This is a genomic window from Frankia alni ACN14a, from assembly GCF_000058485.1.
In the GTDB taxonomy this organism is placed as follows: Bacteria; Actinomycetota; Actinomycetes; order Frankiales; family Frankiaceae; genus Frankia; species Frankia alni.
Window position 1 is genome coordinate 3,332,212 of the sequence record NC_008278.1, and the last position, 56,609, is coordinate 3,388,820.

At 72.0% G+C, this 56,609-nt stretch carries 51 protein-coding genes and 1 pseudogene (1 of these 52 running past the window's edge); 28 read left to right on the plus strand and 24 right to left on the minus strand.

The genetic code is table 11. The features are described from left to right. The first annotated feature begins 1,006 nt into the window (after window positions 1-1,006). The 4 genes from FRAAL_RS13370 (at window position 1,007) to FRAAL_RS13385 (ending at window position 4,615) form a co-directional block, all read left to right on the plus strand. The gene (locus FRAAL_RS13370) at window positions 1,007-1,942 is read left to right on the plus strand and encodes a TIGR03619 family F420-dependent LLM class oxidoreductase (RefSeq protein ID WP_157734540.1); all 936 of its coding nucleotides are present in this window, start codon (window positions 1,007-1,009) and stop codon (window positions 1,940-1,942) included. Between the two features lie 61 nt (window positions 1,943-2,003). Further along, window positions 2,004-2,861 (plus strand): SDR family NAD(P)-dependent oxidoreductase, encoded by an 858-nt coding sequence (locus FRAAL_RS13375; protein ID WP_041939274.1) that lies wholly within the window; start codon window positions 2,004-2,006, stop codon window positions 2,859-2,861. A gap of 78 nt (window positions 2,862-2,939) precedes the next feature. Beyond that, window positions 2,940-3,434 carry a nuclear transport factor 2 family protein gene (locus FRAAL_RS13380; protein WP_011604209.1) on the plus strand — a complete coding sequence of 165 codons (495 nt, stop codon included), beginning with the start codon at window positions 2,940-2,942 and terminating at the stop codon, window positions 3,432-3,434. Further along, the gene (locus FRAAL_RS13385; protein ID WP_011604210.1) at window positions 3,431-4,615 is read left to right on the plus strand and encodes a cytochrome P450; all 1,185 of its coding nucleotides are present in this window, start codon (window positions 3,431-3,433) and stop codon (window positions 4,613-4,615) included. The genes FRAAL_RS13380 and FRAAL_RS13385 overlap by 4 nt, the downstream gene beginning before the upstream one ends. Window positions 4,616-4,708: 93 nt before the next feature. On the opposite strand, the gene FRAAL_RS13390 is transcribed toward FRAAL_RS13385, so the two are convergent. Both FRAAL_RS13390 and FRAAL_RS13395 read right to left on the minus strand, forming a co-directional pair. Continuing rightward, complete coding sequence (locus FRAAL_RS13390) at window positions 4,709-5,791, minus strand: ABC transporter substrate-binding protein (RefSeq protein ID WP_011604212.1); 1,083 nt, start codon at window positions 5,789-5,791, stop codon at window positions 4,709-4,711. A gap of 1,377 nt (window positions 5,792-7,168) precedes the next feature. Then, a complete protein-coding gene (locus FRAAL_RS13395; protein WP_041939276.1) occupies window positions 7,169-8,779 on the minus strand; it encodes a class I adenylate-forming enzyme family protein in 1,611 nt (536 codons plus the stop codon). Window positions 8,780-8,967: 188 nt separating this feature from the next. On the opposite strand from FRAAL_RS13395, the gene FRAAL_RS13400 reads away from it, so the two are divergent. The 3 genes from FRAAL_RS13400 (at window position 8,968) to FRAAL_RS13410 (ending at window position 13,209) form a co-directional block, all read left to right on the plus strand. Next, entirely contained in the window at window positions 8,968-9,894 is a 927-nt protein-coding gene (locus FRAAL_RS13400) for a LysR substrate-binding domain-containing protein (protein WP_162137473.1), read from the plus strand. A 437-nt stretch (window positions 9,895-10,331) separates the two neighbouring features. After that, window positions 10,332-11,552: an amidohydrolase family protein gene (locus FRAAL_RS13405; protein ID WP_041939277.1), complete on the plus strand. Its 1,221-nt coding sequence runs from the start codon at window positions 10,332-10,334 to the stop codon at window positions 11,550-11,552. A 37-nt stretch (window positions 11,553-11,589) separates the two neighbouring features. Further along, the gene (locus FRAAL_RS13410) at window positions 11,590-13,209 is read left to right on the plus strand and encodes a phytoene desaturase family protein (RefSeq protein ID WP_011604220.1); all 1,620 of its coding nucleotides are present in this window, start codon (window positions 11,590-11,592) and stop codon (window positions 13,207-13,209) included. A 146-nt stretch (window positions 13,210-13,355) separates the two neighbouring features. Here the strand turns inward: FRAAL_RS13410 and FRAAL_RS13415 are convergent, their stop codons facing one another. Further along, on the minus strand, window positions 13,356-13,607 hold the full coding sequence (locus FRAAL_RS13415) for a hypothetical protein (protein WP_372667040.1): 252 nt from the start codon (window positions 13,605-13,607) through the stop codon (window positions 13,356-13,358). 73 nt (window positions 13,608-13,680) lie between these two features. Between FRAAL_RS13415 and FRAAL_RS13420 the strand changes: the two genes are divergently transcribed. Beyond that, window positions 13,681-14,421 carry an alpha/beta fold hydrolase gene (locus FRAAL_RS13420; RefSeq protein ID WP_011604222.1) on the plus strand — a complete coding sequence of 247 codons (741 nt, stop codon included), beginning with the start codon at window positions 13,681-13,683 and terminating at the stop codon, window positions 14,419-14,421. 63 nt (window positions 14,422-14,484) lie between these two features. Here FRAAL_RS13420 and FRAAL_RS13425 read toward each other — a convergent pair whose 3' ends face one another. The 3 genes and pseudogenes from FRAAL_RS13425 to tnpB all read right to left on the minus strand — a co-directional run. Continuing rightward, the gene (locus FRAAL_RS13425) at window positions 14,485-15,450 is read right to left on the minus strand and encodes a D-alanine--D-alanine ligase family protein (RefSeq protein WP_011604223.1); all 966 of its coding nucleotides are present in this window, start codon (window positions 15,448-15,450) and stop codon (window positions 14,485-14,487) included. 73 nt (window positions 15,451-15,523) lie between these two features. Beyond that, window positions 15,524-16,714, minus strand: coding sequence for an aminotransferase-like domain-containing protein (locus FRAAL_RS13430; protein WP_011604224.1), 1,191 nt, complete (start codon window positions 16,712-16,714; stop codon window positions 15,524-15,526). A gap of 92 nt (window positions 16,715-16,806) precedes the next feature. Then, a pseudogene (gene tnpB, locus FRAAL_RS13435) lies at window positions 16,807-17,880 on the minus strand (IS607 family element RNA-guided endonuclease TnpB); the annotation flags it as partial. A 193-nt stretch (window positions 17,881-18,073) separates the two neighbouring features. Here tnpB and FRAAL_RS13440 point away from each other — a divergent pair. Beyond that, entirely contained in the window at window positions 18,074-19,006 is a 933-nt protein-coding gene (locus FRAAL_RS13440) for an IS5-like element ISFal3A family transposase (RefSeq protein WP_011604227.1), read from the plus strand. Between the two features lie 213 nt (window positions 19,007-19,219). Further along, window positions 19,220-20,470, plus strand: coding sequence for a transporter substrate-binding domain-containing protein (locus FRAAL_RS13445; RefSeq protein ID WP_157892089.1), 1,251 nt, complete (start codon window positions 19,220-19,222; stop codon window positions 20,468-20,470). 18 nt (window positions 20,471-20,488) lie between these two features. Here the strand turns inward: FRAAL_RS13445 and FRAAL_RS13450 are convergent, their stop codons facing one another. Beyond that, complete coding sequence (locus FRAAL_RS13450; RefSeq protein WP_196249246.1) at window positions 20,489-21,406, minus strand: IS5-like element ISFal3B family transposase; 918 nt, start codon at window positions 21,404-21,406, stop codon at window positions 20,489-20,491. Between the two features lie 463 nt (window positions 21,407-21,869). After that, window positions 21,870-22,376 (minus strand): DUF1028 domain-containing protein, encoded by a 507-nt coding sequence (locus FRAAL_RS13455; protein ID WP_041939278.1) that lies wholly within the window; start codon window positions 22,374-22,376, stop codon window positions 21,870-21,872. 190 nt (window positions 22,377-22,566) lie between these two features. Between FRAAL_RS13455 and FRAAL_RS13460 the strand changes: the two genes are divergently transcribed. Beyond that, on the plus strand, window positions 22,567-22,965 hold the full coding sequence (locus FRAAL_RS13460) for a Zn-ribbon domain-containing OB-fold protein (protein WP_011604231.1): 399 nt from the start codon (window positions 22,567-22,569) through the stop codon (window positions 22,963-22,965). After that, the gene (locus FRAAL_RS13465; RefSeq protein ID WP_041939279.1) at window positions 22,962-24,137 is read left to right on the plus strand and encodes a thiolase family protein; all 1,176 of its coding nucleotides are present in this window, start codon (window positions 22,962-22,964) and stop codon (window positions 24,135-24,137) included. Before FRAAL_RS13460 ends, FRAAL_RS13465 begins: the two co-directional genes overlap by 4 nt. Window positions 24,138-24,229: 92 nt before the next feature. On the opposite strand, the gene FRAAL_RS13470 is transcribed toward FRAAL_RS13465, so the two are convergent. From FRAAL_RS13470 to FRAAL_RS13480, 3 genes are all read right to left on the minus strand, one after another. After that, the gene (locus tag FRAAL_RS13470) at window positions 24,230-25,021 is read right to left on the minus strand and encodes an SDR family NAD(P)-dependent oxidoreductase (protein ID WP_011604233.1); all 792 of its coding nucleotides are present in this window, start codon (window positions 25,019-25,021) and stop codon (window positions 24,230-24,232) included. A 170-nt stretch (window positions 25,022-25,191) separates the two neighbouring features. Next, window positions 25,192-25,941 carry a 3-hydroxyacyl-CoA dehydrogenase family protein gene (locus FRAAL_RS13475; RefSeq protein WP_041939280.1) on the minus strand — a complete coding sequence of 250 codons (750 nt, stop codon included), beginning with the start codon at window positions 25,939-25,941 and terminating at the stop codon, window positions 25,192-25,194. Further along, a complete protein-coding gene (locus FRAAL_RS13480; RefSeq protein ID WP_011604235.1) occupies window positions 25,938-26,891 on the minus strand; it encodes a hypothetical protein in 954 nt (317 codons plus the stop codon). The genes FRAAL_RS13475 and FRAAL_RS13480 overlap by 4 nt, the downstream gene beginning before the upstream one ends. Window positions 26,892-26,996: 105 nt before the next feature. On the opposite strand from FRAAL_RS13480, the gene FRAAL_RS13485 reads away from it, so the two are divergent. From FRAAL_RS13485 to FRAAL_RS13525, 9 genes are all read left to right on the plus strand, one after another. After that, window positions 26,997-28,697, plus strand: a complete 1,701-nt coding sequence (locus FRAAL_RS13485; RefSeq protein ID WP_011604236.1) for a long-chain-fatty-acid--CoA ligase — start codon at window positions 26,997-26,999, stop codon at window positions 28,695-28,697. 78 nt (window positions 28,698-28,775) lie between these two features. Beyond that, complete coding sequence (locus tag FRAAL_RS13490; RefSeq protein ID WP_011604237.1) at window positions 28,776-29,393, plus strand: TetR/AcrR family transcriptional regulator; 618 nt, start codon at window positions 28,776-28,778, stop codon at window positions 29,391-29,393. A 424-nt stretch (window positions 29,394-29,817) separates the two neighbouring features. Next, the gene (locus FRAAL_RS13495; protein ID WP_050997113.1) at window positions 29,818-32,298 is read left to right on the plus strand and encodes a branched-chain amino acid ABC transporter permease; all 2,481 of its coding nucleotides are present in this window, start codon (window positions 29,818-29,820) and stop codon (window positions 32,296-32,298) included. Beyond that, on the plus strand, window positions 32,295-33,047 hold the full coding sequence (locus tag FRAAL_RS13500; RefSeq protein ID WP_011604239.1) for an ABC transporter ATP-binding protein: 753 nt from the start codon (window positions 32,295-32,297) through the stop codon (window positions 33,045-33,047). Before FRAAL_RS13495 ends, FRAAL_RS13500 begins: the two co-directional genes overlap by 4 nt. Continuing rightward, a complete protein-coding gene (locus FRAAL_RS13505; protein ID WP_041939281.1) occupies window positions 33,044-33,919 on the plus strand; it encodes an ABC transporter ATP-binding protein in 876 nt (291 codons plus the stop codon). The genes FRAAL_RS13500 and FRAAL_RS13505 overlap by 4 nt, the downstream gene beginning before the upstream one ends. After that, window positions 33,916-35,151 carry an acetyl-CoA C-acetyltransferase gene (locus tag FRAAL_RS13510; protein ID WP_011604241.1) on the plus strand — a complete coding sequence of 412 codons (1,236 nt, stop codon included), beginning with the start codon at window positions 33,916-33,918 and terminating at the stop codon, window positions 35,149-35,151. Before FRAAL_RS13505 ends, FRAAL_RS13510 begins: the two co-directional genes overlap by 4 nt. 153 nt (window positions 35,152-35,304) lie before the next feature. Further along, a complete protein-coding gene (locus FRAAL_RS13515; RefSeq protein ID WP_041939282.1) occupies window positions 35,305-36,522 on the plus strand; it encodes a CaiB/BaiF CoA transferase family protein in 1,218 nt (405 codons plus the stop codon). Then, window positions 36,522-37,721, plus strand: a complete 1,200-nt coding sequence (locus FRAAL_RS13520; RefSeq protein WP_011604243.1) for a phosphotransferase family protein — start codon at window positions 36,522-36,524, stop codon at window positions 37,719-37,721. The genes FRAAL_RS13515 and FRAAL_RS13520 overlap by 1 nt, the downstream gene beginning before the upstream one ends. Next, the gene (locus tag FRAAL_RS13525) at window positions 37,718-38,047 is read left to right on the plus strand and encodes a hypothetical protein (RefSeq protein WP_050997114.1); all 330 of its coding nucleotides are present in this window, start codon (window positions 37,718-37,720) and stop codon (window positions 38,045-38,047) included. The genes FRAAL_RS13520 and FRAAL_RS13525 overlap by 4 nt, the downstream gene beginning before the upstream one ends. Window positions 38,048-38,415: 368 nt before the next feature. On the opposite strand, the gene FRAAL_RS13530 is transcribed toward FRAAL_RS13525, so the two are convergent. Continuing rightward, window positions 38,416-39,588 carry an amidohydrolase family protein gene (locus FRAAL_RS13530; protein ID WP_011604245.1) on the minus strand — a complete coding sequence of 391 codons (1,173 nt, stop codon included), beginning with the start codon at window positions 39,586-39,588 and terminating at the stop codon, window positions 38,416-38,418. A 324-nt stretch (window positions 39,589-39,912) separates the two neighbouring features. On the opposite strand from FRAAL_RS13530, the gene FRAAL_RS13535 reads away from it, so the two are divergent. After that, window positions 39,913-41,256: an ABC transporter substrate-binding protein gene (locus FRAAL_RS13535; RefSeq protein ID WP_041939283.1), complete on the plus strand. Its 1,344-nt coding sequence runs from the start codon at window positions 39,913-39,915 to the stop codon at window positions 41,254-41,256. Window positions 41,257-41,262: 6 nt separating this feature from the next. Here the strand turns inward: FRAAL_RS13535 and FRAAL_RS13540 are convergent, their stop codons facing one another. After that, window positions 41,263-41,799, minus strand: coding sequence for a MarR family winged helix-turn-helix transcriptional regulator (locus tag FRAAL_RS13540; protein ID WP_231861636.1), 537 nt, complete (start codon window positions 41,797-41,799; stop codon window positions 41,263-41,265). 583 nt (window positions 41,800-42,382) lie between these two features. Between FRAAL_RS13540 and FRAAL_RS13545 the strand changes: the two genes are divergently transcribed. Further along, window positions 42,383-42,820, plus strand: a complete 438-nt coding sequence (locus tag FRAAL_RS13545; protein WP_011604249.1) for an SAM-dependent methyltransferase — start codon at window positions 42,383-42,385, stop codon at window positions 42,818-42,820. Continuing rightward, a complete protein-coding gene (locus FRAAL_RS36345) occupies window positions 42,795-42,944 on the plus strand; it encodes a hypothetical protein (RefSeq protein WP_011604250.1) in 150 nt (49 codons plus the stop codon). The genes FRAAL_RS13545 and FRAAL_RS36345 overlap by 26 nt, the downstream gene beginning before the upstream one ends. An 18-nt stretch (window positions 42,945-42,962) precedes the next feature. On the opposite strand, the gene FRAAL_RS13550 is transcribed toward FRAAL_RS36345, so the two are convergent. The 9 genes from FRAAL_RS13550 to FRAAL_RS13595 form a co-directional block, all read right to left on the minus strand. Continuing rightward, complete coding sequence (locus FRAAL_RS13550; RefSeq protein WP_011604251.1) at window positions 42,963-43,274, minus strand: hypothetical protein; 312 nt, start codon at window positions 43,272-43,274, stop codon at window positions 42,963-42,965. A 60-nt stretch (window positions 43,275-43,334) separates the two neighbouring features. After that, window positions 43,335-44,060 (minus strand): Phenylacetic acid catabolic protein, encoded by a 726-nt coding sequence (locus FRAAL_RS13555; RefSeq protein WP_011604252.1) that lies wholly within the window; start codon window positions 44,058-44,060, stop codon window positions 43,335-43,337. 653 nt (window positions 44,061-44,713) lie between these two features. Further along, window positions 44,714-45,874, minus strand: a complete 1,161-nt coding sequence (locus tag FRAAL_RS13565; protein ID WP_011604254.1) for an acyl-CoA dehydrogenase family protein — start codon at window positions 45,872-45,874, stop codon at window positions 44,714-44,716. A 113-nt stretch (window positions 45,875-45,987) separates the two neighbouring features. After that, the gene (locus FRAAL_RS13570) at window positions 45,988-47,190 is read right to left on the minus strand and encodes a TIGR03857 family LLM class F420-dependent oxidoreductase (RefSeq protein ID WP_083866792.1); all 1,203 of its coding nucleotides are present in this window, start codon (window positions 47,188-47,190) and stop codon (window positions 45,988-45,990) included. Next, window positions 47,187-47,609: a hypothetical protein gene (locus FRAAL_RS13575; RefSeq protein ID WP_162137474.1), complete on the minus strand. Its 423-nt coding sequence runs from the start codon at window positions 47,607-47,609 to the stop codon at window positions 47,187-47,189. Before FRAAL_RS13575 ends, FRAAL_RS13570 begins: the two co-directional genes overlap by 4 nt. A gap of 15 nt (window positions 47,610-47,624) precedes the next feature. Then, on the minus strand, window positions 47,625-49,007 hold the full coding sequence (locus FRAAL_RS13580) for a phenylacetate--CoA ligase family protein (RefSeq protein WP_011604257.1): 1,383 nt from the start codon (window positions 49,005-49,007) through the stop codon (window positions 47,625-47,627). Then, window positions 48,992-49,786 carry an enoyl-CoA hydratase/isomerase family protein gene (locus FRAAL_RS13585; RefSeq protein ID WP_011604258.1) on the minus strand — a complete coding sequence of 265 codons (795 nt, stop codon included), beginning with the start codon at window positions 49,784-49,786 and terminating at the stop codon, window positions 48,992-48,994. Before FRAAL_RS13585 ends, FRAAL_RS13580 begins: the two co-directional genes overlap by 16 nt. After that, entirely contained in the window at window positions 49,786-50,187 is a 402-nt protein-coding gene (locus tag FRAAL_RS13590) for a MaoC family dehydratase (protein WP_011604259.1), read from the minus strand. The genes FRAAL_RS13585 and FRAAL_RS13590 overlap by 1 nt, the downstream gene beginning before the upstream one ends. Further along, window positions 50,184-50,576, minus strand: a complete 393-nt coding sequence (locus FRAAL_RS13595; protein WP_011604260.1) for an FAS1-like dehydratase domain-containing protein — start codon at window positions 50,574-50,576, stop codon at window positions 50,184-50,186. The genes FRAAL_RS13590 and FRAAL_RS13595 overlap by 4 nt, the downstream gene beginning before the upstream one ends. Before the next feature lie 295 nt (window positions 50,577-50,871). Between FRAAL_RS13595 and FRAAL_RS13600 the strand changes: the two genes are divergently transcribed. The 4 genes from FRAAL_RS13600 (at window position 50,872) to FRAAL_RS13615 (ending at window position 54,263) form a co-directional block, all read left to right on the plus strand. Beyond that, window positions 50,872-51,723 carry an SDR family NAD(P)-dependent oxidoreductase gene (locus FRAAL_RS13600; protein WP_011604262.1) on the plus strand — a complete coding sequence of 284 codons (852 nt, stop codon included), beginning with the start codon at window positions 50,872-50,874 and terminating at the stop codon, window positions 51,721-51,723. A 44-nt stretch (window positions 51,724-51,767) separates the two neighbouring features. Beyond that, window positions 51,768-52,529, plus strand: coding sequence for a 3-hydroxyacyl-CoA dehydrogenase (locus tag FRAAL_RS13605; protein WP_011604263.1), 762 nt, complete (start codon window positions 51,768-51,770; stop codon window positions 52,527-52,529). A gap of 263 nt (window positions 52,530-52,792) precedes the next feature. Then, window positions 52,793-53,371: a MaoC family dehydratase gene (locus FRAAL_RS13610; protein ID WP_011604265.1), complete on the plus strand. Its 579-nt coding sequence runs from the start codon at window positions 52,793-52,795 to the stop codon at window positions 53,369-53,371. Next, window positions 53,361-54,263, plus strand: a complete 903-nt coding sequence (locus tag FRAAL_RS13615; RefSeq protein WP_011604266.1) for an HpcH/HpaI aldolase/citrate lyase family protein — start codon at window positions 53,361-53,363, stop codon at window positions 54,261-54,263. Before FRAAL_RS13610 ends, FRAAL_RS13615 begins: the two co-directional genes overlap by 11 nt. A 476-nt stretch (window positions 54,264-54,739) precedes the next feature. On the opposite strand, the gene FRAAL_RS13620 is transcribed toward FRAAL_RS13615, so the two are convergent. Together FRAAL_RS13620 and lhgD are read right to left on the minus strand one after the other, a co-directional pair. Beyond that, a complete protein-coding gene (locus FRAAL_RS13620) occupies window positions 54,740-55,603 on the minus strand; it encodes an alpha/beta fold hydrolase (RefSeq protein WP_011604267.1) in 864 nt (287 codons plus the stop codon). Window positions 55,604-55,669: 66 nt separating this feature from the next. Next, on the minus strand, window positions 55,670-56,609 hold the 3' portion of the coding sequence (gene lhgD, locus FRAAL_RS13625; protein ID WP_050997116.1) for an L-2-hydroxyglutarate dehydrogenase. 293 nt of this gene lie beyond the right edge of the window; the window shows 940 of its 1,233 coding nt (coding positions 294-1,233); the start codon falls outside the window, past its right edge; its stop codon occupies window positions 55,670-55,672.

Genomic DNA, 56,609 nt, shown 5'->3' on the forward strand with positions numbered 1-56,609 from the left:
GTCGGCGCGGGGACCTCACATGATCATGGATGCCGGGTCGCCATGGATGCCGGGTCGCCATGGATGCCGGGCTCTCCGGCGGCGCGGCACGGTTGCGCGAATCTGTATGACCGCGCCCTGTCGTCCTGGTGGCGCTGTCGTCCTGGTGGCGCTGTCGGCCCGGTCGGGATGGTCACCGCGGTAGTCAGGCCGAGATGCCGCCTCGTGCCGGGTCCGGCCAGCCGGCGGGCCGGGTCGCCGGCTCGGCGACTGCCCGGTCTCGGCGACTGCCCGGTCTCGGCGACTGCCCGGTCTCGGCGACTGCCCGGTCTCGGCGACTGCCCGGTCTCGACAACCGCCCGCTCCCGTCGCCCGCTTCCTGGCGTGTGACCAGATGAGTACAGAAACGTGCCGAGGCTTCGGCACGCTTTTTGGCCGGAGAACCGTGCCGAGACCTCGGCACGATCTGGCCGGGATCTGGCCGGGATTTGGCCGGGATCTGGCCGGGATCTGGACGGGTGGGCGGGCGAAACGGCTCCGTGAGCGACGAATGTGGATCGCAAGCGACTGCGGGCGACCGAGCGGCGCCACCGACAGGCCCGGTCAGCGGAATCTGCATGACCGTGTCGAGCCGTCGTCACACTGGCGGGTCGTGGCGCGGGGCGTGCTTCCGCGGACACGACGATCATCCAGGCCGGGCGCGGGAGGCGCCCTGCGGTACGGAATGCACGGTCCGATGGGCCCAGACCGGGCAGAACGCACCGCATCGGCCGCGGTGGCCAAGGACTTCCCGCTGCAGCCGCCGAACCGTAGGCCTACCGCGGCACAGGCGTGAGGAACGCGGCGCGGGGGCGGCCGGTGGCGGCGCGGGCGGTGCGCGGTGGGGTGGCGGCGCGGGCGGGGTCGGCGCCGCTGTTCCGTCGACCGTTGGGTTGACAAAAATCGGGGGCGATCTTACGGTCTGCGAATCCTCGCGGCGACGGTGCCGGGGGACCGGCCGCGCCGGTGCTGGAGGGAGATCGCCCCCGTGGACCTCTGCCTGTTCGCCCGGCCCGGCCTGGCCCCCGACGGCGAGTTCGACGCCTTCCTCGCGATGGCCCGCCAGGCCGACGTGGCCGGGCTGCACTCGCTGTGCTTCGGCGAGCACCTCGTGATCGCGCCCGACACCTCGCGCTACCCGTACGGGCCCTGGGGCCACCCGCCCGACACCGCCTGGCCCGATCCGCTGCTGTCGCTGGCCGCGGTCGCCGCGGTCACCGAGCGGATCCGGCTGTCGACCGCGGTGCTGCTCGCCCCGCTGCGGCCCGGTCTCGTGCTCGCGAAGGAGGTCGCGACCCTCGACGTGATCTCCCACGGGCGGGTCGAGCTCGGCGTCGGGACCGGCTGGCAGTCCGAGGAGTACGCCGGTGTCGGGCTGGCCTGGGACGAGCGCCGGCGCCGCTTCGACGAGGTGATCGAGACCTGCCGGCTGGCCTGGGGCGAGCAGCCGTTCTCCCTACCGCTCGACGCCGGCCGCCTCGACGCCGCCGGCGGTGACGCCGTCGGCCGTGGTACCGGCCGCCTCGACGGCCTGACCGCGCGGCCCGTGCCGGTCCAGCGCCGCATCCCGCTCTACTACGGCGTGGCCGCGACGGCGGCGAACGTCCGCCGCATCGCCCGGCTCGGCGACGGGTGGACGCCGGTCGGCGTCACCGCCGAGCAGGTGCGCGCCGGCGTGACCGCGCTGCGCTCTGCGTACGCCGACGCCGGCCGCGACCCGGCGACACTCGTCGTGCGGGTGCCGCTGCCCCCCGTGCCCGACGCGGCCGGCGGGATCGACGCGGCACGCACCGTCGCCGCCGCCGAGCCCTACCTCGAGGCCGGGGCGACCATGGCCGTCGCCGGCCCCAACCACCGCCTGCGCTCGGCCGCGGAGGCGGGGGAGCTGATCGAAGGCCTTGCGGCCGCGGCGAAGGCACTCTGAGCAGCCGCGTCGTCGCGTCTGTTGCGCGAGCCCGTCGGAAGATCCAGGATCGGAGATCGTCATGAGTCTGCGGGGGAGGGTGGCACTCGTCACCGGGGCGGCGTCGGGCATCGGCGCCGCGACCGCGAGGGTGCTCGCCGCCGACGGCGCCAGGGTCGTCGTCGCCGACATCGACCAGCAGGGGGAGGCGGTGGCGAAGGAGATCGTGGCCGCCGGCGGCGAGGCCGTGTTCCAGCGGGTGGACGTGCGCCGCCTCGACGAGGTGCGGGCGGCCGTCGCCGCCGCCGAGTCCACCTACGGCCACCTCGACACGGTGATCGCGAACGCGGGCACGGTGGGCGGTCCGGCGGTGGCGCGGCGGCTGGAGGACCTCGACGAGGAGCGGTGGACGGCCATCCTCGACATCAACCTGGCGGGCACCATCCGCACGTTCGCCGCCGCCGTCCCGGCCCTGCGCCGCGCGGGCGGCGGGGCGATGTCGGCGACGGCGTCGATCGCCGGGCTGACCGGGGTGGCCGGGCAGGCCGCGTACAGCGCGTCGAAGGGCGGCATCGTCGCCGTCGTGCGGGCCCTCGCCTTCGAGCTGGTCACCGATCGGATCCGGGTCAACTGCGCCTGCCCGGGCGGGGTCGCCACCAACCTGCTGGCGAACACCGACGTGCTGCCGGTGCTCATGGCCCAGGCCGAGGCGCAGGCCGAGGCAGACGCGGACACGGCGCCCGCGTCGGCGCCGGCGTCGGCCGGGCCGGGCGGCGGGCCGGCGGCGCAGGCGCTGATGAACCGGGCCGCGGACCCGGCGGAGGTGGCGAGGGTGCACCGCTTCCTGGTCTCCGACGAGGCCTCGCTCGTCAACGGGCAGGCGGTCGTCTGTGACGCCGGCAGCTCGGTGGCGAACCTCTGGATGGTCATCGACCGCTGATCCGGCGTCACCGCCGATCGGCGGAGCCGGTGATCGGACGACAACGCTGACGGGACGAAGACGAAAGGGAGAGGCTGCATGCCTGACTTACCGGACGACCGCGGGCCGGCCGAGCTCGGCTGGCGCGCGGGCACGGTCCTGCACCGCTACTGCCGGGCGATCGACCAGGGCGACGCGGGCGCCCTGCGGGCGGTCTTCGCCGCGGACGCCGCCCTCGTCGTGGCCGGCGGGACCGTCGAGGGCGGCCCGGGAACCCAGCAGGTCTTCGCCGGGCGGGACACCGTGGTGGGCATCCTCGCCTCGCTGTTCGACCAGCGGCAGTGGGCCCGCCACCTCGTGTCCAACCTGCTCGTCGACGTCGAGGCCGACGGCTCCGTCGACGTGCGCAGCTACTTCCAGTACTGGCTGGGCCGGGCCGACGGCACCGCCCACGGCGTCGGCGACTACCACGTGACGATGCGCGAGGCCGACGGTCGCCTCGCGATCACGACACTCTCGGCGACCATCCTCCAGGAGATCACTCTGCCCGCCGCGGCGCCGGCGGTCTCGACCGCGGGAGCAGCAACCGCATGACGATCGTGGAAACCGAGTCGATCGACCTCTACTCCCTGGCGAGCTTCGAGCACGGGCATCCGCATGCCCTCTACGCCCGGCTGCGCGAGCACGACCCCGTGCACTGGAACGACGAGCCGAACGGGCCGGGCTTCTGGGCCGTCACCCGCTGGGAGGACATCCGCGCCGTCAACCGCGACGACGAGAACTTCTCCCACTGGCCGGTCTCCATGATCGAGGACTTCATGGAGACCGAGGACAAGTCGATGGTGAACCTCGACCCGCCGCTGCACACGGTGATCCGCCGTGCGGTCGTCCCCGGGTTCATGCCCTCGGCGGTGCGCCGCCGGATGACCCGTTTCGTCGACGCCGCCGAGGCCATCGTTGACGAGATCCGCCCGGCCGGCGGGTGCGACCTCGCCGTCGACGTGGCCGGGAAGATCGCCGCCTACGTGACGGCCGACGTGCTGCGCATCCCCCGCGAGGACGCGGTGCGCCTCTACGAGTACATCGAGATCGGTCTCGGCGGCGGCGCCTACACCGAGCAGGAGCGCCAGGGCGCGACCGAGGCGTTGATCCGGTACTCGATCCAGGTCTGGGAGGACCGCCGGGCCCACCCCGGCGACGACGTCTGTTCGATGCTCGCGGCCTGCGAGGTGGACGGGGCGCCGATGAGCCTGGAGAACTTCTCGGCGAACATGACCCTGCTCATCGTCGGCGCCGGGGACACCACCCGGCACCTGATCGGCGGCGGCCTGCACGCCCTGTTCACCCATCCCGACCAGCGCGAGCTGCTGCAGGCCGACCTCGACGGCCGGATGCCCGCCGCCGTCGAGGAGATGCTGCGCTGGGTCACCCCGGTGGTGTACAACCGCCGGACGGCCCTGCGCGACGTCGAGATCGGCGGGCGGAGCATCAGTGCCGGCGACAAGGTGTGCGTCTACTACGGCGCCGGCAACCGGGACCCGAGGGAGTTCGCCGACCCGGAGCGGTTCGACATCACCCGCTCGCCCAACCGGCATCTCGCCTTCAGCGGCCTCGGCCAGCACTTCTGCCTCGGCGCCCATGTCGCCCGGGCGGAGGCCATCGCGATGATCACCACGTTGCTGCGGGCGTTCCCCGGCATCCACCCCGCCGGCGAGATGGAGTGGACCCGGTCGAACTTCGTCATGGGCCCCGCGCACCTGCCCGTCACCTGGTGACGGCGCCCGCGGGGGGCGGGCCCTCCCCGGCCGCGTGACCGTGACCGGGAAGGGCCCGAGCCGGGCCGCGGGCGGCTACCGGGTGATCTCCCGTTACTGGGTGATCTCCCGTCCGCAGCGGTCCCGGTCGATGACGTCGAAGGCCGTGCCCGTCGGGCTGACCTGGACGAACGAGTAGCAGTTCGTCGTCCTGCCGAGCCCGTGGGCGAAGTCGACCGGCGAGATCAGACCGTCGGCGTCGTAGTCCGTCACCGACCGCAGCCCGTCGATGAACGCCCGCCGGGTGGGGCAGGGGCCGGCCGCCTCCAACCCGCGGATGAACATGTCGGTGTCGACGTAGGACATCAGGGCGAAGTCGTGCTGCGCCTGCGGGATCTGGGGGGCGAAGCGGGTCACCGCCTTCTCGTAGGTGTCGACGGCGGCGCCGCCGAGTTCGAACGGGCGGTAGAAGACGGGGATGACGAGCCCGGCCATCTGCGCACCCGAGGTTTCCAGGAGCTGCCGGTCATAACCGGTGACCGCCATGACGAGTCCCGGTAGCCGACCGGCGCCGCGCAGGGCGCTCAGCACCTGGAGATAGTCGGGCGGCTGGATGAGGAAGATGACCGTGTCGGCGCCCGACTCGGTGATCCGCCGCGCGGTATCCGCGGGATTGTCGGTCTGCGACGAGTAGCTCAGGATTCCGGCCAGGTCTAGCCCGGCGGCCCGGATGCTCTGGTCGTATTTCGAGGTGAGCTCCGAGACGCTGGCGGACAACGCGGCCTGCACCAGCAGGACGCGTTTTCCGCCACGGTTGTGGACGAAGGTACCGAACGTGTCGACCGCGTTCCCGTCGGTGTAGGAGAACGAGAACATGTTCCGGTAGTGCGACCAGATGTTCTCGGTCGCGATTCCGGTCACCGGGACGCCACGGTCGGCGAGGTACTGGGCGCTGCCACTGGCGGAGAAGGAGGACTCGATGACGCCGAAGACGTTCTGCCGTTCCACCAGAGTGCGGGCGCCCTGGCTGTTCGCGTCGGCGGTCCCGCGGTCGTCCTGCCAGTCGTAGACGATCTTCCGGCCGTGGACGCCGCCGTGCTCGTTGGCCAGGCCGATGCGGGCGTCGATGCCGGCCCGGGAGGAACTGAAGGTAGGCGCGAGAACACCGGAGTCGGGATAGAGCAGCCCGATTCTCACCTCGTTCGGCGTGACTCCGGGACTGACGCACCCGGCCGATTTCGCCTCATGGGACGCACAGCCGGTCAGCGTCGCGGCGGCGAGCAGGGCCAGTGCGGGGGCTAGGCGGGAACAGCGGCGCATAAGAGGAGAAACTCCGGGGTCGGACGGTCTTCGGGGCAACGAGCGCGGGCCGGTTCGCCGTGACCGACCGGTCGGACCACCACAATGCGGCGGAGGGGGAATGCGGCGCCGCCGCCGGCAGCCGCCGGACGGGAACGCGGGATGGGTATCGAACGGGTATCCGTCATTTCGGCAGCTTAGGGTGCGTGTATCCAGCGGGTAAACCAATATGCCGGCGCGGCCTGCGGTAAATTTCGCCGCCGGCCACGGGCCGGCGGCGAACGCCGCCCGGGGATGCGCGGCCGGCCGGCTGCCGGTCGTGCACCTCGGCCAGGCCGCCGGCATCCAAACACCCCACGCCGACCACCCCGCCCGCCGACCACCCCGCCCGCCGGGCGACCAGCCTGCCGCGGCCCCCCGCGGCGTCGTCGCCACCCGGGCCCACCATGTGGAAGCACCGATGTCGCCGAACGGCTCGCGGCCCGGGGCGAGACGAATGCGTCGGTCGTGGGTTCGAGCCCCACCCGCCCCGCCACGCTCCGTGTCTAGCTTCTGACCTGGTCAAGTGGGGTTTGACCTATCGGTCGGGATGGTCGGCGAGGTTCCGTAGGTGCAGGTCAGCGGATGCGGGAAGTCGGTTCGTACATTGCCAGCTTCTCGAACTGACGGCTCCGGTTGTAACTCTCGGTGGTGGGTTCGGGTCGTTGGGCGTCGATTGTGGTCGTGCGTGGTCCCGCGAGGTGCTTGGGTACCCAAGTCCAGGGCTGGAGTGGGTCAGCCGCGGCCGGGTGCTTGCGGAGGCTCGCGTCCTTCATGCGGCCTGATGATCCCTACCGCGTCGGCATGATCGCGGCTGAGGTCGCCGTGATGACGTTCGTCCCGGATGTCGGCGAGGCCGCCTTGCTGGAGAGTGATCTGATCTGCGGCGCCGTCTGAGCGTTGACGGCGAAAGCCGGGGAGCAGGGCGAGGATCAGCAGGGCGTTGGCTGCGCAGGCGAGGCCGCCGGAGACCGCGGAGGCGGCGTCTGCGAGGGTGGTGGCGACGGCGCCCGCCTCAAGGTCGCCGAGCCGCGGCCCGCCGGTGACGACCGAGATCTGTAGGCCGGTAAGCCGGCCTCGCAGCGTGGCTAGAGGAGCGCGGCTGGCGCGGCTGGACCAAGTTCGAGCGGATCGATCCGACATAGCGCTGTCGTCGGCATGAGCGGTCGTCTGCGAACGGGTGTGTACGCGACCGGTCTCGTCAGACGGCCCAGTCCGACCTCTCAGTCCGACCGCTCAGTCCGACCTCGCGACGTCGCTCAACATGCCGGCAAGGAGTCGCCGGTCTATCTTGGTTGACGACAGAACAGGTAGATCCGCCGGTTGGATGATTCTTATCACCCGCGGGATCTTGTACTCGGACAGCGTGCCCCGCAGCGATCGACGGATGTCCTCCGCAAGCAGGGTGGCTCCGCCCCGGGCAACGACAACGGCGCCGACGATGCTGACCCGCTGCGGATCGGGCACGCTCACGACGATCGCCTGCTCGATCCCCGGGAGGCTCGCCAGCGCGGCCTCGACTTCGCGTGGGGAGACGTTGGCACCCGACGATTTGATCATGTCGTCGAGTCGGCCGTGGAAGAAGATGTGGTCGTCGCGGTACGAGCACAGGTCACCTGTGTGGTACCAGCCCGCGGCATCGAAGCAGGCTTCGCGTTCCTGCTTCACGAACCCGGCCATGAGGGTGTCGCCGCGGACGAGTAGTTCGCCGGGAGCCCCCGGGGCGACGTCTGTGCCGCTGTCCGGGTCGATGAGCCGGTGTTCCATCCCGGGCATGACCGGCCCGAGTGTCCCGGCAAGTTCGTCGGGATAGTCGGGATGAGAGACGGTGTGCGGGCCGGCGGTCTCCGTCATGCCGAGGGCTATTCCGAAGACCTGGTTGCGCGGTCGCTGGCCGGGGGGCAGCGCGGCGAGGAGGTTGCCTCCGCGTAGGGCGCTCAGATCGCGCTGCGGGAACGACGGATCGGTCTCGAGCGCGGTCAACAGGTGGGGCCAGCCGGTGAGGTAGGTGACGCGCTCTCGCTCCAGGAAGTCGAGCAGCTCCGAGCCGGTGCTGCCGCTTCCCAGCAGGGCGCAGCCGACATGCATGGCGGCCAGGACGGTGTATGTCAGGCCACCGACCCAGAAGAACGGCATCGGGGTGAAGACGCGATCGTCGCGCCTGTACGGCATGATGGCGCCGAGCTTCGCGGCCTGGCGCATGAAACCGTTGTGAGTGTGCATGGTGCCCTTCGGCGAGCCAGTGGATCCCGAGGTGTAGATGATGCTGACGAGATCGGCCGGCGACACCTCACCCTCGATTGCCGCCAGTAATTCGCGGGAGACACCGCTCGGCGTCGACAGATCGAGAGCGGAGGCCCACGCCGGTGCCGAAGACCCCCACACCCAGACTCCGCGAAGATAGGGAGCATCATGTAGCCGCAGCGCACCACGGGACTCGGCGAGTCCCTCGAGAGCGCTCTCCAGGCCGGCCGGGTAGTCACGGTTTCGGTAACGGTCCGCCGTCACCAACAGCGCAAGGTCGGAGTGGCGGATGACTGACCTGAGCTCGGTGCCGGTGGACAGGGTACTGATGGGAACGGCCACGGCTCCGATGCGAACGATCGCCAGCCAGACGATGATGAACTCGGGACTGTTGGGGAAGACCATCCCGACCCTGGTCGCCTTGCCGACCCCCGCCGCCACGAACTGGCCGGCCAACAGTGCGGAACGCTCGTCGGCCTCCCCGTAGGTCAGCCGCCGGTCATCGAACACGCAGAGCTCACGGGCCGGGTGGTGGGTGGCGCAATGGCGTAGCAGTGCCGGTACGGACGGATCGACGTCCGCGACGGCGGTCCAGTCGGCCACGCCCCTCATGTCGCCGTAGCTGTCTCCTAACCGGTGCACAAGCAACGTCCTTTCTGTCCTGATCGATCGAAGCCGAAGCCGATGCCGGAGCCGGAGCCGGGGGCGCAGCCGGGACCGGAGCCGGGATCGGAGCCAAGGTCGCGTAGTCGTGTCGGACGACTGCCGCCGGGCGTATGCTCACCGGTGCTATGGCCGTCGAGTTGCATCATCTTCGTCACTTCGTCGCCGTGGCCGAGGATCTCAACTTCAGTCGGGCCGCCCGTCGGCTCTGTATTGCGCAGCCCGCGCTCAGCCAGTCGATCAAGAGGCTCGAGGTCTCGCTCGGGCTTGAGCTCTTCGTACGCTCGCGCACCAATGTGGAGCTGACGCCTGCCGGCCATGCTTTTCTCGTCGAGACGAAGGCGACGCTGCTGCAGGTGGAGCGTGCGGAACTGACGGCACGAAGAGTGGCTTCGGGGGAGCAGGGAAGCCTCCGGCTGGGTTATGTCACCCCGGCGGTGTTCGAGATCCTGCCGGCGATCATCCGCAGCTTCAGCCGCGAGTCGCCGGACGTCGAGGTGATCTTCGAGGAACTGCCCGTGGAGGACCAGATAGACAAACTTCGGGGCGGCGACATCGACCTCGGAATCATCATGGGCCGGCGTGAACTGCCGCCGGAGGTTCACCTTCACCTCATCGGTCACGTCGATGTTGCGGCGGCTGTGCCGTCGACGTGGCCGCTGGCCCGCCGTGAGCAGATCCGACTGAAGGACCTGCGCCATCAGCCGCTCATCATGGTGCCCCGCGAACGACACCCGGACATCTACGACGACTTCATGGCCGCCTGTCGTCGACTGGGATTTTCGCCGACCGTCGCCCACCGTACCTCGAACCCGATGACGACCCTCAGCCTGGTGGCCGGTGGAATGGGCATCGGGCTCGTCGCGGGTGCGTCCACGAGTTTCTGGGTACGCGATGTGACGATAGTGCCCATCGTGGACTCGCCGGGGGACCCGATCGCCCGCAGCATGTTCGCGGCCTGGATTCCCCGTGCCCAGAATCCCGCCCTGGAGCGACTGCTGTCGAGCGTTATGGCGTTGCCGCCCGCCACGCGACCACAGCGACACGAGACCTGAGTCCCTTCGGTTGGCGTTGTCGACGAGTCGTGCCACCGCGACCGCAACAGTCTCACCGGGTGCCGCAGGCGTCCAATATCAGTCGTGTCGACATCCATACCGGCTGCGTATCAGAGCGCTCCGCCGAACCCACGTCGACAACGCGCGACGGCATCGAGAGTCTTGTGGTCGAAATAGGCGTTTAGTCCGGAAAGTCGCGGACATCGGCCGCGGCGATCGCGTCGGCCTGACCGAGCGAACGACAAGTGTCCCGACGCGCGGCACGCTGACCCGCACTTCTGCGCCGTGGCTCTGGCCAGCATGTGCCGGCGCCGTCATACGTCGGCGGTATCAGGGTACACGGAGGTCATATTGGACAGAGCTGGGCGCGCGGAGCCAGTCTCGAGCAGGCGCACCTCGCGCCCGCCCTGGAGACCCTCACGACGGGACTTGTCAAGATGCCCCTGCTCCAGCCGGAAACACCTGTTGAGCGCCGACCCATCGACTCGGACGGCCACTACTACGAGCCCTATGACGCGTTCACCCGCCACATCGAGGCGAAATACCGCTCGCGGGCCGTGAACGTGCGCGTCAGTGCACGAGACGGGTTGGGGCGTCTCTACTACGGCGACCAGAAGGCCGGCCTCATCCGGGTCGTTCAGTGCGACTACACGGGCGCACCCGGTAGTCGAGCGGGCGCCTTCCTCGGGATTCACGACGACGAGGACCCGGGCGGCTGGAGCCAGCCCGAAATGATCAGTGCCCATGATTTCCCGGCAATGATGCACCGGGCGAACCGTCTCGCGCTCCTGGACGACCAGGGCCTCGACGGCACGTTACTGTTCCCGAGCCTGGGTGTCTCGGTGGAGCACGAACTGCACGACGACACGGACGTCCTCTACGCGAACCTGCGTTCCTTCAACCGCTGGCTGGAAGAGGACTGGGGTTTCGCCGCGGACGGCCGTCTTTTCGCGGCGCCGATGATCTCGCTGGTGGACGTCGAGCAGGCGGTCGCCGAGACCGAGCGCGTCCTCGCGGCCGGCGCGCGGCTCCTGCACCTGCGGCTGGGGCCGATCTACGGGGAGTCCGCCGCCGACCCCGGGCGTGACCGCTTCTGGGGGCTGGTGCAGGAGGCCGACGTTCCGGTGAGCTTCCACGTCTCGGACGCCGGCTACCACGAGCTGTGGGGAGCGCAGTGGGGCGAGCTGCCGCGGCCGCCGCTGCAGCACCAGTCCCCGTTCAACAACTACCTCGCCGGGACCTCGGCGCAGGACACCTTCGCCAACCTCATTCTCAACAACCTTTTCGAGCGCTTCCCGCGGCTGAAGGTCCTGAGCATCGAGAACGGCGCCAGCTGGGTCAAGCCGCTGATGAAGCGCCTCGACAAGGTGGCCTTCATGACGCGGGGGCAGGCGGGCGTCGGTGGCCCCGTCGCGGGTCGACCGTCGGAGACCTTCCAGCGCAACTTCTACGTCTGCCCCTTCTTCGAGGAGGATCCGGTCGAGCTCGCGGAAGCCATCGGCTACGACCATGTGCTCTTCGGCTCCGACTGGCCTCATCCCGAGGGGCTGGAGCAGCCGCTCAACTTCGCGGACAAGCTCGTCGACCGTGCGGACCCGGTGGAGACGGCCCGGGTGATGCGTGGCAACATCGCCGGACTGATTCGGGTCGACGCGTGAGGCGCACCCGCGCCCGCAGCCGCGCGAGCGAGACCTCATGACGTCGAACTCCGACACAACCGGGCCCGGGTTCGGCACGACCCTCCCGGCGGAGGTCGACGTCGCGGTGATCGGGGCGGGCCACAACGGCCTCGTCGCGGCCTGCTATCTGGCGAAGGCCGGCCTGCGGGTGGCGGTCGTGGAGGCGGCGAACCTGCCGGGCGGGATGACGACGTCCGGCCCGTTCATCGCCGAGGCGCCCGGACACACGGTCAACACGTGCGCTGTCGACATCATCGCGCTCCTGCACTCGCAGATTCCGCGTGAGCTCTCGCTGCGGGAGCACGGGCTGCGCCTGGTCAAGCCCGATCCGAGCTACGTCTCGCTCCACCCGGACGGTTCGTCCCTCGCCCTGTGGCGTGACCCGCAGCGCACCGCCGAGGAGATCCGGGCCTTCTCGCGGCAGGACGCCGCCGCCTTCCTCGACTTCGTGAACCTGCTGGACCGGGTGATGGCCACGGCGGTTCCGGTCATGGGCGCCGACATGGCGCGGCCCTCGCCGTCGCTCGTCGTCGGTGTCGCCCGCGAGCTCGTCAGGAGCCGCAGGCGGATGTCCGACATCGTCGCCCTGCTCACGGGCAGCGCCAGCATGGCTGTGGACGAGCGATTCCAGCATCCGGTGGTGCGCGGGGCCCTGCTCAACCTCGCGGCGGGCGCCGGACCGGTGTCGGAACCCGGCAGCGGGCTCGGGTTCCTGCTGTTGGCACTGTTGACCAGGGTCGGTGTGGGCCGGCCTGTCGGCGGCATGCAGTCCCTCACGACGGCGCTGATCAACTGTCTGGAGAGCGCCGGAGGAACCGTCACCGTCGCCGCCCGAGTCGCCGAGATAACGCGTGCCGGGGACACCGTCCGCGGCATCCGGTTGACCGATGGTCGTACGTTGCGCGCTCGCGCCGTCGTGTCGTCGGTGGACCCGTGGACCACGCTGCGCGAACTGGTCGACGGTGACGTGATCAGCCAGTCCACCGCCGCCCGTCTCGACCATGCCAGCGCCAACCGGATCGGCTCCGGGGTGTTCAAGATCGACATGGCTCTCTCGGAGCAGATCGAGGTCACCGGCCATATCCGCGCCGACGGGGTCGACCTTCGCAGGCCCACCCTGCTTCTCGGCACGGCGGAGTCGGTGGTCGATTCCTACGCGGCCGCCAGCCGCGGTGAACTGCCGGCCGACCCGGCGCTCTGGGTCGCCGCGCCGTCGGGGGAGGACCCGACCCAGGCGCCCCCGGGCCAGGAGACGCTCTACCTCTACGCCCTCGCCGTCCCGGTGCACCCCCGCAGTGGCTGGGAGGCCATCCGGCAGTCGGCCGTTGACTCCGTCCTGACCAAGACGGGCAAATACGTCCAGCCGCTGGAGCAGGCCGAGATCGGACGCCTCGTCGAGTCACCGGAGGACATCGCGGCCCGCCTGCACGTCCGCAACGGCTGTATCACGCATCTCGACATGGGTTTCATGAATTCGGGACCGTTGCGCCCGGCGGTGGGGCTCGGGCTTGGCAGGACCCCGCTCGGTGGTCTCTTCCTCGGCGGGTCCGGTACTCACCCCGGCGGTGGAGTGAGCGGCCTGCCCGGCCGGACGGCCGCCCACCGGGCCGCCCGCTACCTCAGGAAGAACGGCTAGAGAGGTTCTGGTCCTGGGTGTGATCCGGCCGGGCGGGGCGCCGATCCACGTCATCCTGGACGACCTGTCCGGCCGCCAGGGCGTCACGATCCTGATCGGAAGCGGAGTGTCGGTAGCGGAGTGTCAGTGTTTCTCGCTGTCGGGCGTCACCCGTCGGCGAGGCGTTGGATGGTGGCGCCCAGCCAGGCCTGGAGATCGGCGGGGTCGCCGAGTTCGGAACGCAGGACCCGGCGGCGGGTCGAGACGCCGAGTACGAAGGCGTCGATCGCCGCGGCTCGGCTGTGGGCGTCCGCGTCGTCCAGGCCGGTGTCGCGCAGGTAGCGGTGCATCGGCTCCAGCGAGTGCGTGATGAGGTTGGGCGACACCCCGGCCGCGTCGGCCACGCCCCTGACCGTGATCGCCGCGTACCCGTACTGGGCGAACTAGCGTTGCGCGTGCTCCAGGTGTTGCGGTTCGAGCGCGTCCTGCCCCTTGCTCGCGGACCTGCACGTGGTGGTGCCCGCGCTGCCGGGCTTCCCGTTCGCGCCCCCGCTCACCAGTCCCGGTATGTCGGTCAACCGGATCGCCGGGATCGTCGCGGACGCCCTGGACGAGCTCGGTTACCCGCGGTACACGGTGTCCGGTGGCGACGTGGGTGGCACCGTCGCGGAACTCCTCGCGGCCGACCGCCCGGACCGGGTGGCCGCCCTGCACCTCACGAACATCGCCCCGCAGCGGGCGCTCACGGCGGACCCGGCGACGCTCCCGCCTGACGCGGCGGCCTACCTGCGCCGGTCGGCGCAGTGGTTCCGGACCGAGGGCGGGTACATCGCGGCGCAGTCGACGCGGCCGAACACCCTCGCCGTCGCCCTCGGCGACTCACCGGCCGGCCTCGCGGCGTGGATCATCGAGAAACTGGAATCCTGGTCCGACGACTCGGCCTTCACTCCGGACGAGCTTCTCACCTGGGTCACCGCCTACTGGGTCACCGGCACGATCGGCACCTCCTTCACCACCTACGTCGAACCGGCCGCCCTCCCCGACCGGATCGACACGCCGACCGTGCTCTCCGTGTTCCCACGCGACCTCAAACCGGAGCCGCGAAGCTACGCGCAGGCGTTCCTGAACGTCCGCGATTATGTGGAACACCCTGCCGGAGGCCACTTCGCAGCCTGGGAACAGCCCGAGGCCTACGCCGACGACGTCCACCGCGCAGTCAAACTGGGCGGCTGAAACGGAGCATGCGGATGCTCCACCGCCACGCCCCGGTGGATCGCCGCCGCGCAGTGGCCGCGGTCACCTGCGTGGGGTGCCGCTGCGGTCTCGTGCCCGGGCCGCCAGGTCGCGGCAGACGACGGCGAGGTCGAGGCCGGCGGCGTGCAGGCCCATCGGCCAGGTGCTCGTGTCGGTCATGCCGGGGGCCACGTTGACCTCCAGGAACTGCGCGACGCCGGCCGCGTCGACGATCATGTCGGTGCGGGACAGGTCGCGCAGGCCCAGCACGCGGTGCGCGGTCACGGCGGTCGCGGCGGCGGCGCGCAGCACCGCGTCGTCGAGGCGCGCCGGGGTGAAGAACGCGGTGGCACCCGCGGTGTAACGGGCGGCGTAGTCGTACACCCCCGCGGCCGGCTCGATCTCGACGGCCGGCAACGCGACCGGCCCGTCGCCGACCTCGACGACGCCGACGGTGATCTCGACGCCGCTGACGGCCCGTTCGATCAGGGCCGAGTCGTGATAGCCGAAGCAGCTCATCAGCGCCTCGGCGAGCCCGCCGGCGTCGTCGACCCGGCTGACCCCGAACGCCGACCCGCCCGCGCGGGGCTTCACCACGACCGGCAGCCCGAGCCGGGCCACGATCCGCTCGATCAGCGCGGCGGCGCCCAGGTCGTGGAACGCCTCGCGGGGCAACGTCACCGCCGCCGGCGTCGCCACCCCGGCGGCGCCGACGGCCGCCTTCGCCGTCGCCTTGTCGAACGCCACCCGGCAGGCCGGCGGCGCGGCGCCCACGTAGGGCAGGTCGTAGAGGTCCAGGACCTCCCGGATCGTGCCGTCCTCACCCGACGTCCCGTGCAGCACGGGGAACACCACGTCGGGCGGGTCGGCGGCCAGCGCGGGCAGCGTCGCGGCATCGACGTCGGCCAGCTCGGCCTCGACCCCGATGCGGGTCAGCGCGTCGCGCAGCCTCCCGCCCGATCGCAGCGACACCTCCCGCTCGGGCGACAGCCCCCCGGCGAGGATCAGCACACGGCCCAGATCGGTCAACGTCGCGTCCTTCACAGTGTCGGGCGGATCAGTGTCGGGCGGATCGGGGACGGGTGGATCAGGGACGGTCGGATCATGGGCGGGCGGCGAAGGTGTCGCGGAGGTCCAGCTCGTCCCGCACGACCCGGCCCAGCCGGCCGACCCCGTCGCGGATGCGCTCGGGTGGTGGGTAGCAGAACGACAGCCGCATGCTGCTGCCACCCGACCCGTCGGCGTAGAACCCGGCCCCGGGGACGTAGGCGACCCGGGCGGCGATCGCCCGCGGCAGCATCGCCCTGGTGTCCACCCCGCCCGGCAGCGTCACCCAGACGAAGAACCCGCCGTCCGGCCGGGTCCAGGTCGCGCCGGCGGGCATCGACTCGGCCAGGGCGTCGAGCATCGCGTCGCGACGCTCCCGGTACATCTCCCGGAACACCTTCACCTGTTCCGCCCACGGCTGGGTCGCCAGATAACGTTCGACCACCAGCTGGGTGAACATCGACTGGGACAGGATCGCCGACTCCGCGGCCAGCACGAGCCGGGCCGTCACCGGCGCCGGGGCCAGCGCCCACCCGACCCGCAGGCCCGGCGCCAGCGTCTTCGAGAACGACCCCAGGTACACCACGTCGTCGGGGGCGTCGGCGCGCATCGCCCGCACCGGCTCACCCGTGAACGACAGCAGCCCGTACGGGTTGTCCTCGACGACCAGCACCCCGGCACGCCGGCAGATCTCCAGCACCTCGGCCCGCCGCGGCGGCGTCAGGGTGATCCCGCCGGGATTCTGGAAGGTCGGGACCGTGTAGAGCAGCTTCACCCGGGCGCCCTCGGCGGCGAGGCGCTCCAGCGTCTGCGCGAGCGCGCTCGGCGACAGGCCGTCGCCGTCCATCGGCACGTGCACGATCCGCGCCTGGTAGGCCGCGAACGTGTTGATCGCCGTGACGTAGGTGGGCCCCTCGGTGACGACGACGTCGCCGGGATCGACGAACACGCGGGTGAGCAGGTCCAGCGCCTGCTGCGAACCCGCGGTCACGACCACGTTGTCGGGATGGGCGTCGGTGATGCCCTCCATCGCCATGACGTCGCAGATCCGTGCCCGCAGACCCGGATCGCCCTGCGCCGAGCCGTACTGCAGCGCCACCGCCCCCCGGCTCAGCACCAGCTCCGACACGGTCGCGGCGACCGTCTCCAGCGGCAGCGCGTCGACCGCCGGCATGCCCCCGGCGAGCGACACGATCTCGGGCCGGGAGGCGACCGCGAACAGCGCCCGAACCTCGCTCGCGATCATCCCCTGGGCACGCTGCGCGTACCGATCCCGTCACCGATCCAGAGTCACGCCCGCGACACTACCGTTGCATGAGAGCGCCAAATAGCTGGCGGTCATGCCGCCTCACCTTGCGGGGAGGCACTCCCGGTCTGATCGGCCGTGGCCGTGCCGGGTTCCCGTTTCGCAGCCACCTGCCCGCTCGCGCGGGTCTTACGGTCGGCTCCACGGGCGTTTCGCGTCTCCGACGTACTGGCGGCGACGAGGTTACGCAGATTGACCGCGGCGTTGAGGTCGCGGTCGGCTACCAGTCCGCAGGACGGGCAGGTGAACATGCGATCCGACAGGGGGAGGCTTGGGTTTCGCCAGCCACAGCCGGAACAGGTCTTCGACGACGGGTACCAGCGGTCCGCGATGATCAGAGTCGACCCGTACCAGGCCGTCTTGTAGGCGAGCTGGCGGCGGACCTCGGCCATCCCCGTATCGGACACCGCGCGGGCGAGCCGCCGGTTACGGACCATCCCGGCGACGTGCAGGTCCTCGACCACCACAACCTCGTGGCTCTGTGCCAGCCGGGTGGTGAGCTTGTGCAGCCCGTCGCGGCGCTGGTGCGCGATCCGGCCGTGGATACGGGCGATCCGGGCCGCGTGCTTGCGGCGGCCGGCGCTGCCCGGTTTCGACCGGGCGTAGGCGCGCGACGCGGTGCGCAGCCGGCGCAGCGACCCGGCGAGATGCTTCGGGTTCTCCACCGTCTCCCCGGTGGAGAACACCGCGAGGTGCTTCACGCCGAGGTCGACACCGACCGTGCCCCCCGTGCGCTGGCGGCGGGTCGGGCCGGCGGGCACGGCGAGTTCGACCTCGACGGTGAACGACACGAACCAGCGGCACGCCGTGCGGGACACGGTTGCACCGAGCAGCCGTGCCCGCCCGTCGGCCAGCCGGTCGGTGAGCGTGTCCATCGGATCGTGGACCTTCACCCGGCCGATCCGCGGCAGCTTCACATGCCTGTCGTCGGCGGGGCCGTAGGCCCCGGTGGTGTACCGGAAGCTATCGCGGGCCTTCCCGCGCTTCTTGAACCGAGGAAAACCGACCTGGCGGCCCTTCCGCTTCCCTTTCCGGGAGTCGGTGAAGTTCTTCAGCCCACGGGCGAGCTGGTCGAGCCCGGCGGAGAATGCTTCCTTCGAGCACTCCGCTTGGCGGCAGCATCGGCTCCTGGCTCGGCATCAGGGCCTACAACGCCCTGGGATGGAACGCGGTGTGCCCCCTCGTCGCAGTGCTCGCAGGTCTCGCCCTGACCCGTCACCTGCCTTCGTTGCGCAGCCGGACGGCATTGTCCGGTCGGGCGGCATCCGCTGAGAAGCTGTTTGGGATCTTGATGTTTGTGTGCTGAGTGTGGTCGCCTGGGTCGAGGTCGACGTGGTGGTGCGGTCGGTGGTGGACGGTCTGGTGATGGTTCGGTCTGACCCGTATCCCTCTGATCTGTCCGACGCGGAGTGGGCGTTGGTGGAGCCGTTGCTGCCGCCGGTGTCGAAGGATGGGCGGAAGGAGGCGCATCCTCGCCGGGAGATCGTGAACGCGATTCTGTATGTGACGCACGCGGGGTGTAGCTGGCGGTCGTTGCCGCGGGACTTCCCGCCGTGGGAGACGGTCTACGGCTTCTTCGCCCGCTGGCATGACAAGGGCGTGATCGCGAGGGTTCATGATGCGTTGCGGGACACCTCCCGTGAGCTCGAGGGCAGGGATCGGCAGCCGACGGCGGGGGTGATCGACCCGCAGTCGGTGAAGGGCGCCCAGACGGTGGATGCGGCGACCCGCGGCTACGACGCGGGCAAGAAGGTGAACGGTCGTAAGCGGTTCCTCATCACGGACACCCTCGGGCTGCTGCTCAGCGTGCTCGTGTTGCCAGCCAGTGTCCAGGACCGCGACGGCGGCAGACGAATCATGGTGGATCACTACTTCGATCACTGGCAGTGCCGTCATTTGTTCGCGGACGGTGGATTCGCCGGACGTTTCGTCGACTGGGCCGGTGAGGTCATGAAGACCAGCGTCGACATCGTCCGGAAGAACCCCGGGCAGCGCGGTTTCGAGGCTCTCCCGAAACGTTGGGTCGTGGAACGAACCTTCTCGTGGATCACCGCGCACCGCCGGCTCGCGCGCATCTCCTTCACCCGACCCGACGTCGTCGCGCAGTCCGGGCAGCGGGCCACCGTCCCCGCCGCCGCGGCCACGTGCACCGTCGACGAACCGTCCGCCTCCCGCTCCACCAACTCGACCTCGAAACCCGCCAGGCCCAGCAACCCGGCGCCCGTCTCCTGACGATCATTTTCCTAGACAAGAAACGATCTTTACAGGCAGGCGGGTGCGTCCCTTTCCGCACCCCTCGACGGTAACGCTCCGTTACCCATCGCAATCACGGGCCGTCAGCGACCAAACACGGTCTCCAGTCGCCTGCGAAGAGCCGGTAATGATGCGCCGCGGCCGATCACCATGCCGGAAGCTCGCGGACGTCTCCCGGCGAGAGATGTCCGCGTGTCGCGACCCGGACAGAAGCTGGACAGACAAATTCGTCCCTATGCACACTCGCTCGGCAGCGGACTTAGTTCGGTGCACCGTTCGACCTTGACCCACGCGGTAGGGGGCTTGGACATGGCTTTGTTCAGGGGGCAGCGCCGGCACGCGCTGATCGGGCTCCTTCTCCTCACGGCATTCCTGGCGCTGGCGCTGCCCGTGGCGCCGGCCCGGGCGGCCGCGCCTGCGGCGCCCGGCAGCGCGACGGCCACCGGCACGTCCGGAAGCACGATCACGGTCGGCATCAAGGAGCTCGACCCGTTCGTCGGCAAGGACGGTGCCGGCCAGAACTCCGGATTCAGCATCGACCTGTGGAACGACATCGCCCGGCGCAACGGCTGGAACACGAAGTTCGTCTGGTACGACAGCGTGCAGCATCTCGTCGACGCGGCCAGGGACAACAAGATCGACGCAGCGATCTCCGGGATTTCGATCACTGCCGACCGGGAGGCGGAAGTCGATTTCTCCTACCCGATGTTCGATGCCGGGCTGCAGATCCTCACCAACGACACCCCCGCCGGGCTCGATGTCTCCCACCAGCTTTCGAACTTCCTCTCCCCCGCCACCGGACGCTATCTCGTGGCGCTGCTGTTCATGCTGGTCCTCGCCGGTGCCATCACCTCGGCCGTGACCAGGAGCAGCAGCAGACAACGCTGGCACCGGCGGATGGGTGACGGGATGTTCCGGGCTGCCGCCATCGGCCTCGCCGGCGACCTGGGCAGTCCGCAGCGGCCGGTCGTAAAAATCGTCACGCTGGCCTGGCTCATCGCCGGGCTCGTGTTCGTCTCCCTGTTCACCGCGTCCATCACGACCCAGCTCACCGTGAAATCCATCCGGACGGGCATCACCGGGGTCTCCGACCTGCCCGGAAAGCGGGTGGTGACCGTCCGCGGCTCCACCGCCGAGAGCTACCTGCGCCGCCACGACATCTCGCCCCGCACCGTGGCGTCGATCGACGCCGCCTACCCGTTGCTGCGAAACAGCGACGCGGACGCCATCGTCTACGATTCACCCGTCCTGCAGCACCACATTGACGTCGCGGCCGGGCAGAAAGAGACCCTCGCGGCGGCGGTCTTCGACCCGGAGGAGTACGGCATCGCCTTCCCCACCGGCAGCACCCTGCGAAAGAAGGTCAATGCCGCCATCCTGCAGATGCACGCTGACGACACCTACAACGAACTCCGCGACCGCTATTTCGACAGCCATTCCTGACACCTCTGAGAAGCTGTTTTAGATCTTGTTCCGGCTACCCTCTGTAGTTGATGGTGTGGTCTGGCCGCTGTGCGCGAGCTGGCGCGGAAGACGCCTCACCATGGTTCGGATCATGGCGAGGCGGATGAAGGTCTCGGAGGTGGCGGGTTTTCTTTCATAGTCGCGCGCGAGCCGGCGGTGCGCGGTGATCCACGAGAAGGTTCGTTCCACGACCCAACGTTTCGGGAGAGCCTCGAAACCGCGCTGCCCGGGGTTCTTCCGGACGATGTCGACGCTGGTCTTCATGACCTCACCGGCCCAGTCGACGAAACGTCCGGCGAATCCACCGTCCGCGAACAAATGACGGCACTGCCAGTGATCGAAGTAGTGATCCACCATGATTCGTCTGCCGCCGTCGCGGTCCTGGACACTGGCTGGCAACACGAGCACGCTGAGCAGCAGCCCGAGGGTGTCCGTGATGAGGAACCGCTTACGACCGTTCACCTTCTTGCCCGCGTCGTAGCCGCGGGTCGCCGCATCCACCGTCTGGGCGCCCTTCACCGACTGCGGGTCGATCACCCCCGCCGTCGGCTGCCGATCCCTGCCCTCGAGCTCACGGGAGGTGTCCCGCAACGCATCATGAACCCTCGCGATCACGCCCTTGTCATGCCAGCGGGCGAAGAAGCCGTAGACCGTCTCCCACGGCGGGAAGTCCCGCGGCAACGACCGCCAGCTACACCCCGCGTGCGTCACATACAGAATCGGGTTCACGATCTCCCGGCGAGGATGCGCCTCCTTCCGCCCATCCTTCGACACCGGCGGCAGCAACGGCTCCACCAACGCCCACTCCGCGTCGGACAGATCAGAGGGATACGGGTCAGACCGAACCATCACCAGACCGTCCACCACCGACCGCACCACCACGTCGACCTCGACCCAGGCGACCACACTCAGCACACAAACATCAAGATCCCAGACAGCTTCTGAGACGCTGCTACCAGCCGAGAGGGGATGACGACCGAGACGCTGGGCCGTCGCCCGGTACTTCGGCGAGTTCACCCTGGCCGGATGGGTGGCCTCACCACGGATCGATGGGCGACGCTCATCAAACGGGTGGGACCGTCGCTTGTCGCCGACGGCCTGCTGGGAGAGGAGGAGCTCACCGGCTTCTTCGCACTGTTGGACGATCCCGCGTTCCTCGACATACCGCAGGTCGCGATTAGTGTCTGGGCCCAGCGGAGGTGACTGCTCGACCTTCTTGCGGACAAGAGGTCTCCCCATGACGGGTGCCTCGATGACGTCGAGAGCAGCAGCGCGGGTCTGGTCGTAGGTGGCGAAGCTGGTGCGGTCGAGGAGTTCGCATCTACGAAACGCACCGCATCCAGCCCCGAGGCACCCGAGGTCCGCCGCGATACGCGCCTCAGCCGGGCGGGTCTTCGAGGAGCTGGAGTGCGGCGTGGGCGGTTCGGGGGTCGAGACGTCCGGAGGCGGCCAGCCGGCGTAGGCGCAGGGCGGTGCGGGGTTCCTCCGCGGCCAGGCGGCGGAGGAAGGGGGTGGCGTCGCGGAGCCTGCCGGCCCGGGTGAGTGCGAGCGCGGCGGCGCCCACGGCGGTCAGGTCGTCGGGCGTGATCGCCAGCGCGGCCTCGATGTGGGCCAGGTCCTCGTAGCGGCCGTCGGGGTTCATGGCGTGCAGGAGATGCTGGAAGGACCGGTGGAGGTCCCACAGCCTGCGCAACTCGCCGATCGGGTCGCGGGCGTCGTCGACGCGCAGGTCGACCTCGCCGCCGACCGGTCGCCCGCTGCGCGTCTCACCCGACGACGTGGCCGGGTCGACGACCCGCAGCGCGGCGGACTGACGGCCGCGCAGATCGCCGCCCATCGCGTCCGCCGCCGCCAGGGCGGCGACCAGCCGCGCGGGAAACGGCAAGCCGTCCGATCTCGGGATTACGCTCCCCGATCGAGACCGTCACCCGTACGACCCTGACGGTCGACGCCGCTATCCCTCCTCCGTCCCTCCGCTATCCCTGTGCGGGGTCGTCGACCTGGTCCGAGATATATCCGAGATATATGCTCGACTCGCGAGTCGAGAAAAAGTTGCCGGGCGGCTGGGGGTCAGGATGGCTCGGATCAATCACGACACCGTCGAGCTGTGGCAGGGGTGGCAGCGGCGGGAGCTGCGCGTCGACCGTTGCAAGGACTGCGACACCTGGGTCTTCCCGCCGCGGCCGTTCTGTCCCGGCTGCTGGTCGGACGTCCTGGTCGGGACCGCGCTCGCCGGGGCGGGACGGCTGGTGTCGTACTCCCTGCCCCGCGTCGCGCCCGGGTCGCCGCCGGTGGTCAGCGGGGTCGTGGCGCTGACGGAGGCGCCGGGCGTCCGGCTGCTGGCCCGCATCGTGGGGATCGAGCCGGAGCGGATCACGCTCGGGATGTCGCTGGCGCTCGGCTGGTGGGAGGACGCCGGCGGCGTGTATCCGCAGTTCGGGCCAGTCGGTGGCGCGGGAGAGGCGGGGGCATGAGCGGGCGGGAGCGGGCGGCGATCGTGGGGATCGGCTGGTCGGAGCTGGCGCGGGACAGCGGCGTGGGACCGGGCAGCCTCGTCGCCCGGGCCGCCCGCGCGGCCGTCCTCGACAGCGGGGTCGCGCGGGACGCGATCGACGGGGTCGTCGGCGTGTACGGCACGGACTCGCCGACGCTCTGGCCCGGGTACGTCGTCGACGCACTGGGACTGCCCGACGTCCGCTGGTGGGACACGGCGCAGCCGCCGTCGGTCACGGCGCTGTCGACGGCGGCGAACGCGGTGCTGACCGGAAACTGCGACTACGCGCTGTGCTACCACGGCAAGTACCGCTGGGCGAACACCTCGGTCGTCGGCCGCGGCGACCCGCTGCGGCAGGCCCCGGCGCACGAGTTCGACCCCGGCCTCGATCACGCGTTGGTGGAACACGGCGGTTCGATGCTGTGGGCCGCGCGGGTCATGCGGGAGCACATGGTGCGCCACGGCAGCACCCGGGAGGACTTCGCCCGGATCGCCGTCAACAACCGGACGAACGCCGCCCGCAACCCCCGGGCGGTGTTCCGCACTCCGATGACCGTCGAGGACTACCTCGCCGCCCCGATGATCGACGATCCGATGTGCCTGCTCGACATGGACGCGCCGATCGACGGCGCGCTCGCCGTCGTGGTCACCACCGAGCGCCGGGCCCGCGACCTGCCGCATCCGTCCGTCCTGGTCGAGGCGTTCGCCAGCGCCCTGCCGGAGCGCAACGACGGGCTGCTGTGGCCGGAGGCGGACGGGCTCGCCGCCCGCCGCGCCGTCGGCAACCTGTTCGCCCGCAGCGACCTGACCCCCGCCGACATCGATCTCGCCTACCCGTACGACGGGTTCTCGATCCTGGCCATGCTGTGGCTGGAGGCGCTGTACACCGGGCCGGGGGAGGGCCCGGCGCTGCTGCGCGAGTCGTGGTCCGACGATGAGCAGCGGCTGCGGCTGCACGGCCGGGTACCGGTATGTACGCACGGGGGCAACCTGAGCGAGGGCCGTGCCACGCAGGGGTTCGGCTCCGTGATCGAGGCGGTGCAGCAGTTGCGCGGCGACGCGGGAGAGCGCCAGGTCGACGCCGCCCGCACCGCCGTGATCACCGGAGGCATGGCCGGCACGAACCGCTCGACGATCCTCGTCACCGGCTGACCGGCTGACCGGCTGACCGGCCCAGCGGCCCAGCGGCGGCGCGGTCGGCCGCCGACCCGCCGCCCGCCGAGCCACCGCGCCGGCGGCTCGGGTCAGGTCGGGAGATGCCGGCTCGGGAGGGGGGCGCCGCCGCCGTCGACGACGAGTGTCTGGCCGGTGAGGTAGGACGCCGCGTCGGAGCACAGGAACAGCACGACGGTCGCGATCTCGTCGGCGCTGGCCCAGCGCCGCAGCGGGATGCCGGCCGCCGTCGCCCGGCGAAACCGCTGGTAGCCCTCCTCGCCGAGGGCCGCGATCAGCGGCTGCCAGATGTCGGTGTCGACGAAGCCGGGTGCGACGGCGTTGACCCGCACCCCCCGATCGCCCCAGGCGGTGGCCAGGTTCTGGGTCAGGGTGTTCAGCCCGCCCTTCGTCGCCGCGTAGACGGCCTGCTCGACGTCCCCGCCGTAGGCCGCCGCCGACGACATCGTGACCACGCATCCCCGCCGGCGCAGCAACGACGGCGCGAGCCACGAGGTCAACAGGATGACGTTGCGCAGGTTGAGGTTGAGCTGCAGGTCCAGGGGCTTCGCCGTGATGGCCTCCGGGGGCTGGTGCCAGCCGAGCCCGGCGTTGTTCACCAGGATGTCGACGTCCCCGAGCTCGTCGAGGGCCTGGTCGGCCACCCGCCGGACGTCGTCCTCGACGGTGAGGTCGGCGCTGATCGTGACGGGCTTGTTGGCGAGCCCGTCGGCGACGGCGGCCAGGCCCGCGCCGCCGCGGGCGACGACGGCGACCCGCGCGCCCGCGGCGTCGAGGGCACGCGCGCACGCCGCGCCGATGCCCCTGCTGGCGCCGGTGACCACGGCGGTGCGGCCGGACAGATCAAAGGTGAGACCGGGCATCGTGCGCTCCTGAGAATAGTCCGGGCGGGGGAGTCTGGGAGGCTGCGACGGGGTTGTCCGGCTCCGCGGAACACGAAGATCGCCTGGCTGGGGCTGGGGCTGGGGTTGGGATGTGGTGCGGTTCCGCGGAACACCATGATCCAGTATGGATCGGGGAGCCTGCGAGCTGGCTACGTCCAGCCTGCCGTGGCGCCCTGGATCATCGTGAACGGCCCGACGGGCCAGCGGAAGCAGTCGACCAGCAGTTGGTCGACGTCGCGTTCGGTGCTGACCCCCTCGGCGACGATCCGGCGCGCCTCGGCCACCGCCGCCCAGTACACCCGGTTGGCGACGTAGCCCCAGGCCATCGGGGCGTCGCGCACGACGACCGGGTTCTTGCCCAGCCCGTGGGCGAGCCGGGTCACCGTCGCGACGGCGTCCGGGTCGGTGTGCTCGGTCACGACGATCTCGGCGAAGCGCATGATCTGCGCGGGCGACGACCAGTGCCAGCCGAGGACCCGGGTGGGCCGGTCGGTCGCCGCGGCCAGCGCCCCGACCGGGAAGCCGCTGGAGTTGGTGGCGAGGACCGCGCCGGCGGCGGCGACCCGGTCGAGCTCGCGGAACACCCGGACCTTCAGGGCGAGGTCCTCCGGCACGGCCTCGATGACCACCGCCGCGCCGGCGACGGCCGACAGCTCGGACTCCCAGGAGATCCTCGCGGCGACCCGGTCGACGTCCGCGGCGGCCAGCTTCCCGCGCTCGACGGCGGCCCGCAGCCCGAAGCGGCCCTCGACGAGCTGGCGGCGGGCGCGCTCGCGGGCCGCGGCGCTGGTGTCGACGCAGACCACCGCGCCGCCGGCCACCGCTACCGCCTGCGCGATCCCCGTACCCATCACCCCCGCGCCGATCACCCCCACCGTCTCCACGGCTGCGGCGCTCATGCGGCGCTCGCCAGACGGGAGGTCAGCGCCGCGACCTCGGCGCCCGCCTCCGCCAGCGGTCCCTCGGCCGGCCCGGCCGCGGTGAGCGGCGGCCATGCCCGGCGGTCGGCGACGATCCACAGCTCCTTCGACCCGGCCGGGCCGGAGCGCGACGCCCCGTGCCAGGTGCCCTCCTGCTGGAGCCGGAAGCCGAGACGGCCGAGCTCGACCCCGCCGGCGCCCGGATCGTCGATGTGGCAGGAGCCCTCGACGACGAGGCGGACCAGGTCGGTGCCGAGCCGGAAGGCGGGCAGCGCGGCGGCGCCCGCCGGCCGGTCCCAGCACAGCAGGAGCACCCCGGACTCACGGTGTCCCAGCGCGACGGCGGCCAGGCGGCTGCCGTCGCCGAGCGTCGACCATCGGGTCGTGTCGGTGAAGCCGGCGTCGAAGTGGCTCGGGCGCAGGACGGCGCCGAAGCTGTTGGCGATGGCGTGCGGAACGTCGGCGTCGCGGGGGAGCATCGCCACCCCCTCCAGACTGACGTCGTCGGCGAGGGCGGTGTCGGCGAGCCGCTGGAGCTGCGCGTCGGTCAGGTAGGGCTTGAGCCCGCGCCGGTCGGCCATCAGCAGGAGCTGGTTGGTGCCTACCTCGTCGGTCCAGTATTCCGGGCCGTAGAAGGCGTCGGCCCGCTGGAGGCGGAACTCACCGTGGGCGTAGCTGGTGCCGCCCACCCGGATCGGCTCGCCCAGCGCCATCCGGAAGCTGTCGCTCTTGTGCAGGTGCACGGGGGCCTTGCGAGGGAAGATCCGGCCCTCGATGGACATCGCGACGACGGGGCCCGCATCGGGGTCACCCATCCGCAGGACGGCCCCGCTGAGCAGGCCGTCCTCGGGTAACGGGCGGCGGATGTCCCGGATGGCGCCGTCAACGTGGCCGTTGTGCCAGGTCGCGGATCCGAGGAGAGTGATCACGAGGGACCCCCTGGGGACGTGTGTTTACTCGACTCGTGGGTTGACATTAATACGGCGAGGCTCCTACGGTCTGCGGGTCGTCGCCGCGAGGATCGAGGAACCGACATGCCGATCAGCTCCATCGCCGATCTGATCCGTACCCATGGCGCCGAGCGCGGCGGCCAGCCCGCGCTCACCGCCGACGGGCACACCGTCACCTTCGCCCAGCTCGACGCCCGCTCGAACCAGGTCGCCCAGGCGCTGGCCGGCGAGGGGGTCGGCGCCGGTGACCGGGTCGCCTACCTCGACGCCAACGCCGCGCAGTACTACGAGCTGCTCTTCGGCGGGGCGAAGCTGGGGGCGGTGAGCGTCGCGGTGAGCTGGCGGCTGGCGCCGGTCGAGATCGCGGCGATCATCGCCGACGCGCAGGCCCGGGTCCTCGTCGTCGGCGCGGCGTTCGCGGCGACCGTCGAGGCGGTCGAGGCGGAGCTCCCCGGCGTCAAGAAGATCATCGTGGTCGGCGGTTCGACCCGTCACGAGGGCGATGACGAGGTCCGTCACCAGGTTGACCATCAGGACTACGACGAGTGGGTCGACGCCGCGCCCGCGATCGATCCCGGGCTGTGCGCGAAGCCCGACGACGTGCGGATCCAGCTCTACACCTCGGGCACCACCGGCCTGCCGAAGGGCGTGATGCTGACCGAGCACAACCTGCTGTCGCTGCTGCGGATGGCCGGGGAGACGCTCGACCTCGGGCCCGACAGCGTGAACCTGGTCGCCATGCCGCTGTTCCACATCTCCGGCAGCGGCTACTCGCTCAGCGGTTTCCACGCCGGCTGCCACACGGTGCTGCTGCGCGAGGCCCATCCCGACACGATCCTGCGGTCGGTGGTCGAGCACGGGGTGACGAACCTGTTCGCGGTGCCCGCCGTGCTGCGCACGATGCTCGGCGTGGCGGGCATCGCCGAGCTGGACCTGTCGTCGTTGCGCACGATCGCCTACGGGGCCTCGCCGATCTCGCTGGCCGTGCTGGTCCGGGCGATCGAGACGTTCCGTTGCGACTTCGTGCAGGTCTACGGGCTGAGCGAGACCGCGGGCACCGTCACCATGCTGACGCCGGAGGATCATCGCCGGGCCCTCGAGACCGCCGGGACGGGCGCGGGCGGGACGGCGGAGGTGGCCGGGGCGCTCGGGGCGCTCGGGGCGGACAAGGCGGTCGGGGCGGACAGGGAGGTCGCGACGGCGGGAGCGGCCGGGCGGTTACGCTCGGCGGGACGAGCGGTGCCCGGGGCCCGGGTACGCATCGTCCCGCCGCACACCGGGGCCGACGCCGAGCCCGGGGAGGTCGGTGAGATCTGGATCCACTCGCCGCAGAACACCCCCGGGTACTGGCACAACCCGCGCGAGACAGCGGCGCTGCTCGAGGACGGCTGGGTGCGCACCGGGGACGCCGGCTACCTCGACGAGGACGGTTACCTGTTCATCCACGACCGGGTCAAGGATATGATCATTACCGGGGCGGAGAACGTCTACCCGGCCGAGGTCGAGAACGTCCTGATGTCCCATCCCGACATCGCCGACGTCGCGGTGATCGGGGTGCCGAGCGAGCGCTGGGGCGAGACGGTGAAGGCCGTCGTCGTCGCCGAGGCGGGCCGGACCCCGACGACCGAGGACGTCGTGTCCTTCGCCCGTGCCCGGCTCGCCGCCTACAAGTGCCCGACGTCGATCGACCTGGTCGACGCGCTGCCCCGCAACGCGGCGGGGAAGGTCCTCAAGCGTGAGCTGCGCGACCCTTACTGGTCCGGACGCCTTCGGTCCGTAAGCTAGAGCTCGCCGACGGGCAATCTACCTGCTGGTCGGATGGTCGATATCGTCCGGGGCGTGCGGAGCCCTGCGGAGGAGCCCATGAACACGACTCAGTCCGACCCGCCGCGCAAGCGTGGCCGCCCGCGCAACCTCGAACCCAGCCAGGAGTACCGCGATCGGCTGGAGAACATCGTGCGGGTGGCGGCGGACGTCTTCCAGGCCCACGGGTACGAGGCCGGCTCGCTCGACGACGTGGCCGCCGCGATGGGCCTGCGCAAGGCCAGCCTCTACTACTACGTCAAGCGCAAGAGCGACCTGCTCCGCCTGGTCTTCGAGCGTGCCATCACGGTGGCGCTGACCGAGGTCGAGACGCTCGCGCACCTCGCCGACCCGCGCGAACGGCTCGCCGCGCTCATCCGCCACCAGGCGCTGCTGGTCACCCGGGATCCCGCTCTGTTCGCCGTGTTCTTCGACCAGCGGGCCGGCCTGGAGCATGCCGACCTCGCCGACGTCGGCCACAAGGAGCACCTCTACCTGCGCCAGTTCATCCTCGCCGTCGAGGCCGCGATGGCGGCCGGGGCGATCCCGCCGGGCGACCCGCGGCTCGTCGCGAACGCGGTCATCGGCATGACGAGCTGGTCCTACAAGTGGTTCGACGCCCGGCGCGACTCGCCGGAGGCGTTCGCCGACACCTGCGTCGCCCTCGTCCTGCGCTGAGCCCGGCGGGGCCAGCCCCCGCCGGGCCACCTTCCCCGCCGCTCGATCCGCCCGCCGGGCCACGCGCCCCGCCGGCCGGTCCGCCCCGCCGGGGCCCTCGCCAGTGCATCTTTCACGGCCTGCGCGCGTGCGCGCCCGAGCGCGGGCCAGTGTGACGCGGATTAATTTCTACTCGTGGGTTGACATAAATCTGCCGCCCGCATACCTTGCTCCTACCTCGCAGGCCGCAGCGGTCGGCGGCCCCGCCGGGAACGCGATCGGCGCTCCGGGGAGGCGGTCGGTCCCGGCGGTCACAGATGGCCGTCGACGCGCCGGCGGGCCTGCTCGCGGGGCCGGCGGAAGCCGCCGGCCCGCCCGCGCGCCGCGTCGCACCGCCACCGGTGACCGGGGCCTGCCAGCCCGCCGGGAACAGGAGCTTGGACGAATGACGCGACCCCGAACTCCCTCCGCACGATTACGCACGGGCGTTCCCGCCCTCGTGGTGGTGGCGCTGCTCGCGGTGATCCTCGCCAAGGGGGACTACCGGGCCAACTTCTTCTCCGGCGGCGGGTTCGCCCTCGGGGCCCTGGTCGCGGCGATCGCCCTCGGCGTGGTCGTCACCTACCGCGGGTCCGGGGTGGTCAACCTGGCAGGGGCGGCCGTGGCGATGTACGCCGCCTACGTCTACGCCGACCTGCGGGCCCACGGCGACCTGTTCCTCCCCCCGCTGCCCAACCCGCTCGCGCCCATCGAGGGTCTCGTGCACCTGGCGGGCGACGACTCGTTCTCGGTGCCGCACTGGCCCACCTCGGTGTCGTTCGGCGCCGCGATGGGGTTCTGGCCGGCCCTCGTGCTCGCCCTGGTGTTCTGCGCCCTGTTCGGCCTGGTGCTGCACGTCGCGGTGTTCCGGCCGCTGCGGCACGCCCCCGTCCTGGCCAAGGTGGTCGCCTCGGTCGGCGTGCTGCTGTTCCTGCAGGCCGTCGTCGTCCGGCGGTTCTCCACGACGACGCAGGTCGTCGGGCCGCTGCCGTTCGTCGACAAGACGCAGGTCGACCTCGGGGTCTTCAAGATCACCCAGGAACAGCTCTTCGTCGTCTGCCTGGTGCTCGTGCTCGCCGTGGCGCTCTGGGCGCTGTTCCAGCGCAGCCGCTTCGGCCTCGCCGTGCGGGCCGCCGCCGAGAACGAGAAGGGGGCCACGGTCCTCGGCTTCTCCGCCGACCGGCTCGCCGCGGCGACCTGGGTGCTGTCCACCGTCGTCACCGGGCTGCTCGGCATCTTCGTCGCCTCGGTGAACTCCTCCGTCGACCCGAACACCATGCCGGCGCTGATCGTCCCGGCCGTCACCGCCGCCCTGGTCGGCGGCTTCACCTCCTTCGGGTGGACGACGCTGGCCGCCTTCGGCCTCGGCATGCAGGTCTCGCTGGTGACCTTCCTCGGCGCGAACGAAAGCTGGTTCCCGAAGGCCGGCGGGCTGCCCGTGCCCGGGGTCGACCTGCTCGTGCCGCTCGTCGTCATCGTGGCGGTGCTGGCCCTGCGCGGGCAGTCGCTGCCCACGCGCGGCGTGCTGGGGCCGGGCCGGTTGCCGTTCTCGCCGACGGCGCGGCCGTGGGCGCTGCGCTACGGCGGGCCGGGGCTGGCCGTCGTGGCGCTGATCCCCGGGGTGTTCCTGCTGTCGCCGGCATTGCGCGACGGGCTGACCAACACGCTGACCGGCATCGTCATCTGCCTGTCCATCGTCGTGCTCACCGGCTACATCGGGCAGATCTCGCTGGCCCAGACCAGCTTCGCCGGCCTGTCCGCCTACACCGTCGCGAGCCTGTCGACGCACCACGGCTGGCCGTTCCCGCTGCCCATCCTCGCCGGCGCGGCGGTCGCGGTCGTCGCCGGTGTGCTCGTGGCGCTGCCCGCGCTGCGGGTGCGCGGGGTGCACCTGGCGATCGCCACGCTCGCCTTCGCCGTCGCCGTCGACAAGGTCGTGTTCGCCAACTCCTGGATCAACGGCGGGTACGACGGCGCGACCGTGACGACGCCGTCGCTCATCCGCTCCCAGGACACCACCACCCACCACGTCCTCGGCGTCGCCATCGGGGACGGCACCCAGCCCAACCCGCTGACCCTGGTGTTCTGCCTCGTCGTCGTGGTGGCGCTGGGCTACCTCGTCGCGAACCTGCGCCGGTCGCTGACCGGACGGCAGATGCTGGCCATCCGCTCGAACGAGCGGGCCGCCGCGGCCGCCGGGGTCAACGTCGCCGCCGTCAAGGTGCTGGCGTTCGGGGTGTCGGCGTTCATCGCCGGGGTCGGTGGCGCGGTCATCGCCTACCGCACCGGCAACGTCACCCCCGATAAGTTCCTCTACGACAAGTCGCTGATGTTCTTCGCGTTCGCCTACCTCGGCGGGATCGCGAGCGTCAGCGGCGCGGTCACCGGCGGCCTGCTCGTCGGCGGCGGGTTCGGGTTCACGGTCCTCAACCGGGTGTTCGGGCTGCCCGACGAGTTCGTGCTGCTGCTCGGCGGCCTCGGCCTGGTCGTCACCGCCGTGCTGAACCCCGAGGGCGTCGCCGGCAAGGTCCGCACCGACCTGCTGGCCCTGCAACGACGATTCCGACCGCCCGCCCCGGCGGACCCACCCGCCCCGGTCGACCCACCCACCGCAGCGGACCCACCCACCCCGGCGGACCCACCCACCCCGGCGGACGTGGCGACGCCGGCGGACGTGGCGACGCCGGCGGACGTGGCGACCTCGACCACCGTTCCCGCCGCGTCCACCAAGCCCGCCGCGACTGTCCCGTCCAGTGCGCCCACCCCGCCTGCCGCGTCGCCCACCCCGGTTGCCGCGGCCACCCCAGTTGCGTCCGGGTCCGCCGCCGGGGCCCACGTGAGCGGGTCCGCCGGGGCGACGCCCGCGGTGGCGGGAGACGCCCGATGACCGAGCTGTTGCGCACCGAGTCGATGAGCGTCGTCTACGGCGGCCTGCACGCCGTCAACGGGCTGGACCTGCGGGTCGACGAGGGCCGCCTGGTGGGGCTCATCGGCCCCAACGGCGCCGGCAAGACGAGCTTCATCGACGGCATCTCCGGCTTCACCCGCACTCAGGGTGCGATCCACTTCCGTGGGAAGCGCGTCGACCGCGAGCCGGCCCACCGCCGGGCCCGCCTGGGCCTCGGCCGCACCTGGCAGTCGCTGGAACTGTTCGAGGACCTCACCGTGCGGGAGAACCTCCAGGTCGGCGCCGAACGGCAGACGGTCGGCGGGTTCCTGCTCGACCTGGTCCGGCCCGGCCGCCAGCGCGACCAGTCCGACGTGGACTGGGCGCTGGACGTCCTCGGCATCGCCCACCTCGCCGACCGGCTGCCCACCGAGATCAGCCACGGCCAGCGCAAGTTGGTCGGCGCCGGGCGCACCCTCGCCGCCCGGCCCGCGCTGATCTGCATGGACGAGCCGGCGGCGGGGCTGGACACCACGGAGTCGGAGCAGTTCGGCCGCCGGCTGCGGCGCATCGTCGAGGCCGGCGTGTCGATCCTGCTCGTCGACCACGACATGGGGCTGGTGATGGGGGTGTGCGACGAGGTCTACGTCATCGAGTTCGGGACGAGGATCGCCCACGGCACGCCGGCGCAGGTCGTCGCCGACGAGCGCGTCCGGGCGGCCTACCTCGGCACGAAGGCGGGAATATGACCGCGCTGCTGGAAATCGAGGGCTTGTACTCCGGCTATGCCGGCGTCGCGATGGTCCGCGACCTGAACCTGACCGTGCACGCCGGGGAGATCGTGGCCCTGCTGGGCCCGAACGGCGCCGGCAAGACCACGACGCTGCTGACCACCTCGGGCCTCAACCCGGTGATGAAGGGCGACATCCGAGTCTTCGGCCGCTCGGTGCGGGGCCGCCCGGCGCACCGGGCGCCCCGCGAGGGGCTCGCCCACGTGCTGGAGGACCGCTCGCTGTTCTACCAGCTCACGGTCGCCGAGAACCTCCGGCTCGCCGCCGCGCGCAGCAAGGGCGACCTTGCCCGCGCGCTGTCGTACTTCCCGGCGCTGGAGCCGCTGCTGGGCCGGCGGGCGGGGCTGCTCTCCGGCGGTGAGCAGCAGATGCTGGCCATGGCCAGGGCCCTGACGTCGAAGCCGCGCCTGCTGATGGTGGACGAGATGAGCCTCGGCCTCGCCCCCGTCATCGTCGAACGCCTACTGCCGGTGCTGCGGCGCATCGTCGACGACACCGGCGCCGGGGTGCTGCTCGTCGAGCAGCACGTCCACCTCGCCCTGGAGGTCGCCGACCGGGCCGCCGTGCTCGTCCACGGGGACCTGGTGGCCAGCGGCACCACCGCGGAGATCGCCGGGCGCGCCGCCGCCCTCGAATCGACCTACTTCGGCGCTGGTGCCGGTGCCGAAACCGGTGCCGAGACCGACGCGGACACCGGAGCCGTTACCGACACCGGAGCCGTTACCGACACCGGAGCCGGAGCCGTCATCGACGCCGGCGCTCCCACCGGGGCCGGTGCCCGCCCCGACGGTCCGGAAGCCGACCTGGATGAGCTGGAAGGATCACGATGAGCGAGGCATGGATTCTTGACGGCGTGCGGTCCCCCCGCGGTAAGGGCCGGCCCACCGGGGCGCTGCATCACCTGCATCCGCAGGAACTGTTGGGCCAGCTCCTGCGCGCGCTCGCCGACCGCGTCGGCGTCGACCCGGAGCTCGTCGACGACGTGGTGATGGGCAACGGCAACGCCGTCGGCGACCACGGCGGCGACATCGCCCGGATGGCGGTGCTGGCCGCCGGCTGGCCGCAGACGGTGGCGGGCGTGACGCTGAACCGCTGGTGCGGGTCCGGTCAGCAGGCCGTCACCTTCGCGGCGATGGGCGTGGCGTCCGGGCACCAGGGGCTCGTGCTCGCCGGGGGTGTGGACATGATGTCGCGCTGGCCCGCCGAGGAGGGGCCGATGGACTTCTCGGCCGGCAACCCGGCGGTGCGGGCCAGGTTCCCGCAGGTCCCCCAGGGGGTGTCCGCCGACCTGATCGCGACCATCGAGGGGTTCACCCGCGACGACGTCGACGCGTTCGCCGCCCGCAGCCAGCAGCGGGCCGCCGCCGCGATCGAGCAGGGCCACTTCGCCCGCAGCGTGGTGCCCATCGTCAACGCCGACGGCTCCGTCGCCCTCGACCACGACGAGCATCCCCGGCCGGGCACCACCGCGCAGACGCTGGCGAAGCTGGCGCCGTCGTTCGCGGCCCTGGGGCGCGCCGTGTTCACCGACTACGGCTACGACCGGGCCTTCGGCGAGATGGTCCGCGACGTCTACCCGGACGTCAAGGAGGTCGACTACGTCCACCACGCCGGCAACTCGTCGGGCATCGTCGACGGCGCGGCTGTGCTCGCGCTCGCCTCGCCCGAGTTCGCCCGCGCGCACGGCCTGCGCCCGCGGGCCCGGGTGGTGATGAGCGCGGTCGTCGGCGCGGAGCCGGTCATCATGCTGACCGCGCCCGGCCCGGCCTCGCGCCGCTGCCTGGAGCGGGCCGGGATGACGGTGGACGACATCGACCTGTGGGAGATCAACGAGGCGTTCGCCGCGGTCCCGCTGAAGACCATCCGCGATCTCGACCTCGATCCCGAGAAGGTCAACGTCAACGGCGGAGCGATCGCGCTCGGCCACCCGATCGGCGCGACCGGCGGCATGCTCCTGCAGACCGCCCTCGACGAGCTGGAGCGCCGCGACCTGTCGACCGCGCTCGTCACGATGTGCACCGGCGGGGGCATGGGCACCGCGACCATCATCGAGCGGATCTGACCGCGTCGAGCAGCTCCGGACGCGCAGGTCAGGTCCGGACGCGCAGGTCAGGTCCGGACAACAACGCCGCGACGGCGATCACAGCCGCGACGGCGATCAGGGCGGCGGGCGGGTCCGCGGGGATCCGCCCGTCCCGGGGTGTGGAGGCAGGCGATGGGCAGGATCCTCGAGGGCATCAAGGTCGTGGAAGTGGCGCTGTTCGGCTTCGTGCCGTCGGCCGGCGCCGCGCTCGCCGACTGGGGCGCGGACGTCATCAAGATCGAGCATCCCGAGACCGGCGACCCGGTCCGGGCGCTGTCGTCCTACGGCTTCGGCCCCGGTGACGGCGGCGTCACGACGCTGTGGGAGGTGTTCAACCGCGGCAAGCGGGGCGTCGGCATCGACATCGCCACCCCCGACGGCCTGGAACTGCTGATGTGCCTCATCGACGAGGCGGACGTGTTCATCACCAGCTTCATGCCGTCGGCCCGGGAGCGACTCGGCATCGACGTCGACCAGGTCCGGGCGCGTAACCCGCGCATCATCTACGGCCGCGGCACCGGCCAGGGGCCCGACGGTCCCGACGCGGACAAGGGCGGGTTCGACGGCATCTCCTACTGGAGCCGGTCGGGCGCCAGCACCGCCTCGGTCCCGCCGGGCTACGACTTCCCGATCCTGCTGCCCGGCCCCGCCTTCGGCGACATCCAGAGCGGGATGTTCCTGGCCGGCGGCATCGCGGGGGCGCTGTACCAGCGGGAGAAGACCGGCCAGGGCAGCGTGGTGGACGTGTCCCTGTTCGGCGCCGGGCTGTGGGCGATGCAGGCCACCATCGCCGGCGCCGCGGCGATCGGCGCGGACAACATCGTCCAGCTCGACCGGCGGCGCCCGCCGAACCCGCTGACGAACCTGTACCGGACGGCCGACGGGCACTTCTTCGTGCTCGGGATGTTACAGGCCGACCGCTACTGGTCCGGCCTGTGCGCGGCGATCGGTCACCCGGAGCTGGCCGCCGACGAGCGGTTCACCACCCTGGCCCTGCGCACCGAGCACGCCGAGGCGTGCGTCGCGGCCCTCGACGCCATCTTCACCGCCATCACCTACGACGAGCTGGTCAAGGCCCTCGACAGCCAGGAGGGCCAGTGGGCGCCGGTCGCCGTCCCCGGCGACACCCTGACCGACCCGCAGGCGCTGGCGAACGGCTACGTCCAGCAGGTCGACTACCCGAGTGGCGCGCGCCTGCCGCTGGTCCCGGTGCCCGCCCGGGTCGACGGCGACCTGCCCACGCTGACCCCGGCGCCGACCCTCGGGGAGCACACCGACGAGGTCGTCCTGGCGCTCGGCCGCTCCGAGGAGGAGCTCATCAACCTCAAGATCGCCGGTGTGATCTCCTGATGACCGCCGTCACCCACGGGGTCGACGCCGGCGTGCTGCGCGCGCTGCTGGCCGCGGGACACCACTGCGCCCTCGGCGAGGCCGACCCCGCCCTCGGCGAGGCCGATCCCGCTCTCGCCGAGGTCGACATTCTCGACCTGCACCCGCTCAAGGGCGGCTACTCCCGCGAGATGTGGTCGTTCGACGCGGTGACCCGCGACGGCGCCGTGCATCCGCTGATCCTGTGCGCCGACTCGGCCGCCGGCGTCGTCGGCGCGGGCGGGCAGACCCTCGGTCGGCCCGCGGAGGCCGCCCTGCTGCACACCCTGCACACCGCGGGCCTGCCGGTGCCCGACGCGGTGGCCAGCGGGGACGGCGCCGCCGGGGGGCCCGGTGGCGAGCTCGGTCGTCCGTACCTGGTGATGCAGCGCTGCAGTGGCACGGCCGCGATCGGCCCGCTGCACCGCGACCCCTGGTACGTGGAGCACCGCGCGGAACTCGCCGTCTGGTTCGCCGCGACGCTGGCGGCGATCCACGCCGCCGACGTGCCGGCGGACGTCCTCGGCGGTGTGCGCCCGGACCAGGCGCGGGTCGCCGGCGCGGAGCTGGCCCGGTGGAGCGGCGAGCTGCGCGCGACCCCCCAGGCGCACACCGCCGTGCTGGACCGTGCGCTGGGCTGGCTCGCCGCGAACCCGCCACCCCCGCCCGCGCGGGTCACCCTGCTCCACGGCGACTACCGGACCGGCAACATCCTGCACGGGCACGGCGACGGCGGCCCCAGCGGGCTGCGCACGGTGCTGGACTGGGAGATGGCCCACCTCGGGGACCCGCTGGAGGACCTCGCCTGGGCGCAGCTCGTCTGCTGGCGGGTCGGCACCGACCGGGTCGGCGGCCTGGTGGACCTGGCGCGCTGGCCGGAGCTCTACGGCGCCGCCGCCGGCTGGGCGCCCGACCTCGCGGCCCTGCGGTGGTGGGAGGTCCTCGGTTCGGTGAAGATGGCCTGCCTGGTGTGGCGGGCCGCCGAGGCCGTCACCGCGCCCGCCGAGCGCGCCCTGCTGGAACGCCTCTTCGCCGACCTGGGCACCGAACTCGACCGCCGCCTGCTACCCCCCGACCGCCACCCCGCCCCACCGCGGCGGGGCGGACCGCCACCGACGGACGAAGCACCGACGGACGAAGCACGGACGGACGAAGCACGGACGGACGGAGACCAGCGATGACCGACGGTGGGAGGCGCCCCGGGGTGGGGCCCGACACGGAGTCGTTCGAGGTGCGGGGGGTGCGCAACGGCAGCATCGTCACGGTCGTCTGGGACCGGGGCCTGCTCGACGGCGATCCGCCCACCGTCGACCTCGTCGAGGTCGAGGCCGATCTGCTCGCCGAGTCCCGGCGCGATCCCCTTCAGCGTCGCCGCGACGGCGACGCGACCACCACCGCGACCGCGGCCACGGTGGGCGACCCCGAGTCCGCCCTCGCCCTCGTGGTCCGCACCCTGGACCGGGTCGTCCAGGTGACGACGCCCGCGCGGCCCCGGCCGTCGAGCTAGCCGAGTGAGGTGCGGTGCGCCGCGCACGGTCCGCGCTGTCAGGCCGTGCAGAACGCACCGCACCGGCCCGCGCACCGGTGCCGACCTGCGCGCGGAACCGTTCCGCCCGCCCTGGCACTGACGCCAGCGCCGATGATCTTGGTGTTCCGCGGAACCCTCCGCCGCTGCGGGCCTCCGACCCACGCCCGGTACCCCGCATCGTTGATCAAGGTGTTCCTCAAACGCCACCCCGACATCAGATTCCGCGGAACCGCGCCGTGCTGGCGGGCCAGGGGATCGACGGAAGGCCCGGGCACCGTGCGGTGCCCGGGCCCTTTCGGTGCCGGCGGCCGCCGGCCGGCGGCAGTGGCCGGGCCGGGTCGGGTGACTCAGGCCAGGTCGTAGAGCTTCATGGCGTTGTCCTGGAGGATCTTGCGCAGCACGTCGTGCGGGAGGTCGCCGAGCTTGTCGTTGATGAACTGCCGGGGCGGCAGCGCCGAGCTCACCGGCCCCGGCGACATGCTCGTCGGGTGCGGGAAGTCGGTCTCGTACAGGATGTTGTCGGCGCCGACGTAGTCGATCGCCGCGCGCAGCGTGGGGCCGTGCTCGAACCAGAAGCAGGCGTAGATCTGGCGGCGGAAGTACTCGCTGGGCAGCAGGTCGTACTCGGGGTGCTCCTTGGCGACGCCGCACTCCGTCCACATCCAGTCCAGCGCCTGCAGGGTGAACGGCACCCAGCCGACGCCGCTTTCCACCGAGACGAACTTCAGGTCGGGGAAGCGGTGGCACACGCCCGCGCCGATGAGGCTGCCCACCGTGCGGGCGTTGCCGAGGAAGAACGTCATCGGGAAGGTGGCGTAGTTGGCGTGGACGCCGGCCGACGGGTGCAGCAGCTGCGGCATCGTGGTGTCGCCGCTGCCGATGTGGAAGTTGATCGACAGGCCCATCTCCTGGGCCGCGGCCCACAGCCGGTCCCAGTGCGGGTCGGTGAGCATGGGGGAGCCGAAGTCCTCGGGCGCCTGGGAGAACACCAGGCCCTTGTGCCCGAGCTCCGCGCAGCGCTTCATCTCCGCGATCGACAGGTCGATGTCCCAGAACGGCACCGCCATCACCGGGACGTAGCGGTCCGAGACCCGGCGGAAGTCCGCCAGCCAGTCGTTGTACGCCTGTAACAGCAACAGCGCCAGCTCCATGTCACCGAAGTCGGTGTAGCGCCCGGCGCCGAAGCCGGCGACGTTCGGGTAGAGGACCTCGGCGTGGATGCCGTACTCGTCCATGATCTCCAGGCGGCCCTCGGGCTGCCAGATGCGCGGGTCGACCATGTCGAGCTGCGCGGGGAACTTCGGGGGCGGCTCCTTCCAGCCGGCGATGGCGAGACCGGCGGCCGGGCTGAGCACCTTGCCGCCGGCGATCCACCATTCGATGCCGTTCGCGTCGCGTTCGACGTGGGGAACGCGGTCGCCGTACTTCGACGGCACCCGGGACGTCCAGAGGTCGTAGTGCTCGACGACGTGGGTGTCGCAGTCGATGACCTTGAGGTCGAGTTCGTCGATGAGATCCACGATGTACCCCTCACGCGGGACCGGGATCGCCCCCGGTCGGGACGGTGCGCAACTACCTGCACGGACCATAGGTGAGACCCAGATTACAGTCAACCCGTCGGTCGAATAAATTCGTCCCGCGGTCGTCGGGTGCCGTTCGGCGGCCCTCCGTCGATCGAACGGGCCGACGCCCGGGCTGTGGTGGGGTTGCGGTCAGGTTGCGAGTCGGGCCCGCCGGCCGGTCCGCCGATTAATTCGAACGACTGGTGGACTAAATTATTGTGGGGTCGTACGGTGCTCCCACCCGTCGGCCACGGGGGCCGGCGCAGGTGGGAGGCGGTACCGGTGAGAGGTCGTTCTGTGGCGGGGGCGCTGGCGCTCAGTTCCCTGCTCTTAGCCGCGGCGTGTTCGTCGTCGGGTTCGTCCGGGGGCGCCGCGAAGCCCGCCGGCGGTGCCGGCACCGGGGAGGTGAGCTCCGCGCCCGTCGCCAACAGCGACAACAACGCCTGGGCGCTGCGCTACACCGGTGGCTCCGCCGGCCCGGCGAAGGGCACGCCGTACAAGATCGGATTCGTCAGCCAGGACACCTTCCTGCCGTCCGCGACGCAGGGCGCGCGGGCCGCGGTGGCCTACGTCGACGCCGAGCTCGGCGGCGTCGGCGGCCGGCCGATCGAGCTGGTCTCCTGCTCGGTCAACGTGCCGGAGGACGCCGCCCGCTGCGGCGCCCAGATGGCCAACGACGCGTCGCTGTCCCTGGTGATCGTGGGCGGCCTGAGCGTCGGCAACAAGGAGTTCTACGACGCCGTGGGCGGCCGCAAGGCGATCCTCATCGGCAACGCCCTGGCCAGCGAGGACTTCGTGACGACCCGCGGCGTCGCCTACACCGCCGGCTCGCCCGGGGTGCTGATGGGCATGGCGCGCTTCGCCGTGGAGGAGCTCAAGGCCCACACGGTGGCCGGCATCGTCCCGGACACCCCCGCCGGTCGCGCGGCCGCCCAGCAGCTCGTGAAGCCGATCCTGGACGCCGCCAAGGTGAAGTTCCGGCCGGTGTTCATCAGCCTGCAGGCCACCACCCCGGACCTGACGACGGCGTTGCAGGCCAGCGGCGCGGGCAGCGCCGACGCGCTGATCACGGCCTTCCCCCCGAGCAGCTGCATCAGCATGTACGACGCGATCCGCTCGCTCGGCATCAAGCCCAAGGTGATCACGACCGACCAGTGTGCCGACGTGCCCGTGCGCGCCCACCTCAAGACCGTGGGTGCCCCCGGCGCCGTCCCCGACGGCTGGTACTACGCCAACTACGGCTACAACTTCGACCTGCCCGACGTCGACTCCGGGATGAAGACCTACCAGTACGCGGCGGCGAAGTACGCCAAGCCGCTGGGAAGCGCCCCCGTCGAGCTGCGCGGCTTCAGCGGACCGACGTTCGGCACCGTGATGACCGCAGCCAAGATCGTCAATCAGCTCGGCGTGGACAAGGCCACGTCGTTCGACGTCGTCGACCGGGCACTGCGCGGCTTCGCCGGCCCGGCGATGCTCCAGGTCGGCCCGCTCAAGTGCGGCCAGGCGCCGTTCGTCGCCGTCTGCGGCCACCAGATCGGCGTCGACCAGTACTCCGGCGGCAAGTGGACGAGCGTCCGCGACGGCCTCAACGACAAGCCGGTCAACCTGCTGGCCCCGGCGAGCTGACCCCGCCTACCTCCCGGGCTTCCGGCCGGCCCCGCCCCCGCCGGCCGGCGCCCCGGCGCGCCGCCCACCCGATCCGGGAGTCGGTGCCGCGGGCGCGGACGACGTCGGCGCTTCGGGTTCGGTCGCGTCTGCCTCGAGCAGACGCGCGAGGAGCTCGGTGAGCTGCTCGAGGTCGGCGGCCGGGAGGTTGCTGATCGCCGGGGGCGGGCGCAGCAGGATGGCGTCGGAGGTTGCGATGGCGTCGTGCCCGGCGGCGGTGAGCGCGACCAGCTTGCGGCGCCGGTCATCGGGGTGCGGGCGGCGTTCGACCAGGCCGTGCGCTGCCAACTTGTCGACGATCAGGGTGGCGTAGGGGGCGTCGACGCCGTTGGACCGCGCGAGTTGGCCGAGGGTCACCGGTCCGTCGCGAATCTGCAGGAGGATTTTTCCCCGGCCGCCGCCGAGGCGGAAGCCGAGCGCCTCGGCGAGCTCGCCCCGGCGGTTCTGGGCCTCGACGAACCGCTGCATGAGGGCCCAGGCCCGCTGGTCGGGATCGGCGTTCACCACGCCACCGTCCGGCCGAGGAAGTCGACGTAGTGCAGGCCGGGGCTGCCCGTCAGGGCGTCGAGGGTCTTGACGACGTTCGGGATGCTCTCGTCGATGGTGTAGCGGGGGCCTGCGCCCCGTTCTGCCTCGAGCCCACCTGCCTCGCGACCGCGCCATCGGAGGAAACGGGGGTTCGCCGTGTCCGCGGGAACGGCGACGCCGATTCGACCTGCCCGACGCCGACTCCGGGATGAAGACCTGCCAGTACGCGGCGGCGAAGTACGCCAAGCCGCTGGGACGCGGCCGGCCGCAGGTCCCGGGGCGGCGATCGCCACGGCCCGGGAATCCACCCCGACGCGCGGGACGGTTCCGCGGAACACATTGTCCCGGAGCCGGAGCCGGAGCCGGGGCCCAGCAGAAGGCCGGGCAAAACCGGTGGACGCCATGGCCACGGGCGTCGTACCTTCACCCGGGTCCGACGCCCACACGTCCTGTGAGGTGCAGGTGATGACGGTCCAGGCAGTTACGGCCAGTTCCGCCCGGCCGCTTTCCGTAACCGCCGTAACCGCCACGACCTCCTCGGACGTCAGGAATCCCAGAAGTGGATCTTCCGCGTGGTTTCACCATCCGCGAGAGCACCCACCGCATCCACAATCCGTTCGGCAGCGACAAGCTGGCCGCGCTGGGACGGGCGCTGGTTCTGGCGCCGGGAACTCGGGTGCTCGACCTCGCGAGCGGGTCGGGCGAGATGCTGTGCACCTGGGCGCGCGACCACCAGATCACCGGGACCGGGGTGGACATCAGCACGGTGTTCACCGCTCAGGCGCGTGCGCGCGCCGACGAGCTGGGCGGCGCCGAGCAGGTGGCCTTCGTGCACGGCGATGCCTGCGGTCACGTCACCGACGACCTGGTCGATCTCGCCTCGTGCCTCGGTGCCACCTGGATCGGCGACGGTGTGGTCGGCACGGTCGAGCTGCTTATCAGGACGGTTGGGACCGGTACAGGGCGGCGCAGTGGCTCAAATCCGCCGCTGGCTTGACCGCAATCCTGGCGACGAGCTGGCCGCCGAGCTGCGGGCCGAACTCGCCACCGAGCCGGCCCGCCAGGTCAGGTACCAGCGCGAATACCTCGGCTGGGGGGTCTTCGCGCTGATGCGACGCTGACGGTGGTTCACGGGTGGGTCAGCGCTGGACGCCGACGGACTGCCACACCCGGAGCAGGACCTCGTCGTCGGGGGCGTCGAGCGACCACTGCCACGGCTTGGCGAAGACGAAGACCTGGGCCTCGTGATGGGTCGGGTCGCTGCCGTCGAGCATCGTGATGGTCACGCTCTTGTCGCCGGTGAGGACGAAGAAGACCTCGCGGTACTGCCCGAGGTGGACGTCGAGGACGACGGCGTCGGGGCCGTAGCGGTGGACGTCGACCGTCCGGGTGCGCGGCGTTGCGGGACCCGGTGCGGGATCGGCGGGGGACGGTGCCCCGTCCTGCCTCATGCCCCCGCCTGCCTCATGCCCGCCTGCCTCGTGCCCGCGCCATCACTCGTGCCCGCGCCATCAGAGGAAACGGCGGTTCGCCGTGTCCGCGGGAACGGTGATGCCGAGTTCCTCCAGCAGCGGACGGGTGTCGGCGATGTACTGCTGGCGGAGCTGCTCATTGTTGAGCTTGCGCAGGCCCCAGCGAACGTACGCGTCGCTGAACTCCGAGTCCGACCGGCCGAACATGTCCAGCGCGGCCGGCCACCAGATCTTTATCTTCTCGTTGGCCTCGGCCAGCCCGGCCGGGTCGGCGCACACGCGGCGCAGGTTCGACATCCCGAACGTCGCGTGGAAAACCTCGTCCTTGTGCAGGCGCTCGGCCACGTTCAGCAGGGGCTCGTAGGGCACGTCCTCCCACGTCTCCCCGATGTAGCAGCCCACCCGGTCGCCCAGGGCGTTGAAGTACGCCATGTCGCAGAACGTGTCGATGGGCAGGTGGAAGAGGTACTGCTTGATCGGCTGTTCGACCACCCCGACGCCCAGGCCCGCCAGGATTCGCGCCGTGATGACGCCGTGCTCCACCTCCTGCTGCATGAGTTTCGCAAACGTCGTCTTCAGCCGCTCCTCGGGAGCGAGCGTCATGCAGCGTTCCCACAGGTGGTTCAGCAGCTCGGTGTAGTACCGGTTCGTCGAGTTCTCCAGGTGGTGCACGAGCATGCGCACCAGCAGGTCGGAGAACTCGCTCGGGATGTCGGCGTCGTTCTCCCGGTACACCCGACGCTCGCCCACCATCGCATCTGCCATGACCTCATCGTAGGAAGGTCCACCATTATTGTCAACTCATGAGTCGAATGAAATCGACCCCTGCTTATCCAGAGGGATAAATCGGACACGGAAGCCTCCGGACAGGCGGCTGGGCCCGTCGCCGTGCGGTGTGCCGGCTGTGTGCTGGTCTGGTGGTTCGGTGCCAGGGGGTGATGCGCGGCACGACTCCACCGAAGATGCTGATCACCAGTTTGGGGTCCGGGTTGACGCCTTCCCGTACCCCACCGATCACCCACGGATACGGAGGGCGGCCCGCGGTGGCCCCGACCAGATCGTGGTCAGCAGATGCTGGAGGTTGTGTGCGTCCCAGCTGCCGCACGGGGTCACCCACCTCCTGCAGTTGCCGACGCAACCAGACCTGGCAGGCGCCAGCCAACCCGGCCTCCTCCCGCACACCATGCCTTCGGGCGTGGAAACGCGCCCCAGGGCCGGGGTGGTGACAGGGTGGGACGGCCTCGAAGCCAAGCGTTTCTGCGGCCACGAGGGACAGCAGGGTCCAGGGTGGTCCGGGCCGGGCGAGCGGGGCAGGCCGAGCGGGCCCAGCAAGCCGGGCGAGTCGGGCAGGCCGAGCACGCCGGGCGGGCCGGGCGAGCGGGACGAGCGGGGCAGGCCGAGCCGGGTTGGTGGGTTGTTCAGGGGGCGGTGGGGTCGTCGAGGCGCAGGGCGCGGCCGACGACCTCCTTCATGATCTCGCTGCTGCCGCCGAAGATTCGAGTGATGCGGACGTCGCGGTACATCCGGGCGATGGGGTACTCCTCCATCCAGCCGTAGCCGCCGTGGAGCTGGACGCCGGCGTCGACCGCGTCGAACTCCAGCTCGGTGGCGAGCAGCTTGGCCGCGGCCGCGTCCTCGGGGGTGAGGGTGCCGGCGATCCTGGCCTGGACGCAGCCGTCCACGAGCGCCTGGACGGCGAGTGTGCGGGCGTGCAGGGCCGCCAGGACGAACCGGGTGTTCTGGAAGCTGCCGATCGTGGTGCCGAACGCCGTGCGGCTGCGGACGTACTGCCTGGTCAGCTCCTGGGCGCGGCGGGCACTGGCGACGCTGCCGACGGCGATGGACAGCCGTTCGGCCGCCAGGTTGCGCATCAGGTAGTGCAGCCCGCGGTGCTCCTCGCCGAGCAGGTTGGCCGCCGGCACCCGGGCGTCGTTGAAGAACAGCTCGGCGGTGTCCTGCGCGCGCAGGCCGACCTTGTCGAGCTTGCGTCCCCGCTCGAAGCCGGGGGTGGCGCGCTCCACCGCGAGCAGGCTGAGCGAGCCCCGCCCGGCGCCCGGGTCCGTCTTGACCGCCACGACCACGAGGTCGGCGAGCAGGCCGTTGCTGATGAACGTCTTGGCGCCGTTGACGACGAAGTGGTCGCCGTCGCGCAGGGCGGTCGTGCGGATGCCGCGCAGGTCGCTGCCGGCACCGGGCTCGCTCATCGCGATGGCGGTGACGGTCTCGCCGGAGCAGTAGCCGGGCAGCCAGCGCGCCTTCTGCTCGTCGGTGGTGAGGCCGACCAGGTAGGGGGCGAGCAGCTCGTTGTGCAGCGACAGCCCGAGCCCGGTGATGCCGCCGAACGCCAGCTCCTCGGTGACGATCACGTCGAAGCGGGGGTCGCTCAGCCCGGCGCCGCCGTACTGCTCGGGCACGGTGAGCCCGAGCAGGCCCATCTCGCCGGCCCGGCGCCAGGCGCTGCGGTCGACGACGCCGGCCCGTTCCCACTCCTCGTGGTGCGGCTGGCATTCCTTCGTGACGAAGGTCCGCACGAGTTCGCGGAACTCCTCGTGTTCGGCCTCGAAGAGCGTGCGTTGCATGACGGCGACTCCTGTCCGTGCTCGTCGGGGCCTGGTTGCCAGTGGCGGGAGTGGTTGCCAGTGGCGGGAGTGGTTGCCGGTGGCGGGCCGGGTGGTTCCTTGCGGGGGGCTGGTCAACCGGCGGCCGCGCCGCCCGCAGCGGCGAAGGCGGGTGCGGCGCTCGGACGAGAGCGCAGGGCACCCCAGGCGGCGGCCATGGCGCCGGCCTCGGCGGGGGAGGCGCCGTGCACCAGCACCTCGTCGGCGCCCGCGGCGCGGTAGTCCGCCGCCCGCCGCGCACACGCGGCGCTGGACCCGATCGCCGCGCCGGTGTCGAACCACTGCGCGGGGATCAGCTCGGCGGATTCCACCAGCCGGTCGCGGGTGACGGCGGTGTCCGCGATGCCGCGGCCGGTCAGGGTGGGATGGGCCCGTAGCCGCTCGAGCACCGCCGGGTCCCAGCCGTTGCGTTCGACCAGCAGTTCCCCGAGGCCGCGGACCTGGAAGTAGCTGACCGCCCGTGCGCGCACGGCCAGGTCCGCCCGGTCGGGCGGCAGGTCGGGCGCGGCGACGAGGGTGGTGATGACGCGGACCGAGGCGGGATCGCGCCCGGCCCGCTCCGCAGCGCCGCGCACCGCCGCCACCGAGGCGGCCACCGCGTCGACGGTGAGGAACGGGTGCAGGATGACCCCGTCGAACGCCCGACCGGCGAGGTCGAGCCCGCGCGGCCCGATGGTGCCGAGGACGACCGGCGGCGCGCCGTCCGGGGGCAGGTCGGAGAAGCGCATCCCGCGGAACGACCCCGACGCGCCCTCCTCCCGGATCGCCTCGCCCGCCCACAGCCGCCGCAGCACGCCCACCAGGTGCTCCAGACCGCGCAGCGTCGGTGGCGCCACGCCGAGCGACGGCGCCAGCGCCCCCAGTCCCCGGCCCAGCCCGAGGACGAACCGGCCGCCGCTCATCGTGTGCGCGGTCGCTGCCAGCGCGGCGATGGTGAGCGGATGACGGGTGCCCTGGTGGATCACGGCGGTCCCGACGCGGCAGCGGTCGGTCGTCGCGGCGAGCGCCCCGCAGACCACCCCGGCCTCCTTGAGGTCGAGCCGCTCGCTGACGTAGACCGCGCCAAAGCCGGCCCGGTCCGCGTCGCGCGCCTCCCGCAGGGCACGGGCGGGGTCGCTCGCCCGCCCGGGTAGCACGTACACGCTGAGGTCGTCGTGCAGGCCGGGGTCGTCGTGCTCGCGGGGGCCGTCGTGCAGGCGGGGGGCATCGTCCAGGTCGGGTTCGCCCTGCAGGCCGGGGGCGTCGTGCACGCCATCGCTGTGGTCGGCGGATGTCACGGTTCGATTCCCTCGGCTTCGGTCGGATCGGTCGACGGGGAGGCAGCCTGGGCGGCCCGGATCCCGTCGGGTTCGTCGAGTTCGTCGGGGTCGTGGAGCTGGCTGGGGTCGTGGAGCTCGTCGGGGAACAGCTCGTCGGTGTGGCCGACGTAGCCCAGCGCGAGAAACAGGTACATCTGGGCCGTCTCCAGCGCCCGCTCGATCGCCGGCGACAGGGCGCCTTCCCGCTCTCGGGCCAGCAGGGCATGCACCGCGAGCAGGCGGGCGCGCTGCCGCTCGACGTCGGCACCCAGTCCCGCCTCGGTGCCCAGTCCCGCCTCGGTGCCCAGTGCCGCCTGGCCCTGCTCCGGCCTCGGCTCGGCGCCCGGTCCCGGTGGCGGGAGTCGATCGAGATCCGGGCGGGTCCGCGTTCCCTGCACCGCGCCGGCCATGGTTCAGCGCCTCTCTCGGGTGGTGGTGGCTCGTGCGCCCGGCTCGCGGGCGTCGAAGATCCGTTTGGTCTTCAGCTCGTAGCGCGGCAGCGTCCCGGCATGGACGATCTCGGTCTCCAGCCGGACGCCGAGGTGGTCGCGCAGGTGCGCGGACAGCCGCGCGGCCAGGTCGGCCAGCGCGCCGACCCCCGCCGCGGCCTCGGCCCGGACGAGCATCCGATCCATGCCGTCGCGGCGGGACAGGTGCAGCTCGTAGTGGTGCGTCAGGCCGGGGACCTCGCTGATCAGGTTCTCCACCGCGGTCGGGTACACGTTGACTCCGCGGATCGTGACCATGAAGTCGGACCGGCCGAGCACGACGCCGGGGAAGTGCTTCCACGTCCACCCGCAGCCGTGGTCGGGACGGTCGTCGATGCGCACGAGGTCGTGCGTGCGGTACTTGATGAACGGCTGCACGAGATGGGTGTAGCTGGTGATGACGTGCTCGCCGACCCCGTCCGAGTCGGTGACCGGCTCGCCCGAGGCGGGATCCACCGAGTACGAGTGGCAGACGTCCTCGATCGCGTGCACCCCGCCGGCCCACACGTCGCACGACTGGCCGATGAACAGCGCCTCCCCGATGCCGTAGGCGTCGTGGATCCGCTCGGCGCCCCAGGCCTCGGCGAGTCGGTCGCGGATGCGCGGCACCGACAGACCCGCCTCGCCGCCGCCGGCGAGGATGCGCACCCCGGCGCGGCGCAGGTCCAGACCCGCCCGCTCGGCGATCTCGGCCAGGTGCAGCAGGTAGGTGGGGGTGCCGCAGACGATGGCGGGGCGGCGTTCGAGGATCTGGCGGACCCGCTGCTCCCCGGTGGCCCCGCCGCCGGAGACGATGGTCAGGCCGAGGTTGCGCGCCCCCCAGTAGTACGTCCACAGCCCGACCCACATGCCGAAGTCGAAGCAGAAGTAGATCGAGTCCCGTGGCCGGGCGCCCTGGCTCCACAGGCCGTAGCAGAGCTGGGTGCCCGCCTTGTGCATCTCGAACTGGCTGAACGCCTCGTGCAGGAACCGGCCGGTGGTGCCCGTGGTGTGGAAGTACTGCTGCCAGTGTTCCGGGCCGAGCGCCAGGCCGCCGAAACCCGACTCCGAGCTCTCCTGGTCGCGGACGTAGTCGGGCTTGTCGGTGAACGGCAGCCGGTGATGGTAGTCGTCCCAGGTGCGGATGTCGGCGGGCTTCACCCCCGCCGCGTCGTAGATCCGCCGGTGCAGCGGGGAGTGGTCGTAGGCCCAGCCGACCAGGTGGCGGATCCGGGCGAGGTGCAGCGCGTCGAGCCGTTCCCGATCGGCGGTCTGCGTCGCCCGGTTCCAGAACCGCTGGTCGACGGCCTGGCCTAACGCCCCTGCCATTGCGCGGTCCGCTTCTCGATGAACGCGGCGGCGCCCTCGCGGTGGTCCTCGGTGGTCTTGAGCACGCTCTGGCCGAGGCGTTCCAGCCGGCGGCCGGTCTCGCCGTCGACGTCCGCGCAGGTGTTGAGCACGAGCTTGGCCATGCCGAGGGCGAGCGGCGCCATCGCGGCGAGCCGGTCGGCCATCGCCCGGGCGGCGTCCAGCGCCGTACCGGCCGGGACGACCTCGGTGACCAGGCCGAGCTGCAACGCGGCGTCGGGACGCAGCGTGCCGCCGAGCATGACCAGTTCCTTGGCCCGGCCCCGCCCCACGTACGTGACGAGCCGCGAACAGCCGCCCGACCCGGGGATGAGGCCGACCTTCGCCTCCGGCATGACGAACCGGGCCTTGTCGCCGGCCACCCGGAAGTCGCAGGACAGTGCCAGCTCGAAGCCGCCGCCCGCGGCCACCCCGTCGACGGCGGCGATCACCGGGATCTCCATCGCCTCGATCGTGTCGAAGACGTCGTGGATGCGCCGGGCGTGCGCGCGGAACCCGCGGGTGCCGAGCGCGGTGAGGTCGCCCATGCCGCTGACGTCCTCGCCGGCGGAGAACGCGCGCCCGCCCGCGCCGGTGATGATCAGGACGCGTACCCCCGGGTCGAGGGCGGTGTCCTCGACGGCGTCGCGCAGCTCCTGGCGCATCGCCGCGTTCCAGGAGTTCATCCGGTCCGGCCGGTTCAGCGTGAGCACCCGCACGCCGCGGGGCTCGTCGTCCAGGGTGATGTACTCGTGCCCCATCAGCGGGTCCCCGTCTCCACCCGGCCCGTTTCCAGGCGGACCGTCGCCGCCACGGTGCCGTCGGCCTTGCGGACCTCGACGCCGTCGGCGGTGGGCACCACCGTCAGCTCGTCGCCGGGGAAGACCGGCGCGGACAGCCGGGCCTTCGCCGACCGCAGGGCCTGGGGGCCGAGCTGCTCGACCACGGCGTCCAGCGCCAGCGTCACGGTGAGCGGGCCGTGCGCGATCACCGACGGCAGCCCGGAGGCGCGGGCGAACTCGTCGTCGACGTGGACGGGGTTGAAGTCGCCCACCGCGCCGGCGTAGCGGGCGATCTGCACGCGGGTCACGGGGCCGCGCGTGCGCTCGCCGAGGGCCACGTTCTCGCCGGGGGTGAGTGTCGCGCTGTCGTCCTGGGTCACTTGCTGCTCCCACGCTCGATGAAGGTGACGGTCTGGCGCTGCACGAGGTCGCCGGCCGCGTCGGTGAACTCGGCGGCGAGCAGGCCGAACTGGTTGGCGCCCTTGCGGAAGACGTCCTCCACGGTGACCCGCACGTGCACCCGCTCACCGGGGGTGAAGGGCCGGCGCCAGTCGTAGTCGATGCCGGCGAGCAGGGCGCGGGACAGGTCGAGGCCGAGGCCGTCGACCGCCGTCGACTCGCCGCCGACCGACGCGCCGAAGTAGGGCACGAGGGTGGCCGTCGCCGTCCCCGCGGGGCTGCCGACGGCCCGGGCCAGTGCGGCGAGCACGTCGGGGGAGACCGTGAGGTCGTCCTCGACCAGGGTTCTGCCCTTGGCGCTTTCGTCCATCTCGACCTCCGTCGGGACTGTCCGCGGCCCGTGGGCGCGGCGAGGGTACGTGGCTGGTCCGCGGGCCGCGGGCCCCGCGGCGGTCAGGGGAAGCCGCCCGCCGGTGCAGGCGGTTCGCGGGGGGTGTGGGGCCGTGGCGCGGGTCACGTCGGGACTGAGCCGACCGTCCCCCATGGCGGGGCTCGCAGTCAAGAGTTTATTTGACCGACGCGATGGTTGACTAAAATACCGTGGTGATCCTACGGTCGGGTCGGCACCGCGCCCGGAAGCGGTTCCGGCGCAGGAGGGATCGGCGATGAGCGAGGGCTCGGCGATGAGCATCGTGCGGGAGTCGGGCCGGCGGCCGTCGGGCGGCGCCGTGGCGGCGGACGCGCCCGCCGGGCGCAACCCGTTCGACCTGACCGGCCACGTCAGCGTGGTGACCGGCGGCAACGGCGGGATCGGGCTGGGCATCGCGGGCGGGCTCGCCGCGGCCGGCGCCCACGTCTGCGTCTGGGGGACCAACCCGGCCAAGAACGCCGCCGCCGTCGAACGCATCGCCGCGGCGGGCGGGCTGGCCACCGGCCATCTCTGCGACGTCGGCGACGAGGACCAGGTGGTCGCGGCGATGGGCGAGGTCGCCGCGACCTTCGGCCGGCTCGACTCCTGCTTCGTCAACGCCGGGGTCGCGTCCCAGTTCCACCCGCTGCTGGAGACCTCGCTCGCCGAGTTCCGCGAGGTGACGCGGGTCGACCTCGACGGGGCGTTCGTGACCCTGCGGGAGGCGGCCCGCGCGATGGTGCGCTTCGGCAACGGGGGAAGCCTCGTCGCCACGGCCAGCCTCGCGGTCCTGCAGGGGCAGGCCCGCGCCTACTCCTACGGCGCCAGCAAGGCCGGGCTGACCGCCATGATCCGGGCGGCCGCGGTGGAGCTGGCCCGCCACGACATCCGGGCGAACGCCATCCTGCCCGGCTGGACGGACTCGCCCATGACCCACCAGGGCCTGCACGACGAACGGTTCACCGAGCGGGTGCTGCCGCGCATGCCCGTGCGCCGCTGGGGCCGCCCGGAGGACTTCGCCGGCATCGCCGTCTACCTGGCCTCGCCCGCGTCCGCCTTCCACACCGGCGACAGCATCCTGCTCGACGGCGGCTACGCCGCCTTCTGACCGCGACCCCACGAACTGACCCGACCCGCGAAGGAGAACGAGGCATGGACATCTCAGGCAGCATCGCTCTGGTGACCGGCGGCGCGTCCGGACTCGGCCTCGCCACGGCGCGGCGCCTGCTGGCGGCCGGGGCGAGGGTGGTGCTGCTCGACCTGCCGAGTTCCGCCGGGGACGCCGTCGCCAAGGAGCTCGGCGACGACGCCCGGTTCGTCGCCGCCGACGTCACCCAGCCCGAGGAGGTCGGCGCCGCCCTCGACGCCGCCGTCGCCTTCGGCCCGCTGCGGGTCGTGGTCAACTGCGCCGGCACCGGCAACGCGATCCGGGTGCTGGGGCGGGGCGGCGTGTTCCCGCTGGAGGCCTTCGCGAAGGTGATCCACGTCAACCTCATCGGGACGTTCAACGTCATCCGGCTCGCCGCCGAGCGGATCGCCACGGTCGAGCCGGTCGACGGCGACCGCGGCGTGATCGTCAACACCGCCTCCGTGGCCGCGTTCGAGGGGCAGATCGGGCAGGCCGCCTACTCGGCGTCCAAGGGCGGCGTCGCCGCCATGACGCTGCCCATCGCCCGGGACCTCGCCGACAAGGCGATCCGGGTGGTCACCATCGCGCCGGGCCTGTTCGAGACGCCGATGCTGGGCGGGCTGTCCGAGCAGGCCCGGGAGTCGCTGGGGCGGCAGGTCCCGCATCCGAGCCGGCTGGGCAACCCGGACGAGTACGCGGCCCTGGTCGAGCACATCGTCGCGAACCCGATGCTCAACGGCGAGGTGATCCGCCTCGACGGCGCGATCCGCATGGCGCCCCGCTGACCAGGCCAGGCGGCTAGGATTCGCCTTGACGGGCAGGTGAGCGGGCGTTCGGTCAGCTCGCCCGGTCCGTCTTCCATGGGGAATGCGGACGCCGGCCGGGAGGGTGCGGCGGTCCGGCGGGCAGAGCGCCCGGCCGTCGTCGTCGACGAGGTGAAGCCGCGTGCGCTCGCCCTGGACCAGAGGAGAGTGATCATGCGCGCTTCGGTCTCCCGTGCCGGCAGGCCGCACGTCGGTCGTCCGCCCGCCACGACGGGTGCCCGCTGATGGCCGCCGCGGTGGACGGCCGGCCCGTGAACGGCCAGCCCGTGAACGGCCAGCCCGTGAACGGCCGGCCCGTCATCGAGCAGCGCGGGCTCTACTACGACGAGCTGGCCGAGGGGGTCGTGTACCGGCACCGGCCGGGCCGCACGGTGGGCGAGGCCGACAACACCCTGTTCACGACGCTGACGATGAACATGCAGGCCCTGCACCTCGACGAGGCCTGGAGTGCGACGCAGCCGTTCGGGCAGCGGCTGGTCAACAGCCTGTTCACGTTGTCGACCCTGGTGGGGCTGTCGGTGGCACAGCTGACGCAGGGCACGACGGTGGCGAATCTCGGCTTCGGCGCGGTGCGCTTCCCCGCGCCGGTGTTCGTGGGCGACACCCTCTACGCGGAGACGGTCGTGCGCAGCCGGCGGCTGTCGAGCAGCCGGCCGGACACGGGCGTCGTCGAGTTCGAGCACACGGCGCGCAACCAGGACGGCGTCGTGGTCGCCACGGCGACCCGTTCGGCGCTGATGCTCCTGCGCCCCGTGGACGCGGGCGCGGCCACGCGGGACGGGGTGCGGTCGGATGTCGGCTGAGTCGGCGGGTGCGGCTGGATCGGCGGGTGCGGCTGGATCGGCGGGTACGGCTGGATCGGCGGGTACGGCGGGGCTCACCGGCACGACGCTGCTGTTCTGCCCCGCCGACCGTCCGGAGCGCTTCGCCCGGGCGGCGGACTCCGCGGACCTCGTCATCCTCGACCTGGAGGACGGCGTGGCGCCCCCGGCGCGGCCCGCGGCCCGGGAGGCGTTGGTGGCCGCCCTGCCAACCCTCGACCCGGCCCGCACCGTCGTACGGGTCAGCCCGGCCGGCACCCAGGACTTCGCCGCGGACCTCGCGGCCCTGGACGGGACGGGCGTGCGCCTGGTCATGCTGGCGAAGGCGGAGTCGGCGGCGCAGGTCGAGCGGCTCGCCGGCTTCGCGGTCATCGCGCTGTGCGAGACGGCCCGCGGGGTGCTCGCGGCGCCGGAGCTGGCCGCGGCGGCGAACGTCGTCGGCCTGATGTGGGGCGCGGAGGACCTCGTCGCCGGGCTGGGCGGCCGGTCGAGCCGCTTCGACGACGGGCGCTACCGCGACGTCGCCCGCCACGCCCGCGCGGCCATCCTGCTCGCCGCCGGTGCGCATGGGCGCCAGGCGATCGACGCCGTCTATCTGGACATCGCCGATCTGGACGGGCTGGCCGCCGAGGCGCGCGACGCCGCGGCCAGCGGCTTCGGTCTCAAGGCCTGCATCCACCCGAAGCAGGTCCCGGTGGTCCGGGCGGCCTTCGCGCCGTCGGCGGACGAGGTGGCCTGGGCGCGGCGCGTGCTGGCGGCGGCGGGCGAGGCGGGCGTGGGCGTGTTCGCCTTCGAGGGCCGGATGGTCGACGCGCCGATCCTGCGCCATGCCGAGCACCTGCTGCATGCCGTGGAGAGCGTCGCGGGGCGGTAGCCGGGCGGCCCCGATACTGGCCTGCCGCCTGCCGCCTGCCGCCTGCCGCCTGCCGCCTGCCGCCTGCCGCCTGCCGCCTGCCGCCTGCCGCCTGCCGCCTGCCGCCTGCCGCCTGCCGCCTGCCGCCTGCCGCCTGCCGCCTGCCGCCGAGAGCCGGGCACTTTCCGACGTTCCCTGACTACAGAATCGTGCCGAGGGCTAGGCACGGTTTTTGGGCGAAAAACCGTGCCTAAACCTCGGCACGATCTGGCCGCCATCCGGCCGGGAAACCGGAGGCGGTCGTGGGATTCCCATGCTGTTCCCGGACCGTGCTGTTCCCGGACCGTGGTTCTGGGCGGTCGTGGTTCCTGGGCGGTCGCGGCCTGGGCGCGGATCGCTGGAGGTCGGTGGCCCTGCAGCCGGCGCGGTGGCCGATCAACCTCCAGCACCTGTGCCGCCGGCAGCATCTGGCTGTGGGGGAGGGGCCGGGGCGGTGATCAGGCGCTGCCCGCGCCCCTGCCCGCGCCCCTGCCCGAGCCGAGGAAGTCCGCGGCCAGGGCGCCCCAGCTCGCCAGCTGCGCGCCGGTCTCGGCGACCTGGAGCTGGGCGCCGTCGATGAGGGCGGCGAGCCGCTCGGCGGTGGAGACGGGATGGCCCGGGTCGCCGGCCCAGGGCAGGATCAGGACGGGAATGTCGATGGTGGCCAGGGCCTGCTCGGCGGGCAGGTCGGAGTCGGCGGCGCCGCGCAGGACCGACGGGAAGAGCTTCTCGCTGACGTCGGGTGCCGGCGGATAGCCGGGCACGTCGGCGAAGACCGGGGGTACGGGCGCGCCGGCGGCGAGCTCGGCGAACAGCGCCGGGCCGCGCGTCTCCACGAGGTCGGCGCCCCGCCGGTACAGGTCGGCCTGGGCTGGCCGGGTCGCCCAGGCGGTCGGCGGTGCGGTCAGCACCAGCCGGTCGAAGCGGCCCGGCGCGGCCACGGCGGCGTGCAGCAGCGTGGCGGTGCCCATCGACGAGCCGATCCCGGCCACCGGCGCGGGCCCGGCGAGCTGGTCGAGCAGCGCGAGCAGGTCCTCGGCGAGCTGCGAGTAGGTGTACTGCGCCGGGACCGGGTCGCCGGTGGACCGCCCGTGGCCCCGGGCGTCGTAGCGCACCAGGCGCCGGCCCGCGGCGACGACGGGTGCCCAGTCGAACAGGCCCGACGCGGCCTCCGACGCGCGGCTCTGGGTGAGGCCGTGGGCGTAGACGGTGAGGGGGCCCGCGCCGGCGTCGGTGTAGGCGAGCTCGGCGCCCCGGACGTGCGCGTGGCTCTCCGCCGGGTGGGAGGGGGCGCCCGGCCCCGCGGTGCTGGTTCCACTCATGTCGCCATCCTGCCGCGCACCGGGGCGAGATGCGCGTCCGAATGGCGGCGGACCGTCACCAGCCGGTCAGGGGCGGGCGCCTCCGGTGACGGCGAGCTCGCCGACGATGTGCTCGGCGATCGCCAGCGACGACGTGGCGGCCGGGGACGGGGCGTTGCGCACCACCGTGACCCGCCCGCTGGTGCGGATCACGAAGTCGTCGACGAGCTCGCCCGAGCGACGCACGGCCTGCGCCCGCACGCCCGCCGGCGCCCGGGTGAGGTCGCCGGCCCGCACCTGCGGCAGGTAGCGGCGCACCGCGGCGGCGAAGCGGCGCCGGGACAGCGAGCCGGCCATCTCCGCCAGGCCGTTGCGCCAGTGCTCGCGGGCCAGCCGGCGCATCCCCGGCCAGGCCAGGACCCGGGCGAGGTCGCGCGGGTTGACGTCGCGCCAGCGGTAGCCCTCCAGGGCGAGGGCGAGCACGGCGTTCGGGCCGACGTGGACGCCGCCGGTCAGGTCGCGGGTCAGGTGCACCCCGAGGAACGGGTAGCGCGGGTCCGGCACCGGGTAGACCAGGCCGCGCACCCGGTCGCGCAGCCCGGCGCGCAGGTGGTAGTACTCGCCGCGGAACGGGATGATCCGCACGTCGCCCGGGTCGCCGACCATCGCGGCCAGGGCGTCGCTGGACAGCCCGCCGCACGCGACGAGCCGGTCGACGTGCAGGATGCGCCCGCCGGCGGTGACGGCGACCCGATCGCCCTGGTCCCGGATGGCGGTGACGGGGCTGGACAGCAGCACCCGACCGCCCCGTGCGGTGAGGTCCGCCGCCAGTGCCTCGCACACCGCCCCGTAGTCGATGATCGCCGTGTGCGGGGAGTGCAGTGCGGCGATCCCGGTGATGTGCGGCTCGATCTCGGCCATCCCGGCCCGGTCGAGGCGGACCAGGTCGGGTACCCGGTTGCGCCGGGCGCGGTCCTCGATGACGGCCAGCTGCTCGAGCTCGGCGTCGTTCGTGGCCACGACGAGC

What these genes read in the sequence shown, in the direction of transcription:
- FRAAL_RS13470 (WP_011604233.1), bottom strand. Translation starts at nt 25,021, where the DNA reads ATGCCCGGTCTCACCTTTGATCTGTCCGGCCGCACCGCCGTGGTCACC.
- FRAAL_RS13460 (WP_011604231.1), top strand. Translation starts at nt 22,567, where the DNA reads ATGGCTCGGATCAATCACGACACCGTCGAGCTGTGGCAGGGGTGGCAG.
- FRAAL_RS13520 (WP_011604243.1), top strand. Translation starts at nt 36,522, where the DNA reads ATGACCGCCGTCACCCACGGGGTCGACGCCGGCGTGCTGCGCGCGCTG.
- FRAAL_RS13620 (WP_011604267.1), bottom strand. Translation starts at nt 55,603, where the DNA reads ATGAGTGGAACCAGCACCGCGGGGCCGGGCGCCCCCTCCCACCCGGCG.
- FRAAL_RS13510 (WP_011604241.1), top strand. Translation starts at nt 33,916, where the DNA reads ATGAGCGAGGCATGGATTCTTGACGGCGTGCGGTCCCCCCGCGGTAAG.
- FRAAL_RS13430 (WP_011604224.1), bottom strand. Translation starts at nt 16,714, where the DNA reads ATGATCGCGAGCGAGGTTCGGGCGCTGTTCGCGGTCGCCTCCCGGCCC.
- FRAAL_RS13595 (WP_011604260.1), bottom strand. Translation starts at nt 50,576, where the DNA reads ATGGACGAAAGCGCCAAGGGCAGAACCCTGGTCGAGGACGACCTCACG.
- FRAAL_RS13465 (WP_041939279.1), top strand. Translation starts at nt 22,962, where the DNA reads ATGAGCGGGCGGGAGCGGGCGGCGATCGTGGGGATCGGCTGGTCGGAG.
- FRAAL_RS13525 (WP_050997114.1), top strand. Translation starts at nt 37,718, where the DNA reads ATGACCGACGGTGGGAGGCGCCCCGGGGTGGGGCCCGACACGGAGTCG.
- FRAAL_RS13375 (WP_041939274.1), top strand. Translation starts at nt 2,004, where the DNA reads ATGAGTCTGCGGGGGAGGGTGGCACTCGTCACCGGGGCGGCGTCGGGC.
- FRAAL_RS13600 (WP_011604262.1), top strand. Translation starts at nt 50,872, where the DNA reads ATGAGCGAGGGCTCGGCGATGAGCATCGTGCGGGAGTCGGGCCGGCGG.
- FRAAL_RS13380 (WP_011604209.1), top strand. Translation starts at nt 2,940, where the DNA reads ATGCCTGACTTACCGGACGACCGCGGGCCGGCCGAGCTCGGCTGGCGC.
- FRAAL_RS13610 (WP_011604265.1), top strand. Translation starts at nt 52,793, where the DNA reads ATGGCCGCCGCGGTGGACGGCCGGCCCGTGAACGGCCAGCCCGTGAAC.
- FRAAL_RS13385 (WP_011604210.1), top strand. Translation starts at nt 3,431, where the DNA reads ATGACGATCGTGGAAACCGAGTCGATCGACCTCTACTCCCTGGCGAGC.
- FRAAL_RS13615 (WP_011604266.1), top strand. Translation starts at nt 53,361, where the DNA reads ATGTCGGCTGAGTCGGCGGGTGCGGCTGGATCGGCGGGTGCGGCTGGA.
- FRAAL_RS13400 (WP_162137473.1), top strand. Translation starts at nt 8,968, where the DNA reads ATGGCCGTCGAGTTGCATCATCTTCGTCACTTCGTCGCCGTGGCCGAG.
- FRAAL_RS13490 (WP_011604237.1), top strand. Translation starts at nt 28,776, where the DNA reads ATGAACACGACTCAGTCCGACCCGCCGCGCAAGCGTGGCCGCCCGCGC.
- FRAAL_RS13495 (WP_050997113.1), top strand. Translation starts at nt 29,818, where the DNA reads ATGACGCGACCCCGAACTCCCTCCGCACGATTACGCACGGGCGTTCCC.
- FRAAL_RS13485 (WP_011604236.1), top strand. Translation starts at nt 26,997, where the DNA reads ATGCCGATCAGCTCCATCGCCGATCTGATCCGTACCCATGGCGCCGAG.
- FRAAL_RS13500 (WP_011604239.1), top strand. Translation starts at nt 32,295, where the DNA reads ATGACCGAGCTGTTGCGCACCGAGTCGATGAGCGTCGTCTACGGCGGC.
- FRAAL_RS13550 (WP_011604251.1), bottom strand. Translation starts at nt 43,274, where the DNA reads ATGAGGCAGGACGGGGCACCGTCCCCCGCCGATCCCGCACCGGGTCCC.
- FRAAL_RS13555 (WP_011604252.1), bottom strand. Translation starts at nt 44,060, where the DNA reads ATGGCAGATGCGATGGTGGGCGAGCGTCGGGTGTACCGGGAGAACGAC.
- FRAAL_RS13475 (WP_041939280.1), bottom strand. Translation starts at nt 25,941, where the DNA reads ATGAGCGCCGCAGCCGTGGAGACGGTGGGGGTGATCGGCGCGGGGGTG.
- FRAAL_RS13505 (WP_041939281.1), top strand. Translation starts at nt 33,044, where the DNA reads ATGACCGCGCTGCTGGAAATCGAGGGCTTGTACTCCGGCTATGCCGGC.
- FRAAL_RS13405 (WP_041939277.1), top strand. Translation starts at nt 10,332, where the DNA reads ATGCCCCTGCTCCAGCCGGAAACACCTGTTGAGCGCCGACCCATCGAC.
- FRAAL_RS13565 (WP_011604254.1), bottom strand. Translation starts at nt 45,874, where the DNA reads ATGCAACGCACGCTCTTCGAGGCCGAACACGAGGAGTTCCGCGAACTC.
- FRAAL_RS13515 (WP_041939282.1), top strand. Translation starts at nt 35,305, where the DNA reads ATGGGCAGGATCCTCGAGGGCATCAAGGTCGTGGAAGTGGCGCTGTTC.
- FRAAL_RS13410 (WP_011604220.1), top strand. Translation starts at nt 11,590, where the DNA reads ATGACGTCGAACTCCGACACAACCGGGCCCGGGTTCGGCACGACCCTC.
- FRAAL_RS13580 (WP_011604257.1), bottom strand. Translation starts at nt 49,007, where the DNA reads ATGGCAGGGGCGTTAGGCCAGGCCGTCGACCAGCGGTTCTGGAACCGG.
- FRAAL_RS13605 (WP_011604263.1), top strand. Translation starts at nt 51,768, where the DNA reads ATGGACATCTCAGGCAGCATCGCTCTGGTGACCGGCGGCGCGTCCGGA.
- FRAAL_RS13585 (WP_011604258.1), bottom strand. Translation starts at nt 49,786, where the DNA reads ATGGGGCACGAGTACATCACCCTGGACGACGAGCCCCGCGGCGTGCGG.